Annotated in this window: 51 protein-coding genes, 1 tRNA gene and 4 pseudogenes (2 of these 56 only partly in view); 27 read left to right on the forward strand and 29 right to left on the reverse strand. The window is 68.2% G+C overall.

The window, feature by feature from the left end:
• The 5 genes from OG878_RS03425 to OG878_RS03445 all read right to left on the reverse strand — a co-directional run.
• Positions 1–343, reverse strand: the start of a protein-coding gene (locus OG878_RS03425) for an ABC transporter ATP-binding protein (protein ID WP_328891119.1). The gene continues 623 nt to the left of window position 1, outside the view; only the first 343 of its 966 coding nucleotides appear in the window; the start codon lies at positions 341–343; its stop codon lies beyond the left edge, outside the window.
• Positions 344–354: 11 nt separating this feature from the next.
• Complete coding sequence (locus OG878_RS03430) at positions 355–3075, reverse strand: FtsX-like permease family protein (protein WP_328885345.1); 2721 nt, start codon at positions 3073–3075, stop codon at positions 355–357.
• Position 3076: 1 nt separating this feature from the next.
• Complete coding sequence (locus OG878_RS03435) at positions 3077–6403, reverse strand: FtsX-like permease family protein (protein WP_328885346.1); 3327 nt, start codon at positions 6401–6403, stop codon at positions 3077–3079.
• A 161-nt stretch (positions 6404–6564) separates the two neighbouring features.
• Positions 6565–7299: an ABC transporter ATP-binding protein gene (locus tag OG878_RS03440; RefSeq protein ID WP_328885347.1), complete on the reverse strand. Its 735-nt coding sequence runs from the start codon at positions 7297–7299 to the stop codon at positions 6565–6567.
• 324 nt (positions 7300–7623) lie between these two features.
• Positions 7624–8094, reverse strand: coding sequence for a hypothetical protein (locus OG878_RS03445; protein WP_328885348.1), 471 nt, complete (start codon positions 8092–8094; stop codon positions 7624–7626).
• Positions 8095–8613: 519 nt separating this feature from the next.
• On the opposite strand from OG878_RS03445, the gene OG878_RS03455 reads away from it, so the two are divergent.
• Positions 8614–9720, forward strand: coding sequence for an NAD(P)/FAD-dependent oxidoreductase (locus tag OG878_RS03455; protein WP_328885349.1), 1107 nt, complete (start codon positions 8614–8616; stop codon positions 9718–9720).
• Positions 9721–9845: 125 nt separating this feature from the next.
• On the opposite strand, the pseudogene OG878_RS03460 reads toward OG878_RS03455, so the two are convergent.
• The 3 genes and pseudogenes from OG878_RS03460 to OG878_RS03470 all read right to left on the reverse strand — a co-directional run.
• A pseudogene (locus OG878_RS03460) lies at positions 9846–10064 on the reverse strand (dihydrofolate reductase family protein); the annotation flags it as partial.
• A gap of 177 nt (positions 10065–10241) precedes the next feature.
• Complete coding sequence (locus OG878_RS03465) at positions 10242–10883, reverse strand: hypothetical protein (RefSeq protein ID WP_328885350.1); 642 nt, start codon at positions 10881–10883, stop codon at positions 10242–10244.
• Positions 10884–11722: 839 nt separating this feature from the next.
• Entirely contained in the window at positions 11723–12124 is a 402-nt protein-coding gene (locus tag OG878_RS03470) for a PPOX class F420-dependent oxidoreductase (RefSeq protein ID WP_328885351.1), read from the reverse strand.
• Positions 12125–12251: 127 nt separating this feature from the next.
• Here OG878_RS03470 and OG878_RS03475 point away from each other — a divergent pair.
• A pseudogene (locus tag OG878_RS03475) lies at positions 12252–12857 on the forward strand (transposase); the annotation flags it as partial.
• Between the two features lie 64 nt (positions 12858–12921).
• On the opposite strand, the gene OG878_RS03480 reads toward OG878_RS03475, so the two are convergent.
• The 3 genes from OG878_RS03480 to OG878_RS03490 all read right to left on the reverse strand — a co-directional run bounded on the left by OG878_RS03480 (position 12922) and on the right by OG878_RS03490 (position 14539).
• Positions 12922–13476: a histidine phosphatase family protein gene (locus OG878_RS03480; protein ID WP_328885352.1), complete on the reverse strand. Its 555-nt coding sequence runs from the start codon at positions 13474–13476 to the stop codon at positions 12922–12924.
• A gap of 118 nt (positions 13477–13594) precedes the next feature.
• Positions 13595–13930 (reverse strand): hypothetical protein, encoded by a 336-nt coding sequence (locus OG878_RS03485; RefSeq protein WP_328885353.1) that lies wholly within the window; start codon positions 13928–13930, stop codon positions 13595–13597.
• A 192-nt stretch (positions 13931–14122) separates the two neighbouring features.
• Entirely contained in the window at positions 14123–14539 is a 417-nt protein-coding gene (locus OG878_RS03490) for an ester cyclase (RefSeq protein ID WP_328885354.1), read from the reverse strand.
• 1005 nt (positions 14540–15544) lie between these two features.
• Here OG878_RS03490 and fabV point away from each other — a divergent pair.
• Positions 15545–16759: an enoyl-[acyl-carrier-protein] reductase FabV gene (gene fabV, locus OG878_RS03495; protein WP_328885355.1), complete on the forward strand. Its 1215-nt coding sequence runs from the start codon at positions 15545–15547 to the stop codon at positions 16757–16759.
• A 452-nt stretch (positions 16760–17211) separates the two neighbouring features.
• Here fabV and OG878_RS03500 read toward each other — a convergent pair whose 3' ends face one another.
• Positions 17212–17919 (reverse strand): hypothetical protein, encoded by a 708-nt coding sequence (locus OG878_RS03500; protein WP_328885356.1) that lies wholly within the window; start codon positions 17917–17919, stop codon positions 17212–17214.
• Positions 17920–18181: 262 nt separating this feature from the next.
• A complete protein-coding gene (locus OG878_RS03505; RefSeq protein ID WP_328885357.1) occupies positions 18182–18370 on the reverse strand; it encodes a hypothetical protein in 189 nt (62 codons plus the stop codon).
• A gap of 963 nt (positions 18371–19333) precedes the next feature.
• Between OG878_RS03505 and OG878_RS03510 the strand changes: the two genes are divergently transcribed.
• From OG878_RS03510 to OG878_RS03520, 3 genes and pseudogenes are all read left to right on the forward strand, one after another.
• Positions 19334–23419 carry a carboxypeptidase regulatory-like domain-containing protein gene (locus tag OG878_RS03510; RefSeq protein WP_443049231.1) on the forward strand — a complete coding sequence of 1362 codons (4086 nt, stop codon included), beginning with the start codon at positions 19334–19336 and terminating at the stop codon, positions 23417–23419.
• A 375-nt stretch (positions 23420–23794) separates the two neighbouring features.
• A pseudogene (locus OG878_RS03515) lies at positions 23795–23953 on the forward strand (LysE family translocator); the annotation flags it as partial.
• Between the two features lie 286 nt (positions 23954–24239).
• Positions 24240–24596: pseudogene (locus tag OG878_RS03520) on the forward strand (DNA alkylation repair protein); the annotation flags it as partial.
• Between the two features lie 333 nt (positions 24597–24929).
• Here the strand turns inward: OG878_RS03520 and OG878_RS03525 are convergent.
• Positions 24930–25103: a hypothetical protein gene (locus OG878_RS03525; RefSeq protein ID WP_328885359.1), complete on the reverse strand. Its 174-nt coding sequence runs from the start codon at positions 25101–25103 to the stop codon at positions 24930–24932.
• A gap of 916 nt (positions 25104–26019) precedes the next feature.
• On the opposite strand from OG878_RS03525, the gene OG878_RS03530 reads away from it, so the two are divergent.
• Both OG878_RS03530 and OG878_RS03540 read left to right on the forward strand, forming a co-directional pair.
• Positions 26020–28410 carry a GH92 family glycosyl hydrolase gene (locus tag OG878_RS03530; protein ID WP_328885360.1) on the forward strand — a complete coding sequence of 797 codons (2391 nt, stop codon included), beginning with the start codon at positions 26020–26022 and terminating at the stop codon, positions 28408–28410.
• 935 nt (positions 28411–29345) lie between these two features.
• Positions 29346–29726, forward strand: coding sequence for a hypothetical protein (locus tag OG878_RS03540; protein ID WP_328885361.1), 381 nt, complete (start codon positions 29346–29348; stop codon positions 29724–29726).
• 189 nt (positions 29727–29915) lie between these two features.
• Here the strand turns inward: OG878_RS03540 and OG878_RS03545 are convergent, their stop codons facing one another.
• Entirely contained in the window at positions 29916–30281 is a 366-nt protein-coding gene (locus OG878_RS03545; RefSeq protein WP_328885362.1) for a hypothetical protein, read from the reverse strand.
• A 122-nt stretch (positions 30282–30403) separates the two neighbouring features.
• A tRNA-Ala gene (locus tag OG878_RS03550) sits at positions 30404–30477 on the reverse strand.
• A 418-nt stretch (positions 30478–30895) separates the two neighbouring features.
• On the opposite strand from OG878_RS03550, the gene OG878_RS03555 reads away from it, so the two are divergent.
• Entirely contained in the window at positions 30896–31774 is an 879-nt protein-coding gene (locus tag OG878_RS03555; protein ID WP_328885363.1) for an isocitrate lyase/PEP mutase family protein, read from the forward strand.
• A gap of 156 nt (positions 31775–31930) precedes the next feature.
• Here OG878_RS03555 and OG878_RS03560 read toward each other — a convergent pair whose 3' ends face one another.
• Positions 31931–32107 carry a CsbD family protein gene (locus tag OG878_RS03560; RefSeq protein WP_328885364.1) on the reverse strand — a complete coding sequence of 59 codons (177 nt, stop codon included), beginning with the start codon at positions 32105–32107 and terminating at the stop codon, positions 31931–31933.
• 752 nt (positions 32108–32859) lie between these two features.
• Here OG878_RS03560 and OG878_RS03565 point away from each other — a divergent pair.
• From OG878_RS03565 to OG878_RS03575, 3 genes are all read left to right on the forward strand, one after another.
• A complete protein-coding gene (locus tag OG878_RS03565; protein WP_328885365.1) occupies positions 32860–33342 on the forward strand; it encodes an SRPBCC family protein in 483 nt (160 codons plus the stop codon).
• Positions 33343–33517: 175 nt separating this feature from the next.
• Positions 33518–34087: a type 1 glutamine amidotransferase domain-containing protein gene (locus OG878_RS03570; protein WP_328885366.1), complete on the forward strand. Its 570-nt coding sequence runs from the start codon at positions 33518–33520 to the stop codon at positions 34085–34087.
• A gap of 265 nt (positions 34088–34352) precedes the next feature.
• Positions 34353–34526: a CsbD family protein gene (locus OG878_RS03575; RefSeq protein WP_328885367.1), complete on the forward strand. Its 174-nt coding sequence runs from the start codon at positions 34353–34355 to the stop codon at positions 34524–34526.
• Positions 34527–34744: 218 nt separating this feature from the next.
• On the opposite strand, the gene OG878_RS03580 is transcribed toward OG878_RS03575, so the two are convergent.
• The 4 genes from OG878_RS03580 to OG878_RS03595 form a co-directional block, all read right to left on the reverse strand.
• Positions 34745–35782 carry an NAD-dependent epimerase/dehydratase family protein gene (locus OG878_RS03580; protein WP_328885368.1) on the reverse strand — a complete coding sequence of 346 codons (1038 nt, stop codon included), beginning with the start codon at positions 35780–35782 and terminating at the stop codon, positions 34745–34747.
• A gap of 39 nt (positions 35783–35821) precedes the next feature.
• On the reverse strand, positions 35822–36910 hold the full coding sequence (locus OG878_RS03585; RefSeq protein ID WP_328885369.1) for a glutamate--cysteine ligase: 1089 nt from the start codon (positions 36908–36910) through the stop codon (positions 35822–35824).
• A 118-nt stretch (positions 36911–37028) separates the two neighbouring features.
• Entirely contained in the window at positions 37029–37268 is a 240-nt protein-coding gene (locus tag OG878_RS03590) for a CDGSH iron-sulfur domain-containing protein (RefSeq protein WP_328885370.1), read from the reverse strand.
• On the reverse strand, positions 37252–37941 hold the full coding sequence (locus OG878_RS03595) for a HemK2/MTQ2 family protein methyltransferase (RefSeq protein ID WP_328885371.1): 690 nt from the start codon (positions 37939–37941) through the stop codon (positions 37252–37254). The genes OG878_RS03590 and OG878_RS03595 overlap by 17 nt, the downstream gene beginning before the upstream one ends.
• Before the next feature lie 855 nt (positions 37942–38796).
• Here OG878_RS03595 and OG878_RS03600 point away from each other — a divergent pair.
• On the forward strand, positions 38797–39813 hold the full coding sequence (locus tag OG878_RS03600; RefSeq protein WP_328885372.1) for an iron-containing redox enzyme family protein: 1017 nt from the start codon (positions 38797–38799) through the stop codon (positions 39811–39813).
• A 237-nt stretch (positions 39814–40050) separates the two neighbouring features.
• On the opposite strand, the gene OG878_RS03605 is transcribed toward OG878_RS03600, so the two are convergent.
• Both OG878_RS03605 and OG878_RS03610 read right to left on the reverse strand, forming a co-directional pair.
• Positions 40051–41109 carry an SRPBCC family protein gene (locus tag OG878_RS03605; RefSeq protein WP_328885373.1) on the reverse strand — a complete coding sequence of 353 codons (1059 nt, stop codon included), beginning with the start codon at positions 41107–41109 and terminating at the stop codon, positions 40051–40053.
• 4 nt (positions 41110–41113) lie between these two features.
• On the reverse strand, positions 41114–41974 hold the full coding sequence (locus OG878_RS03610; protein WP_328885374.1) for a histone H1-like repetitive region-containing protein: 861 nt from the start codon (positions 41972–41974) through the stop codon (positions 41114–41116).
• A gap of 154 nt (positions 41975–42128) precedes the next feature.
• Here OG878_RS03610 and OG878_RS03615 point away from each other — a divergent pair, with 154 nt between their 5' ends.
• The 10 genes from OG878_RS03615 to OG878_RS03660 all read left to right on the forward strand — a co-directional run bounded on the left by OG878_RS03615 (position 42129) and on the right by OG878_RS03660 (position 47527).
• Entirely contained in the window at positions 42129–42422 is a 294-nt protein-coding gene (locus OG878_RS03615) for a gas vesicle protein GvpO (RefSeq protein ID WP_328885375.1), read from the forward strand.
• Positions 42423–42455: 33 nt separating this feature from the next.
• Positions 42456–42941, forward strand: a complete 486-nt coding sequence (locus tag OG878_RS03620; RefSeq protein WP_328885376.1) for a gas vesicle structural protein GvpA — start codon at positions 42456–42458, stop codon at positions 42939–42941.
• Positions 42942–42944: 3 nt separating this feature from the next.
• Complete coding sequence (locus OG878_RS03625; protein ID WP_328885377.1) at positions 42945–43658, forward strand: GvpL/GvpF family gas vesicle protein; 714 nt, start codon at positions 42945–42947, stop codon at positions 43656–43658.
• A 10-nt stretch (positions 43659–43668) separates the two neighbouring features.
• On the forward strand, positions 43669–43929 hold the full coding sequence (locus tag OG878_RS03630) for a gas vesicle protein GvpG (RefSeq protein WP_328885378.1): 261 nt from the start codon (positions 43669–43671) through the stop codon (positions 43927–43929).
• Positions 43926–44381, forward strand: a complete 456-nt coding sequence (locus OG878_RS03635; protein ID WP_328885379.1) for a gas vesicle protein — start codon at positions 43926–43928, stop codon at positions 44379–44381. The genes OG878_RS03630 and OG878_RS03635 overlap by 4 nt, the downstream gene beginning before the upstream one ends.
• Positions 44374–45195 (forward strand): GvpL/GvpF family gas vesicle protein, encoded by an 822-nt coding sequence (locus tag OG878_RS03640; protein ID WP_328885380.1) that lies wholly within the window; start codon positions 44374–44376, stop codon positions 45193–45195. Before OG878_RS03635 ends, OG878_RS03640 begins: the two co-directional genes overlap by 8 nt.
• Positions 45192–45404, forward strand: coding sequence for a gas vesicle protein (locus OG878_RS03645; protein WP_328885381.1), 213 nt, complete (start codon positions 45192–45194; stop codon positions 45402–45404). The genes OG878_RS03640 and OG878_RS03645 overlap by 4 nt, the downstream gene beginning before the upstream one ends.
• Positions 45394–45801 (forward strand): gas vesicle protein K, encoded by a 408-nt coding sequence (locus OG878_RS03650; RefSeq protein ID WP_328885382.1) that lies wholly within the window; start codon positions 45394–45396, stop codon positions 45799–45801. Before OG878_RS03645 ends, OG878_RS03650 begins: the two co-directional genes overlap by 11 nt.
• Before the next feature lie 543 nt (positions 45802–46344).
• Positions 46345–46671 carry a plasmid stabilization protein gene (locus tag OG878_RS03655; protein WP_328885383.1) on the forward strand — a complete coding sequence of 109 codons (327 nt, stop codon included), beginning with the start codon at positions 46345–46347 and terminating at the stop codon, positions 46669–46671.
• 34 nt (positions 46672–46705) lie between these two features.
• On the forward strand, positions 46706–47527 hold the full coding sequence (locus OG878_RS03660) for a VOC family protein (RefSeq protein ID WP_328885384.1): 822 nt from the start codon (positions 46706–46708) through the stop codon (positions 47525–47527).
• 595 nt (positions 47528–48122) lie between these two features.
• On the opposite strand, the gene OG878_RS03665 is transcribed toward OG878_RS03660, so the two are convergent.
• Positions 48123–48545, reverse strand: a complete 423-nt coding sequence (locus OG878_RS03665) for an LppU/SCO3897 family protein (RefSeq protein ID WP_328885385.1) — start codon at positions 48543–48545, stop codon at positions 48123–48125.
• 227 nt (positions 48546–48772) lie between these two features.
• Here OG878_RS03665 and OG878_RS03670 point away from each other — a divergent pair, with 227 nt between their 5' ends.
• From OG878_RS03670 to OG878_RS03685, 4 genes are all read left to right on the forward strand, one after another.
• Positions 48773–49570 carry a nucleotidyltransferase domain-containing protein gene (locus tag OG878_RS03670; protein WP_328885386.1) on the forward strand — a complete coding sequence of 266 codons (798 nt, stop codon included), beginning with the start codon at positions 48773–48775 and terminating at the stop codon, positions 49568–49570.
• A gap of 9 nt (positions 49571–49579) precedes the next feature.
• Positions 49580–50563: a phosphotransferase family protein gene (locus OG878_RS03675; protein ID WP_328885387.1), complete on the forward strand. Its 984-nt coding sequence runs from the start codon at positions 49580–49582 to the stop codon at positions 50561–50563.
• A gap of 176 nt (positions 50564–50739) precedes the next feature.
• A complete protein-coding gene (locus OG878_RS03680; RefSeq protein ID WP_328885388.1) occupies positions 50740–51759 on the forward strand; it encodes a bile acid:sodium symporter family protein in 1020 nt (339 codons plus the stop codon).
• 662 nt (positions 51760–52421) lie between these two features.
• Positions 52422–52646, forward strand: a complete 225-nt coding sequence (locus OG878_RS03685; RefSeq protein WP_328885389.1) for a hypothetical protein — start codon at positions 52422–52424, stop codon at positions 52644–52646.
• 1 nt (position 52647) lies between these two features.
• On the opposite strand, the gene OG878_RS03690 is transcribed toward OG878_RS03685, so the two are convergent.
• The 5 genes from OG878_RS03690 to OG878_RS03710 form a co-directional block, all read right to left on the reverse strand.
• The gene (locus tag OG878_RS03690) at positions 52648–52914 is read right to left on the reverse strand and encodes a hypothetical protein (RefSeq protein ID WP_328885390.1); all 267 of its coding nucleotides are present in this window, start codon (positions 52912–52914) and stop codon (positions 52648–52650) included.
• Positions 52915–53123: 209 nt separating this feature from the next.
• Positions 53124–53861, reverse strand: a complete 738-nt coding sequence (locus OG878_RS03695; RefSeq protein WP_328885391.1) for an ABC transporter ATP-binding protein — start codon at positions 53859–53861, stop codon at positions 53124–53126.
• Positions 53861–55696, reverse strand: coding sequence for a branched-chain amino acid ABC transporter ATP-binding protein/permease (locus tag OG878_RS03700; protein ID WP_328885392.1), 1836 nt, complete (start codon positions 55694–55696; stop codon positions 53861–53863). Before OG878_RS03700 ends, OG878_RS03695 begins: the two co-directional genes overlap by 1 nt.
• A complete protein-coding gene (locus tag OG878_RS03705) occupies positions 55693–56562 on the reverse strand; it encodes a branched-chain amino acid ABC transporter permease (RefSeq protein WP_328885393.1) in 870 nt (289 codons plus the stop codon). Before OG878_RS03705 ends, OG878_RS03700 begins: the two co-directional genes overlap by 4 nt.
• A 51-nt stretch (positions 56563–56613) precedes the next feature.
• Positions 56614–56911, reverse strand: the end of a protein-coding gene (locus OG878_RS03710) for an ABC transporter substrate-binding protein (protein ID WP_328885394.1). Its footprint extends 857 nt past the window's final position; the window shows 298 of its 1155 coding nt (coding positions 858–1155); its start codon lies beyond the right edge, outside the window; its stop codon occupies positions 56614–56616.

Genomic DNA, 56911 nt, shown 5'->3' on the forward strand with positions numbered 1-56911 from the left:
CCACCTCGCGCCGATAGCGCAGCCGGTCCTTCGCGTCCATGGCCAGCAGATCGCAGCCGGCCACCTTCGCAGCACCTGCCGTCGGTTCGTCCAGGCCCGCCAAGATGTTCATCAGGGTCGATTTGCCGCTGCCGGACGCGCCGACCAGGGCCATCAACTCGCCCTCGCGGACCAGCAGATCGAGTCCCTGCAGCGCCTGCACCTCGACTCCGTCCGCGGAGAAGATACGGACCAGACGGTCGCAGGTGATCAGCGCGTCGTGGCCGTACTCGGGCCGGTCGCGACGGGCCGCCGCCCGGCGCTCCAGCTCGCCGAGGGTGATCCCTATGGAGGACCCGGTCATGGAGGACTCGGTCACCGCGTGTCTCCTGCCCTGAGTTCGGTCGTTGTCGTACGCCGGGTGGTCACCCAGGCCTGTGCACCGGCCACCGCCGACGCGATCACCACCACGGCGAGCGCGGGCAGCAGCAGACTCAACGGGTCGGCACGCAGCTGTACCGGGCCGATCGAGGTGAAGCGTCCCTGTGCGGCCAGGGCAAGGCGGCCGAGATCGATTCCGGGAGCGAGCAGCCGGATCCCTGCCCAGCCGACCAGCACACCACCCACGGCGGCCAGCAGCGCCTGCGGCAGGTTCTCCAGGATCAGCAGGCGGCGCCCCTGCCGGCGGGTCAGCCCCATGGTGCGCAGCCTGCCCAGCAGCGCGGCCCGCTCGGGGGCGGTCTGAAGCAGTGAGAGCACCAGCGCGAGGACGGCGTATCCGGCGCCTGCCGCTGCGGCCACCACGTAGATCCGTTCGGCGCCGCTCTGCACGGGTGAATCCGTGAAGCCGTCCCGTTCGGCGGAGCGCAACGTCACGGTGGCGGGGCCCGCGGTACGGGTGGCTGCCTTGAGATCGGCGCCGGTCACCGAAGGGCCGGAGATCAGCAGCGTGGTGGCGGGGCGGCTGCCCGGCAGGCCCGCCGCATCGACCACCAGGAAGTCGCCTTCGGCCAAGGCAGGGGTGGCGCTGCGCACGACGTCCACGCGGACCGTGAACAGGCCGCCCGCCGGGCCGATCGCGGTCGTCCGGCCGTTCAACCGCTCGGCGACGGCGGGGGAGGCGAGCGCGGGCAGCACTCCGGAGGACTTCCGCAGCTCGTCGGCCCGGAAGGCACCAAGGCCGGTACGGCGGGCGAGACGCGCATACGAGTCGGGGTCGACGGCGAGCAGCGTGACGTTCTCGGTGCCGGCGTCCCGCAGGTCCAGGTCGGACTCGCTGTGGACGGGCACGACATCGCGCACCCCGGCCACCCTCCGTATCTTCCCGGCCAGCGTGTCCGGCAGCGCCTCGGCCGAATCGATCCGGGCATCGGCGCCGACCGCGACCAGGGACGCCCGGTCCCGGGCGTCGGCGACCCCGGAGAGTACCGAGCCGCCGAACGCCGCCGTCGTCAGGGCCACGAGCAGCGCCAGCAGGGGAAGCGCGGTGGTGGCGGAGGAACGGCCCGCACGGGCCAATGACAGAAAGCCGATCGCACCGCGCCGTCGCGCCACCGGCAGCGCCGCGAGCCGCAGTGGCAGCGGATACAGCCGTACGAGCAGCAGGGCGGCGATCACACCCACCAGCACCGGGGCGGCGCTGACCAGTTCGTCCGCGTCGCCGCCCGAGGTACCCCGGCGGCGCAGTGCGGCGACCGCCGCCACGGTCAGCACCAGCAGCGTCAGTTCGGCCACGGTCCGGCGGCGCGACGGTCGGGCCCGTACGAGATCGTCCCGTTCGCCGTGCAGCCGCGGCCGCCGGTGCAGGAACGCGGCCCTCAGCGGGAGCGAGGCACAGGCGAATAGCGCGACCGCCGCCGAGCCCAGCAGCGGCGGCAGCATCCGGCCCTCGGGGACGACGACGACCGCGAGAGCGCAGCCGACGACCGCGGCGGGCAGCACGGGAACGGCGACCTCAGCGAGCAGCCGCCCCGCGATACCGCGGACCGAACCGCCGCGCGAGCGCAGCAGGGACAGCTCGGCGTGCCTGCGCGCGGCGGCCAGGCCGCCGGCCATCAGCAGGACGACGCCCGCGACGCTGCCGACGCCGATGGCCGCGACCGCGACCACCGGGTTGATGGCGGAGAGGATGACGTCGAAGTCGATCAGGACGTCGTCCAGGCCGGAGGCGATCTCCAGCTCGGGCGAGACCCTGGTGCGCAACGTGCTCTGCAGCGGGCCGTGTTCGAGGGAGGCGATCGCTTGCGTGATCCGGGGCAGATCGCCGACGCCGACGCCGGCCGGGTCGGGGGCGATACGCCAGTAGGCCCCGGTCTGCGCGGAGACGGACAGCAGCGCCGGTGCGGCTTCGGGGGCCAGCAGCAGCGCGCCGTGCCAGTACGGCTGAGGAATGGTTTCCGCCGTATAGAGCCGCGTCGGCGTGCGCAGGACGGGTTCGACGGACCAGTAGCTCAGCCGTGGCCGCAGAGGTTCGACGATGCCGGTGACGTGCACGGCGAGGGCCGCGCCGCCGGGCCGCGGCACATGGATGGTCGAACCCGTCTGGATGTGGAGGGACTTGGCAGTGGCCGAGGTGACCGCTGCCTCCACGGCACCGGAGGCCGGGGTGACGGAGTCCGCGGTGGCTCTGGGCAGCCGTCCCGAGGTCAGTGTGGAGTGCTCGGCGATTCCGGCCTGGGCGGTGAGCGTGAACACAGGTCCGCCACCGTCCAGTTGGGGCAGCCACTCGTCGGTGGCCGCCACGGGCTTGAGGGTGTGTGCTCCGTAGGCGGACTGCCCGGTGTCGGCACGCAGCGGTTTCGGCAGGGTGGCCAGGATCCGGCGGTAGTGCTCGGTCAGCCGACGCAACTGCAGCGAATCGGCCCAGTCGCTCAAGGCACCGTCAGCGTACTGCGCCTCCTCGGTCAGCTGGATGGCGCTGCGATCCGGCGAGGCGGCGCTCATCTCATGGCGCAGGCCCCGGCTTTCGTACGTGTCCACTGCACGCGGGAAGGCCCCGGCGAGGAACGAGGTGACCAGGACGAGCAGCATCAGCGCGACGGCGGACCCGGGCGCTGTACGCAGCCGGGTGCGGACCCACGGGGCGGCGGCCTTCATGTCACTCGCCTCCCTGGACGCGCAGCGCCGTCGCAGGATCGCCGCGGCGCAGCGCCAGCGCCGCCACGATGAGCACGGGCGCGGCGGCAACTCCCGCGACCAGCAGGGCAACGCGGCCGGCCGGCAGCTCCACCAGCACACCGGGGACCGGCTGTGTGGCCTGTCCGGTCAGCACGATCAGCGGTACGACGGCACGGGTGAGCACCGCGCCGAGGGCAAGCCCGATCAGCAGCGCGAGTCCGATCAGCAGCGACTGTTCGGCGGCAAGCAGCCGAGCCAGCTGGCGCCGCGGGGTACCGAGCGCCCGGAGCACCGCGAACTCCGCCGAGCGTTCCCGCAGCGCTCCCACCGTGCTGACCGCGAAGCCGACCGCGGCCAGCGCCGCGGCGACGAGAGCCACCGCGAGCAGCGCCGACTGCGGGCCCGCTCCGAGCGGATCGTCGTGCAGGTCCTCGGCGATCTCGTCACGCACCTGGATCTGGGTCGGGTCGATCTCGGCCCTGTCCCGCAGGGCCGCCGCGACCCGATCCGCCATGCCGGGCTCGGTGAACAGCCACCATTCGGTGGGCGGGAGCGCCGAGTCTGGGCGGGCGGCGAGCACCCGGTTGACGGCCCGCAGATCGAGCAGCAGCGCGCCGCCGTCGGTCGCGGGGGTGGCGGCCGTATCGGGGCCGCCCGCACCGGGCCCGGTGGTCGGGATGCCGCGGAGGACGCCCGCGATCTTCACCTTGACGGGGCCGCCGGGCATCGGGATTTCGATCACGGAGCCGGGCTTCGCGCCGCTGGACTCGAGGAAGCGATCGGTCGCCAGCGCGGCCGGCACGGCGGGTTCGGCACGCTGGGCCGCGACCCGGACAGTGACCGTGCGCTCGGCACCCCAGTCGCTGTTGAACACCGCTGTGCCCGTGTGGTACGAGACGTCGAGCGGCGTCCGGGCCGACGAGCCGACGGCGGTGATCGCCGGCTGACGCTCATCCGTGGTCGGGTCGGGCTCGGGGCTCGCCGTTGCCTCGGCTTCCCAGACCAGTCCCTTCGGCACAGTGACCCCCCGGGTGGCGCCATCGGAGGTGATCGAGCGCATCGCGCCGATCGTGAGCCGCTTGGACGCGATCCGGTCCGGATAGCCCGCCTCGTCGAAATCCACCCCGGTCAGCGCCAGCGGACCCGCCGGCCTCCCCACGGGGGCATCGGCCGCCTTCGCGAGGTCCACGGTCACCGTGTGCGGTTTGCCGTCCGGCGCAAGTGTGTCCAACTGCATCCGGAACGGCACTCCGTTGCGGTCCTCGACGGTAAGGGTGATGATCGTGCCCGCTTCGTTGTACGGGCCGTCCTCGGCGGCGCGCAGGGTGACATCGAAAACGAGGCGCGCGGTGTCGTCGGGCAGCAGCACACCGGTGCGTGCGGTCTTCTGCGGGTGCAGGGCCGCCAGCAGCCTCTCGGGGTCGGCATCCGCCAGATCGTCCCGCAGCCGCAGTTCCGTGCCGGCGAGTCCGGTGTCGAGCGCCAGTACGGTGGCCTGGCGGCCGCCCGAGAGACCGAGACCGGTACGGGCGGCCGGCACCGCTGCCCGTACGCCCGGCATCCCGTCGTACACCCCGCTCTGCCCGAACTGGACGGTGCCGCTGCCCAGTACGCGCACGGGGGCTCCGGCACGGAAGTCCGCCTGATCGTCCTGCGAGCGGTCCCAGGATGCGCCCTGACCGATCGCCAGCATGCCCATCGCGACCGCGAGCACCAGCAGCAGCACCGGACCCGCGCCGCGCAGCGGTCTGCGGCTGAGCTGCCAGCCGGCGAGCGAAGCGGTCAGACCCCGGCCCGCGGCCGCGCGCCGCTCGGCGAGCTTCGCGGTCGGCGGCAGCAGCCGCAGGGCGAGGACGGTCCCGGCCAGCAGCGCCAGCGCGGGTGCCACGACGAGCAGCGGATCGATGCCCAACTGTCCCTCGCGGTCACCGCTGAGCGCACCGCTGCCCGAGGTGCGCTGGTCCAGCTGCCAGTACGCGACCGCGGCCACGACAAGGAGTCCGACATCGGCGCCGGCCCGCAGCGGAGCGGGCAGCGCACGGGCGCGGCCACGTGCCGCCGCGGCCGCGGTGAGCGCCGGAGCCACCACGGCCGCGGCGCAGGCCAGCGCCGCCACCGCGCTGACCAGCCAGACCTCTGCGGTCAGGCCGGTGTCGATGTGGAGCCCGATCCTGGCCAGCAGTCCCTGCCCGGCCAGCAGGCGGGTGAGCGGACCGGCGAGCAGCGGTGCGCACACGGCGGCAGGCAGCGCGAGCAGCAGCGCCTCCAGGGCGGAGAGCGCGGCGAGACGGCCACGCGATGCGCCGCGGGCCAGCAGCACCTGGGTCTCGCCCGCACGTTCCGTGCTCAGCAGCCGGGCCACCAGCAACAGCGCGTACGCGGCAAGCAGCACCAGCTGCAACGAGACGATCAGCAGCGTCGCTCTGGACACCAGCAGCGCCCGCTCCAACTGGCTGAGGACGTCGGGCAGCGAGGTGTGGGCGACGACTCCGCCCTTCAGCCCGGGCTGTGCGGCCAGGAATCTCTGGCTTTTCTTCGCGGCCGTGCGCAGAGGGTCGATCCGGTCGGCGCCGAAGGTGCCGAAATCGGCGGTCGCCAGCCAGGACGGACCGTTCTGCGTGATACGGCCGGAACCGAAGGTCGCGGCGTCGGTGAGCAGCGGCCCGTACGTCATGAACGCGTCCTTGTGCACACCGCGCCCGCCCAGCTCGTCCAACTGCCAGTACGGATCGTTCCGGTCGACGGGACGGTAGGTGCCGGTGATGCGTATCCGCACCGCGGGACCCTGAAGCCGGTCGGTGAGGGTCAGCACCCGCGGACCCGGCGAGAGCTTCAGTTGCTTCGCGGCGGCGTCGGGCACGGCGACCCCGATCACGTCGCCCGGTCCTGCCGTGGGCCAGTCGCCCTTCGACAGACGGACGCGTGAACGGTCCACCACGGCGAGCTTGGTGAGGTCCGGTTCGCCCTTGCGGGCTGCCGGTGACTGCAGACTGCGCGGCAGCGCGTACGGACCGGAGCGGTCGAACTGTCGCAGGGTCACGGGCAGTCCGTCGAAGGACTGCTCCGCACCGCGCCGGGCGGCCCGCATGGCCGCAGCACGGTCCGTGCCGGGACTCTCCGCGGTGATGACCAGCGAGGCGGCGGCCGCGTCCCTGGTCTGCAGAGCGTGACGCAGCCCGACGTCTCCGACGGAGCCTGCGAACGCGGCGAGGGTGGCCAGTACGGCGGTGGTCAGCAGGACGGCGAGCAGTGCGGCCGTGAGCAGCAACCGGTGTCCGCGTGCACGGAGAAACACAAACCCCGTCACCGGTCTCCCCCGAATTGCCCTGTGTACGTCCCCCGAAAGCCCTTTCGGAACGGATGCTTTCAGAGGCGGCGCACGGAGAAAACCCTTCTCGCGCAGACTTGATCGGACCGTGACCGGATTCCGGCACGAGAACACCGGAATGCGGCACTCCAGCCGACGGGTCAGACGTGCTCGACGATATGGCCGTCGTTGAGTTCGAGCACCCGGTCGGCCAGGCCCAGCAGCTGGGCGTCGTGCGTGGCGACCAGTGCCGTCACACCCTCGCCCCGCACCACGGCACGCAGCAGCTCCATCACTGCGAGCCCGGTCTCCGCGTCCAGCTGGCCCGTCGGTTCGTCGGCGATCAGCAGGGCGGGCCGGTTGGCGAGCGCGCGGGCTATGGCGACGCGCTGCTGCTGGCCGCCGGAGAGCTCGCCGGGCCGTTGCGCCGCGTGATCGGCGAGTCCGACCAGGGTGAGGAGCAGCTCGACCCGCTCGTCACGCTCCTTCGGGTCGGTCTTGCGCAGACGCATCGGCACACCGACGTTCTCGGCAGCCGTCAGGATCGGGATCAGGCCGAAGGACTGGAAGATGAAACCGATCCGGTCGCGGCGCAGCTCCAGCAGGCCGTCCTCACCGAGGCCGGCCAGATCGGTGCCGGCGACGGTGATGCGGCCCTCGTCGGGGGCGTCGAGCCCACCGACCAGGTTGAGGAGTGTCGTCTTCCCGGAGCCCGATCTGCCCTTGAGGGCAACCAGTTCACCGCGCGGGACGTCGAAGGAGACGCCGCGCAGCGCGTGGACGGCGGCGGCCCCGGAACCGTAGGAACGATGCAGGTTCTCCACCCGCACCATGGGTTCCCCGTCCCGGTCCGCTGCGACGGTCGTGCCGGAGTGCGAGCTGATGCTCTCGGTCATGAAGAGTCCCTTGTACGGAATTGGTCCGGCTCAGTATGTGCAGGGGGATGCGGCCGGGCAACGGCCGGCCGCCAGAAGCCTCGTGCCGAACGCAAGGGCGGGGCGGGGGAAGGGATCACGGTGGTTGCGTGGACAACAACCACTCACCGGGACGGCTCAGGAGCAAGGAACTCTCGATCATGGTGTGCGACGTAGCCGGGCATCAGCTTGAGATGTTGCTACCGACCCGGGAAGACCGCCTGCTCAACGCCGTGACAGGCAGCCTCACTGAGGATCCCTCGAGATGCGGGGGAACCTCGCAGCGCTGAACAGCCGGACGTGAGCTCAGCGTGTGAAGCAGCCGAAATCTTCGTTGTCACGGCCCTCGTAGTTCTTCATCGACTCCGCCGTGCCACTGTCGAAGACAATCCCTCCGACCGCGAGTTGTTCAGGCCGGAAGGTAAGGAAGCCGGAGACCAGATCGTCCGAGTCCATGTTCGCCCGCAAGGCATAGGTAGTCCCCGCGTCGAGCTCAGCCGTCAAGGGAAGTCGAGTCGTGAAACCTGGCGGCGCCTCACCCAGGGAGATATGGGGCAAGATGTTGCCTTTGTCTGCTTTGATGTGCCACAGCAGCTCACCAGGATCATCGGCGGTACCGTCCTTCGCCCACTTGTAGAGACCGACCTCCGTGATCCCATCGCGCTCAGCACCCGGGCATTCACGCCAGCCGATCACCGGTTCGGAGGCCCCGCCCCCGATGAAGAGCGGGCTGTACCTCGCGCCGCACGCGCTCAGCAGGAAGACGAGCCCCACCACGATCAGCGCTCTCCCCCACCTCATGCCGGGGAGTCTATGGGCCGGGCATCCGAAGCGGGCTGGATCAGGAACAACGAGCCTTCTCCAACTTCGCGTTGAGGCACGGTGAAGGCCTTCCCCGACCAGCCATCGGAGGACCCCGCCCTGGCAGCCTGACGCGTTGGCCGCGTGGGATGTCTGTCGACCGTGGCACGTACGGCTCGAAGATCCATTTGATCACCGAGCGGACCGGTCCGCCCCTGTCCATCGGTATCTCCGGCGCCGGCCTGCCCGACAGCCAGGCCCTGAGCCCGCTGGTCAAGGGCATCCCGCCCATCCGCTCCCGCCGAGGGCCCGGGCGCCGCAGACCGCCCAGCTCCACGCTGACCAGGGATAGGACTACACCCTCATCTGCTTCCGCAGACTCACCAGATGAGCTGACCTCATGGTGCTCACCGTTCCGGATGCTTGCATGCTAGAAACGGGGGTTGAGTTCGCCCGTGATGCTGGAAGGGGGCGTTCGTGAGGCTGGGGCCCGCGATGCGGCCTGAACGTGTTGCTGTCATCGGAGTGGGCATCCTCGGAGCCAGCGTGGGCTGGAACCTGTCCCGGCACGGTGCCAAGGTGGTCTTCATCGACGCGGGCCGGCCGGGCGAAGGTGTCACCAACTGGTCCTTCTCGTGGGTCAACGCCAGCAACAAGACCGCGAGCAAGTCCTACTTCGACCTGAACGTCGCGGGCATGGCAGCGCACCGTGAGCTTGCCACGATCATCGGGCCGGACTCATGGTGGTATCCCAGCGGCCACCTGCGCTGGGCAGACGATCCCGCAACTGAGGCGGGGCTCCTGGAAACGGCTGGACTGCTGGCCGGCTGGGAGTACCCGGTCGAGGTGTGCACGGGGGCCGAGGTGCGCCGCCGCCTCGAACCTGCTCTCACGATGCCCGACGAGGTTCCAGTCGTGTTCTACCCCGACGAAGCCTGGGTGCACGGACGTCATCTCGTCGGCCGCATGGTCGGGCAGGCTGTTGCAGCCGGCGCCGAGCACCGGTCCGGCACCGCGGTCCGTGACATCGGCACCGGTGCCGACGGGAGCATCCGGACAGTCGCTCTGTCCGATGGGACCTGCCTCGACGTCGACATCGTCGTGAACACAGCGGGCCCCAACGCCTCCCACGTCGCCGGGCTCATCGCACGGCACTTGCCGATGCGCCGGGAACCCGGCCTCGTCACCCGGATCGGCTGTGCTCAGGTCCCCGTGCACCGGGCCATGCATGCGCCTCACATCGAGATCCGTCCCGACGGAGACGCTTCGGTGGTCCTCCACAGCCGCGAGATCGACGCACTCATCGACACAGGCGAAGATCCGGCGGAACTCGCACGGCTGCTCCACGAATCGGCGCGGCACGTCGTTCCCGAGCTCCATAACTCCCGCATCGCACAGACACGGATAGCCGACCGGCCCATCCCAGCCGACGGATTCCCCTCGGTGGGAGCGGTACCGTCCGTACCGGGCTACTACGAGGCCGTTTCCCACAGCGGCATCACGCTCGGGCCGGTCATCGGCCAGCTGCTTGCTTCGGAGATCCTCGGCGGGACGAGAGACGAGATGCTTGCGGACTTCCGCCCGGAGCGGTTCCCCCCGTGACAGCCCGGCCGAGCGCCACCGGTACCGCGATCAGGCGGGTGCCTCTCCGTACGCCCGAAACAGGCTCGGAAGGCCGCGCCGGCGCGTCACGCTCGGCGCGATCTCTCGCGTCCACGCCAGCAGTTCACCTGTGAGTCGTCGAGCGATGGATCCTGGTCGGCGGTCTCCCGGTACAGCATTGTGTCGTACAGCCGTCGTCCCATCTGGTGGACGCCGATCGCTCGGATCTCGTCGGCGACGAAGCGAAAGACCTCCTCGTCGGGCGCCGTCCAGTCGAAGTCGTCGTTCGGCCCGACGATGTAGCCGTCAAGGGAGACGCCCATCGCGTACGTCACGCTGCGCATCAGAGGTCCTCCTCGGGAGCAGGTTCGACACTACGACCGCCGGCCGCCACAGGACTCATCACGGCTCGCGGGATGCCCACAGATCTCCCCGCCCCACGCGAAGATCACCACGAAGGGCGGCGAACTTTCAGAACACGGCCTGGTATTCCAGGCGCACCTCGTGATCACGTGAGCCGGTCAGCCGGTGCGCACCGCGGTGACTGTGAAGCGTTCGACTTCAGCGATGTGCCCGCCGGTGGACGCGACGACTGTGAGCACCGGGTCGTCGGCGCCGGAGAAGGGCACAGACTCTTTCCAGTGCCGGTCGTTGCCGCCTGCCGGGGTGCAGCAGGAGGTGCCCAGCGGTGCCGCGGACGACGGCTGGCGCACCTGTACGCGGATTCTTTCGTCGACGCCGGTGATCCGCCCACCGGTCAGCAGGGGGGAGCGGACGATCAACCCGTATCCGGGATTGGTCAGGGAGAACGTCGTGTCGTCGGTGCCCACGACCTCCCACGGGGCGTCCGGGCCGGTGCCGTACCGCACGAGGTGGATGACCGCCGCAGTGCCCGTGACTCCCACGGGCCTGCTCAGCCCGACGCCGATGCGGGCGTCCGGACCTCTGACGGTGTGCGCGGTGACGCGGCCGATACCCCGGAAGCCCAGGTAGCCCTGGGTGAAAGACAGTGCCGTCTGGTCAGGATCGAGATGCCAGGGCTGGTGGCCGGCGGAGTGGAAGTCACGCTCCCACGCCCGGGCTTCGGCGAGCGTGGTGAACGGCCACATCGGCTGGAGGCGCCCAGAGCCGAGCGGCGGCGCGCTGCCGCCGGGCGTCGGCATGGTCGGCGTTTGCGTGCCCGGCGGGGTGATCGCCGAGGGGCCCGACGGGACGGAGACGGTGGCCGACCGCGACGGCGACGATGTGCCCGGTGCGGGGGACGGCGATCCCGACGCGCTCGGGGGCGAGCCGGAACTCCCGCAGGCGGTGAGCACCAGGCCGGTCCCGGCCGTTGCAGCGAAGAGTCGGAGGTGGAGCCGAATGTTCATGGGTGCCCCAGGAAACACGTATCGACCATTGATACTTCTTGTGCGACTATCGTGCCACTAGTCCGGTTCGTGTCATAGTGGCCAGGACCGGCTGTTTTCCAGTGGGCCCCGCGATCAGCGTCGCGTCGGAGCATCGGCCATCCTGTCCAGCGGGCGACCGGCGGTTTTTGCAGTCCATGCGAAGGAGAAGGCCGGTCGCGAACCCTCTGGTCCACGCCTGGAGTTCAGCCCGGGGCGAACCGACCCGCTGCTTGGGCCGCCACGTTCCGCAGTACCGATTGCCACCGGTCAGGGTCGCCACCGCCCGATCTTGCAGGGTGCAGGCACCTCACCAAGTTCACGCAGAGATCACCGTAACTCTCGCTCTGCGGAGCGAGAACACGAAGTACAGCTGGAGTAGCAGGACTTGTCCGGCCGATCATGTCCGAAGCCGGATGACGAGGGCTGCGGTTGTTGCGGCGCACCGCCGGTCGCACCCGCCGGCGCACCACCAGCGCAGCGGACCCGATCCCGGCAACAGGCACGGCATTTGCTGCGGCACCGGAAGCGGTGCGCGCCGGGCAACTCGCCATGCTGAGTGGCAGTTGGCCCGGCGCAGCGTCAGGGTTGGCCTACGTGGTCGCTCCAGGGACCTACACCACGAAGCCGTTCACCCTCTCTGGGGTGACCCGGACGATCAACCGGATCTCCGCCGTCATCTCGTGCAGCGGGGCCTCGCCCAGATAGCGCTGCGAGAGCCGCTTCGGCAGCTCCTTGTCCGGGTCGGGCAGCAGCTCGGCGGTGCCCCGGATCTCGGCCGACCGATACGGGTTGCTCAGATCGAAGACCGTGAGGCTGACGCGCGGGTCGCGCTGGATGTTCCGGGCCTTCTTGCGGCCCGAGGTCACGGAGATGAGCACCGTGTCGCCCTCGCGCTCGAACCAGACCACCGAAGTCTGCGGACCGCCGTCGGGGTTGACCGTGGCGAGGGTGGCGAAGTTCTTGCCATCGAGGAGGCTGGCGGTGGCGGGGTCAAAGCCGTCGAATAATGTCATGTCCCGTAACAACGGCGCACCGGCGCACCATCTTCCCCCATGTTCGTCGAGGAAGAAGAGCTTCAGCTCCGTCCGTGCGGCCGGCACGGGGCGGGCCGATCCAGCGGGCCAGGAGCGGATCGAGTAGGTCCTTCACCGCTTCCCGGACCGGGGCTTCACATTCGACGAGATCGGCCTGCTCGGCACCTGGCCCACCCAAGGCTCGGACCGTGCCGAACTCAAGCACCCCGACCGGGTGCCGGCCACCTACCACCGCACTCACGGGGTGCGCTGCTTCCACGGCTGCTACTCGCTCGGCGACGACACCCTGTGGGGCGTCAACCGCCGCAAGAAGGGAGCCGCCAACACTCTGGCCGCGCTGGAGTCGATCCGTTCCGCCCGGCCCGACGGCGCCCCGAGCTACGTGGCCATGCACAACCTGTCCGCCCACGCAGATGCCGACATCCGCCGCTGGGCGAAGAAACACAAGGTCGAGTTGTGCTGCACCCCGGCCTACGCCTCGTGGGCGAACCCCATCGAGGCCCACTTCGGACCACTGCAGCAGTTCACCATCTCCGACTCCAACCACCCCCACCACACCGTGCAGACCCGCGCCCTGCACGCCTACCTTCACGGGCGCGGCGCCAACGCCCGCCATCCCGACGTGCTGGCGGCTCAGCGCCGCGAACGTGCCCGCATCCACAGTGAGAAGGGCATCCGCCGGGAAGGGCGGCCGCTCGCCCAGGCGGCCTGACCCCTGCCGCAGCAGACCGTGCGTCCTTCGGCTGGCGAATCACCAGGCGGCATTGGCCATTTGGTCACTCCAGGTGCGCAACCGAAGCGATGTCCACGACGGACAGGCCTTCCAGTGTGGTGATCGCGCAGGAGGGAACGCCGTGCTGCATCAACGCGACTGGCACCGCATCGTCACCGATCAAGGTACGCAGCAGGTCCACGGTGACCCCGCCATGCGTCACCAGGGCGACAGTGCCCGGCTCTTTGGAGAGGTCGACCAGGCAGGCGCGAAATCGCTCTGCGGCATCGCGGGAGGAGTCACCGTACATAGGAATGAAGTCCCGGTCCTTCACCGAAGCGGCCCAGTCCGCCAGGAAGTCTTCCACGGGTTGGGATCCGTCCCAATTCATCCTCTCGCGCAGGCGGTCCTCCTCTCGAACGCGCAGGCCAGTCCTGGACGCCATGGGCCACGCGGTCTCGCGAGCACGCCGCAAGGGGCTGCTGAAGACCGCGTGCAGACCGACGTGCTGCACCCAATCGGCAGTCCTGGCCGCCTGTCGTCGTCCCAGTTCGGTCAGCCCCGGGTCACCGGGCTGACGTTCCTTCTCGGCGTGCTGCACCAGAAAGAAGACCGTCATGCTCGCAGGGTGGCGGTTCGACATGACAGCAGGCCACTGAAATACCCGCGACCGAGCCCACGCCGTCGTGGCCGGACCGTGTTCTGCCCGGACGGGTTCGGGCCGCGGCCAGATCATCTCACTGCTTCGGATCTCCTTCGGCCAGCGCTACCCGGCAGCGTTCCACCTGATCAGCCACCTGTTCCATGAACCAGCGCATGATCTCGTAGGGGATGACGTGCTCGTCATGGCTGTGCATATGGACCGTCGGCTCCAGATCCGGGTCCTCGTCGGGGACGAACGCCACCAGGAAGGCCGCTCCGGGCAGGTGGGGCGCCGCGTCAGGGGTCTCAGCCCACTCGGCTGGCGCGGGCACAGCCTTGCTCAGCTCCACAGCCCAGGAATCGTCGGGCAGGGCGTAGTGGAACTGGATGGCGTAGAGATGACCTGCATGTTCTCGTAGCTCTGCCGGCATGACGGCAGGCTGCCACAGCCCGAAGTCGCAGGCGCGGGTTATCGGCTGAGGCCCTGTCGCCGGGAACTCAGAGTCTCCGCCGCACGACTCGACCAGCGTTCACGGGACGGCCCTTGAACCGTGCCCTCACCGTGCCCGAACGAGCAGCAAATCACGGGGAACACCGGTCAATCGCGAGACAAGTCCACGGGGTCACATCTCGACGAGGCCGAGTTGCCGCAGCATGCCGAGTTCATCGCTGCTGCCCCAGCGCTCGACAAGCTTGCCGTCGCTGTCGAAGCGGCTGATCTGCATGCCCCGGTAGCTCACCGTCCTGCCCGTCGCCGGATGCCCCATCAGCTCCCCCAGATGAGTGCCGCTGATGGTGTAGGCGAACGCCAGCTCGTCGTCGGTGGCCACCAGATGCTCCACCGCGACGTGCAGGTCGGGAAAGGCTGTCCGCAACTCGCCGAACATGGACTTGTACCCTTCCGGCCCCGGCCCCTGCCCAGGGGCTGGATCGTGGTCGATCGAGCCGGGCGCTACGATCTCCTCGATGGCGTCGAGGTTGCCTGTGGCGACAGCCTCACCGAAGGCAGTCTGTGCGGCGATGTTCGTCTGCTGAGACATAGGCACTCCTCGAGGGCGTATCGACCACCGGCCCCGTCATTCGACTGCGAATTTTACGCATTTCTGCCCTATTTCGACCGTACACCGGCCCCATGATCCCGGCACGTCTGCGCCGGGATCATGGGGCCGGGAACGGCACTCTCCATCAGGGAACGTCGTCCGCGTACGGTGCGGCCCAGCGCAATCGCCGGGCGTAGCAGCCCTCTACTCCTCGACGCTGCGCCCACAGCGTGCCCGTAAGGCGGACAACCACGGTCAATCCAGCGCCGACTGGATCGGGGAAGCAGGTCCGCGGTCGCCGTACCCCGGCCGAGAGCTCGGGCGGCCCGGAGAACGACTTCAGACCCAGCAGCTCCGGCGACCGGCGAACCTCCAGTTGGCGTCCCACTCGCGCCGCCGGCGGGGCGCAGGCGGATGATCGATTCCACACCGGATTCGAAGTCGTCAGGGCCGCCGGTGCGACCACAGCCCGCCTGACGCTCCAAGCGATGATCGCCCGGCCGGCTCGCACCACGGACTTGTCGAACCCGTCCGCAACCGATCTCACGGACGGCGCCCGGTTCTATGGCCTCCCCGAAGAGCGACGACCTGTACTGCCCTGGAGCGGACGTCGCCACATCAAGGTCCTGAGAGGCCCCTCGTATCGCCAGACCGGCCAACGCACCGGACACGCCAGTCCCCTGGTGATCCCGGCCCCGGTGCGCTGCTGTCCCGAATCGGCATGGGGGCGCGGGCGCGTGATCGCCCGGGCAGCCGCGGAGGTCCATGCCGCGGTCACGGGCTGGTCGGTGACCGCGTGTTCGCAGCCGGTCGGGTGCCGGAGGCGGGGCTGGGCGTGGATGGTCTCGGTCTGCCCGAAGTGGTGGAACCCCTCCAAGATCGCCTGACCATTACTGTCCCGGATGAGGTGACTGCCCGGGTCCGTATGGTCCGAGACTTACAGGACGCGGTGGGCGCTCCGGTGGTCGCCGCACCGTTGGACACGTCGACCGGCAAGGACAGCTCATGAGTGAACGCATCGTCAGTTCCCGCTCGCGCGGATTCCTGTTCCTCGACTCACACCCTGCCGGCTGCGCCCGGCTCGTCGAGGACATGTGGCAGGCCGTCCCCGAACCGGCGCAGAGCAGCCGCTCGGACGAGGCGCCCGTCGCGCTCGTGATCGGCTCGTCCTCCGGGTACGGGCTGGCCGCCACGATCGCGGGACTGGCCAGGGCCGGTATCCGCGGGATCGGGGTGTCCTTCGAGAAGGCGCCCGCCCGCCGAACCGGTACGGCCGGCTGGTACCGGACTGCTGCGACGGCCGAGCTGGCCGCGAAGGCCGGGCAGGACTTCGTGTTCCTCAACGGCGACGCGTTCTCGAACGAGATGAAGGACCAGGTCGCCGACCTGATCAAGCAGCGCTTCGGCGGCCGCCTGGACTACCTCGTCTACTCGGTGGCCGCTCCTCGCCGCACCGATCCCGACACCGGCGTCACGTACGCGTCCGTGCTCAAGCCGATCGGTGAGGCGTACCGCACCAAGACCCTCGTCTTCGACGGCGACGGGGTACCCGAGGTCACGAGCGTCGAGACCGGGCCGGCCGAAGGCGACGACATCCAGCAGACCGTCGCTGTCATGGGCGGCACGGACTGGGCCCGCTGGATCGACCACCTCGCCGGGCGTGACCTGTTGGCGCAGGGCTTCAAGACCGTGGCCCTGTCCTACATCGGATCACCGCTGACGGCCGCGATCTACCGGCAGGGCACCATCGGTGCGGCCAAGGCCCACCTGGAGCAGAACGCCCGCGACCTGAACGACTGGCTCGCCAAGGAAGTCGGCGGCTGTGCCCTGACCTCCGTCAACGGGGCCGCGGTCACGCAGTCCAGCACGGCCATCCCCGGCATCGCGCTCTACGTCGGGCTGCTGCGCGGCGTCCTCGAAGACGAGATGGTTCCGCCGATCGACCAGCTCACCCAGCTCTGGGACCAACTCACCGGCACCGCGCCTCTCGACGTCGACGACGAGGGACGGGTCCGCCTCGACACGTGGGAGCTGACCCCCGCTGTCCAGGAGGCCGTCGCCGAGCGCTGGCAGACCGCCACCACCGCGAACATCCCGACCCTCGCCGACCTCGACTGGTTCACCGTCCAGGTGCGGCAGCTCTACGGCTTCGCCGTGCCCGGCATCGACTACGCCGCGCCCGTCGAGACCGACGTCCCCTGGCCCCGTCCCACCACCTGACACCCGGGAGGGACGCCATGCACGCACCGTCCGACGACGCCCTCGTCCGCCGGCAGCGGCGCCTCGCGGAAGACCTTTCAGTCGTTCACCGGCATCGGCGATGTCACCTGGTGCATCAGCACCCCGTACTTCCATGAGGCGGCCGCCGCCTCTGGGACCGGGCTCAGCAGGCGACTGACCGGCATGGCGTTCCTCCGCGCCGCCCACGCTCGCCGTCCAGGCCCACCCCGACGGCCTCCACGCCGTCGCCGCCGCGCCGGCGATCCGGCACGGCGGGATCCCCCTCCACGACGACATCGTGGACCGCGACACCCAACGCGGCGGCCACGGACCTCCCCGCCCGGGGAAAGGCGAGCTGATCCGGATCTTTCAGCCGGCCACGAGCGGCCAGGTCCTGACAGACGGCTTTCGTCCACGAGAAGCGGGTCCGGTGGCACCTCGGCATCAGGGCACTATCGCACCGACGGTGGCGAGGTCATTCGGCGTTTCGCCGGGGCCGCATTGGGCCTCACGGCCCACCGGTCGTGCGGAGTGGTCTTTGCGTGGCGGGCTTGGCGGGCGGGCGCGTGGTGGATGGCTATGAGGGCGGCATCGTCGTCGAGGCGTCCGCCGGCGTGGGCGAGAAGGTCGTGCCGGATGTGGTGCAGCAGGACCCCGGGAGGGCTGTCGGTCCATTGGTCGCCGCCGATCTGAGCCTCGTCCTCGGCGGCCAGGTACAGGGACGCCGCTCTCAACGGACCTATCCGGTCCGGAAGCGGCCACATCAGCACGTGCTGTGCGGCCTCGGACACCGTCCGCACCTGCTTGAGCTCGCCCGTTCTCCGCTCGCGCACCAGGCTGAAGTACACGGCCAGAGACGACAGCAGGGCGAGGGCCACCAACTGCACCACGATGTTCCGGGAGGTCAGCGCGCCTTCGCGGAGGCCGATGAGTGTCTGGGCAGCCACGGCCAGCATCCCGGTCATTGCGGTCAAACGGGGGCCGGCGAACGAGACGGTGATCGTGGGCGCGATGACGAGCAATGGCCCCAGGTGGATGTCCTGGGGGGACAGCAGATCCACAAGGGTGATCAGCACGATGAGTGACAGTGGTATCGCGAGCAGCGCGTGCCGTCGATGCCACGGCTGCTGCAGACCGGAGAGGAGTTGTTCGGCATCCACATCTTCAACAGTGCCCCCTCCGGCTGCGGCCCACGAACGCCGATCCACTGGCCCTGTGCTTTCGCGAGTGCGCGTGTCCGGGGTGTGATCAAGTAGCCAACGGAGCGCCTCTGACCTGGGACACTCACCGTCCGGCCAGGTCACCCGCACACCGCCTCCTTCCGTGCGGACCACCTCGGCGTCACCGTGCACGACGACCTGCCTGTCGGTGTCGATGAGCGCCCGTCGCGGCCCGTCACCGCACCGCAGCAGGTCCGAGCCGTCAACCGGCGCCGTCGAGTTCGGCCGTCGCCCACCGCAGTGCGGCACCGTCCGGGCGTATGTCGACAGGCAGCATCAGCGTGCTGCGCGCGGCGAGTTCGATGGGAGCGCCCCCTGTGACACCCAGGGCGAGCGATTCGGCTCGGGTGCCCGGCGCGCCGGTGGTTCGCAGGCGTTCCAGGAACCCCACCCGGACCTCGGACTGTTCTCCCGCCCGTGGCCTCTCAGGCCGTGCGCCCGCCCCTCGCGGCGGCGGGCGCTTACTCCCTCACGGTCGAATCCGCTGCTCCTGGTTTACCTGCAGAGCCCTGTCGGAATTTCCACCGAAACACTGCTACCAAACCTAGCCGAGCGTCCCGATCATTCAGCTGCTTTCCATCCGAATGGCCAACCGATCCGCAGGAACATCAGAGCGTAGTCGCATTTTGCAAAACCCATCCGAAGCAGAAAGCGACCACGCCCATGCAACCTACACACATTATTGCCCGAAAGCGATCGCCCAGCCATGTCCACCGACGGCGAGAAGGCTGGTCACAGTCACCCACCAAGATCTCCCCGGAAGTCGAATCACCGTCGAGTGGCTGAAACATGCCCAGCCCCCCTGGCGGCTTACGACTATTTTCCGATCACGTACCGTTCACCTGCGATGGGCCCCACTTCGCCTGACGGCGATGATCAACTCGCCTTGCGTGTAAGCAGATCGGGGCGACCGGCAAGCTGGGCGCATGGCGATCGGCCGGCCGGACCCCGAGGGGAACGAGAGGCGGGCAGCCCTCGTTATCGCCCCAGGGACCACCACGGACACCGGCGGCATTCGGCATCGGATACCTTCTGCCGGAGTTCGATAAAGTCGCCAGATGCCTAGACCATTGAAATCGATCGGACGTCACCTTTCTCTCGATTCGCTCGGTAATGGCCCCCTTTAGGGCGGCGGATAAATAAATTTAACAATGGCACCGTTGACAGACACCGCCCGCATACCGACCAATTGGTGAACGGCGAAAACAATTCGCCGTCGACCTGAAAAGCGTGTGGTCGACCCGTGCATCACATGGGAGACACGCAATTGACAGTCACCGGCATATCCAGACCGGCTGCCAGACGGAGAAGATCTGCATGGACTGGGCTGACCGCCCTGGCCAGCGCCTTAGCCATCGCCGTACTGGGGTTCACCGCCCCGGTGGCGAACGCGGCGACCTCCGCCGACGCTGACACGAACACCAAACCGTCCGTAGAGGCTTCCTGCGCCGAGCCCGGGCCCGGTGAGGTGAGCTGCTTCGCGCTGCGCCGCACCGACGTGACCCCCAAGGAAGGCGTCCAGCCCAGCGACACCTCCCCGAGCGGCTGGGGCGCCACCGCTCTCCAGGACGCCTACAACCTGCCGGCCGGCGGCGGAGCGGGCCAGACGATCGCCATCGTCGACGCCTACGACGACCCGACCGCCGAGGAAGACCTCGCGGTCTACCGGGCGCAGTACGGACTGCCTGCCTGCACCACGGACAACGGCTGCTTCAAGAAGGTCGACCAGAGGGGCGGCACCGACTACCCGGAGGCCGACAGCGGCTGGGCCGGCGAGATCTCCCTCGACCTGGACATGGTCTCGGCATCCGCCCCGTACGCGAACATCGTGCTGGTGGAAGCCGACTCCGCCAGCTTCGAGGACATCGGCGCCTCGGTCGACCAAGCGGTCGCGCAGGGCGCCAAGTTCATCTCGAACTCGTACGGCACGAACTACACCAGCACTCCCGGCAGTGGTGAGGACCCGTCGGAGACCACCGACTTCGACGCCCATTACAACCACCCAGGTGTTGCCGTGGTCGCCTCCTCGGGCGACGACGCCTACGGTGTCGCCTACCCCGCCGCCTCGCAGTACGTGACCTCCGTGGGCGGCACCGCGTTGGAGCAGGACTCCTCCAACAGCCGTGGCTGGTCCGAGTCGGTCTGGTTCAACAGCTTCGGCGGTCCGGGCTCGGGCTGCTCGGTCTATGAGGCCAAGCCGTCCTGGCAGGAGAGCGCCGGCACCGACTGCGACATGCGCGCAGTCTCCGATGTCTCCGCGGTCGCCGACCCGCTGACCGGTGTCTCGGTCTACCAGACCTACGGCGGTGACGGCTGGGCCGTCTACGGCGGCACCAGCGCCTCCTCGCCGATCATCGCCGGTGTCTACGCCGCGGCCGGCACACCGACCGCAGGCACGTACCCGGCCGCCTACCCCTATGCGGCCGGCGGCAGCGGTCTGAACGACGTCGTCGACGGCGACAACGGCTCCTGCACCCCGGCCAAGCTGTGCACCGCAGGCGAGGGCTGGGACGGTCCGACCGGCCTCGGTACGCCGAACGGCGTCCAGGCCTTCCAGAACGGTCCGCACGGCGTGCTGAGCGGCACCGTCACCGACGGCACCAGCGGTGACCCGGTCGCCGGCGCGGAGATCAGCGCGGGTGATTCCAAGGCCAAGTCCGGGGCGGACGGCACCTACTCGCTGACTCTGGCAGCCGGTACCTATGACCTGAAGGTCGACGCCTACGGATACACCACGGCCACCTTCTCAGGCGTCGAGATCACCGACGGGGGCTCGGTGACCAAGAGCTTCGCGCTCACCCCGGTCCCGACCCGGACCGTCTCCGGCAAGGTCACCGACGGCTCCGGTCACGGCTGGCCGCTCTACGCGGCGATCACCGTGGACGGAGTGCCGGGCGCGCCCGTCGAGACCGACCCGCTCAACGGCACCTACTCGGTCGACCTCCCGGCCGGCAAGACATACACCTTGAAGGTCAGCAGCAACTACCCGGGTTACCAGACCGCCACCAAGGACATCGCCGTGGGTGACTCGGCGGTCTCCGCCAATGTGAGCCTGCCGGCGGACGCCTGGGCGGGCACCGCGGCCGGCTACACGGCGAAGGACGAGGGCACCACCGAGCCCTTCGACTCGACCACCTCGGCCCCCGAAGGCTGGACCGTCGACAACGCCGACGGCACCACCGGCGGATGGGAGTTCGACGACCCGGGCAGCCGGGCGAACGCCACGGGCGGTACGGGCGCCTTCGCCATCGTGGACAGCGACAAGGCGGGCAGCGGCAACACCCAGGACTCCACGCTGACCAGTCCGCCCTACGACTTCTCGGGCACGGACCTGCCGGAGCTCAGCTACCGGACCAGCTACAAGTCATTCTCCAACCAGACCGCGAAGGTCGAGGTGAGCTCGGACGGCGGCACCACCTGGTCCACCCTCTCCTCGCTCACCACCTCCGTGACCGGTTCCAAGATCACCATCCCGCTGAGCGACTACGCGGGCGAGTCCGACGTGCGGGTCCGGTTCCACTTCACCGGCAAGTTCGGCTGGTGGTGGGAGGTCGACGACGTGTTCGTCGGCGCCCGCAGCCTGTCGGCAGTCCCCGGTGGTCTGGTCATCGGGCAGGTCACCGACGCCAACACCGGCGACGGCATCAGCGGGGCCACGCTCACCGGCACCACTGACAGCGCCGTGAGCACCACCTCGGCCGCCACCCCGGACGACGCGGCCCTCGGTGACGGTTTCTACTGGGCCTTCGCGCCCGTCGGCAAGCAGACCCTGACCGCGTCGAAGTCCAAGTACACCACCGCCTCCAAGGCCGTGACCTTCGCCGCCGATTCGGCCGTCGAGAAGAACTTCTCCCTCAAGGCTGGGCGTCTGAAGGTCACGCCCTCCTCGGTCGACGCCCCGGTGGCCTGGGGCGCTTCGGCGACCAAGACCGTCACGATCAAGAACACCGGTGGTGCCGACGCCACCGTCAAGCTGGCCGAGAAGACCGGCAGCTTCACCCAGGCGACCTCGGGTGCGCCGCTGATCAGCGAGAAGGGGGACTTCTCACCTCTGTCGGCGAAGAGCCAGGCCGGCAAGGCCGGTGACGCCGCGGCCGCTCCGGCCGAGGGCGGCGACGCCTGGGAGACCGTGGCCGATCTGCCCGCCACCATCGAGGACAACGCCGTGGCCGCCGACAACGGTAAGATCTACTCGGCGTTCGGCTACAACGGTTCGGCCGACATCAAGTCGCTGTACTCCTACGACGCCGAGGACGGCTGGACCAAGCTGGCCGACGCGGCCGACACTCGGGAGGCCCCGGCCCACGGCTTCATCGACGGGAAGCTGTACGCCGTCGGCGGCTGGGGCGCCGGCGGGAGCCCGGACGCCAAGCTGGAGATCTACGACCCCGCCTCCAACACCTGGACGACCGGTGCCTCGTCGCCGGCTCCGCTGGCAGGCCCGGGCTCCGCAGTCCTGGACGGCAAGCTGTACGCCGTCGGCGGCTGCACCGCCAGCGCCTGCGGCTCCGACTCCGTGACGGTCTACGACCCGTCGGACAACTCCTGGTCCACCGCGGCGAGCTACCCCGAGGATGTCGCCTGGGAGTCCTGCGGCGCCATCAGCGGACTGCTGTACTGCTCCGGCGGCACCACCGACTCCGGCGAGCTGAAGTCCGCGTACGTCTACGACCCGGCTGCCGACTCCTGGTCGGCCCTGCCGGACATGCCGAAGACCCTGTGGGGTTCCGCCTCCACCGCGGCCAACGGCCTGCTGCTGATCTCCTCCGGCGTCAGCGGCAACGCGCTCACCAACGTGGGCTACGCCTACGACCCGGCCGCCGGGACCTGGTCGTCCCTGCCCAACGCCGATGTCGCGACCTTCCGCGGCGGCGGCGCCCCGGGCTTCTACAAGGTCGGCGGCGCCACCGGCACCGCCAGCCCGGTCAGCACGGTCGAACTGCTCCCCGGCTACGACCAGACCGGCGGCTCGGACGTCAGCTGGCTGTCGCTGGGCTCCTCGGAGTTCAAGCTCGCTCCGGGCGGCAGCGTCTCGGTCGCGGTGTCGGTGAAGTCCTCGGTCGACGAGATCACCCAGCCGGGTGACTACACCGCCCAGATCTCCATCTCCGCCAACACCCCGTACCCGGTGGCGTCGGTCCCCGTCACCATGACAGTGGCCCCGCCGAACACCTGGGGCAAGATCACCGGAACAGTGCTCGCCAAGGCATCCAACGGCACCACGGCACCCCTCAGGGGGGCGACCGTCCAGGTCGACTCATGGGCGTCCTCGTACACCCTGATCACCGACGCGGACGGCCACTACGCACTCTGGCTGGATGCCCGCAACAACCCCCTCACCGTGATCGTCGCCAAGGACGGTTACGCCCCGACGGTGACCACCATCAAGGTCGTCAAGAAGGGAACGGTGACCACCGACTTCACTCTGAAGAAGGCTTAGGGTCTTTCGTTCGGATCAGGCGGGATCAGGGAGCGCGCCGCGGAGCGGCTGATGTCACCGTGGTGCGTGCAGCTGCCAGGCGGCGGAAGGAACCGACGCGGAGCGTCGGGGACTGACGACAACGCGGCAGATGTGCGTGCCGGCCCCCGCGAGCCCAGCGTGATCCGAACGAGAGGCACCGGATGACGCGGCGGGCCCGGCCGGAAGCCGGGCCCGCCCCGCGCCGGACATCCCCGGGGCCGCGCCCACTACGGTGAGCGCGGCCCCGCACCCGCTGTCGGGCCCGGCCCGCATCGGCATCCGCCGGACCGGCAGCACAACCCGGCGCCGCCACCGAGGGGCTCGGTCTCCGCATGCAGCTACTAACCGGGCAGCGCGATCTCGGCGGGGCTGCGGGACCGGTCGCTCGTGCCGGCGGTCGCCGGACTGATGGCGGGATACGCGGGATACACGTTTCTGGCCGTGGCCGGCCTGGTGGTGATCGTGGCGAGCTCGGCGACTGTGCTCACCGCGCTGACCGTCGCCGGGGCCGCCTAAGGGCTGTCCCGTAATCCCGGGTGGATCAGCGCGCGGCGTCAGATGCGGTGCATCGCAAGGCGGAGGGACGTCCGCATACTGGGCGTATACGGGCGTTCCGACAACGCGGCGAGGTGCCGTAGCTGACGCCGCGCGCCCGCCAGGGGTTACGGGACAGCCCTTACCTGATGTGGCTGGGCCGGGGTGTCCTGCGCCGGCCGGCTGTCCTGGGCTCGGCCACGGAGGCCATGGCCTCCGTGGCCGAGCCCAGATCATGCTCAGGGGGGCCGGGATCAGCGGCCTCAACCCCAAGGCCCTGCTGCTGCGCCTCGCCTGGTTCGCTGATCCGAATCCGGTGGTCGCGAGTGCCGGCTGGGCGCTGACCGCCGAACGGGTGGCGAAGACGCCCGAAGGCCTCGACCTCCCGGGATTGCTCGATGTCGTCGAGGCGGAGATGAAGGACGCCCCGGACCGTCTGCAGTGGGCGATGAACCACTGCCTGGCTCAGATCGGGATTCAGCACGCCGAGTACCGCGCCCGCGCGATCGACATCGGCGAGCGCCTGGAAGTGCTCAAGGATTACCCGACTCCCCCGAACTGCACGTCTCCGTTCGCGCCCGTCTGGATCGCCGAGATGGTGCGCCGCCGGCACGAGAATTAGAGAGGTTCCGCCACGTTTCGCGGGATCAGGGCCGACGAGCTGTTGCGGTGTCGCAGTGACGGCTGTCGAGCAGTTCGCGCAGGTGGCTTCGGTGCTCGCACGTGCAGGACGGAGCAAGGTCACGCGGAGTCCGAGGCCATGAAGGACGTCACGATCATCAAGTCCGGGGTCCGGGTCACGCAGGTCGACCGGACCTGACGTGCATCGGTGTCCGTTCCCAGGTGAACGGTGAGCATGGAGGGCCCATGGCGGGCCCCCGGCTGGGGTGAAACACGTGCAGCCGCCGTTGCACTGTGGTTCGGTGCAACGGCGGCCGCGTCGGTTGGGCCGCTACTACAGCTCCCGCTCGATCTGGTGCTCGCTGACCTTGTCTTCGCGCATGGTCGCCTCGTTCTGGACGGCGTAGCGAGCCTGCGCCCCGCTGCCCTCGGCGCTCCGGATCTCGCCGCGCTGAAGCTCGTCCTGCTGGTCGCGGTACTCCACGTACTGTCCCTTGCGGTACGGCATGGAAATCTCCAAGTCTCGTGTGGGTCGGTGGGGGGGGTACCCCGCTCGTTCGGCAGGGGACGCCTCTCCTGGCGCCGGCGACTATCGCCAGGCGCAGTGACAGCCCACCCCCAACTACGCGCACCAGCAACCACTACGGGCCGAATGGAGGACTCGCGCCACAGCAACCACTACGGGCCGAATGGAGGACGCTCGTACGCCCTTCCGGCACCGCGCCGACGGGGAACGATCCGGCTCACAACGCGTTGCCGACGGACGACTCCTGCCGGGCCGCCGGTCACCCCGGTCGGCGGCGGACCTCAACGACAACGATGGTCGACACCACCCGCGGCGCCGACCGGCGTACCGGGTCCCGCGGCGGATCAGCCGGCCAGACGTGGACCACCTCGCCCAGAGCCCACCTGGCGGAAAACCGACAGCACCCGCTCTCCCCGCGGTTGCCGAAGACGGCCGTGTCCAGCAGGCCACTCGCGGACGCGCATGCTGCTGCGCTTCGATCGGAACGGACCGGGCAGGAACGGGCCGCGCCCCGCCGATCACGCCGGCCTCCTGGCGCAGGGCCCGCATCAGCACGTCGAAGTGCGGCTCAGGCAGCGCCTCTTCGGCGTCCCAGGGCTGACCGACCGTCACCTTGCGCGGCCGAGACGGGCAACTGAGCCGCTCGAACCAGCACCACGAAGTCCGTGGCCACGAAGACCCATACGACACGCCGACCAACTACCTGGACGCAATCGCCGACAGCCTCGAAATGCGAACCGGCCGCCGCGGGCCGGCCGCCGCACCTCACCCATGCGATCCCGTCCGCCCGTTCGCCCGCCCGCGCTTCCCCGCCCGTACGGACACCACGACCAATCGGCCGCGAGCCCCGGTGGATTGACGGATCCGCACCGGAAGGGCAAAGATCGACGAGTTCGGAATGACAACGTTGTCGTACGAGAGGATCGCGATGCGAGCGCTGAAACGCGTGTTCACCGCCTTGTTGATCGCCACCACCATGGCCACGGTTTCCGCCACCTCCGGCGTCGCAAACGCCAAGGAGCAGGGACCGAAGTTCGCCGATGACCCCACCACGCTGGTCGACACGTCGATCGGCAACAACGGTGACGGGACCACCTTCCCGGGCGCCGCCGTCCCGTTCGGCATGGTCCAGTTGAGCCCCGACACGCAGCTGAACCAGTACGCTTCTTACGATTACAAGCAGGACACCATCCTCGGCTTCAGCCACACACACCTCTCGGGTGTCGGCTGCCAGACGATGGGCAACTTCCGATTCATGCCGACCACCGGTGCGGTCGCCTCGTCCGACCCGGCGCAGTACGGTGCGAAGTTCAGCCACGACAACGAAACCCGTGCGCCGGGCTACTACGGCGTGAAATTCGACAACGGCATCCAGGCCGAGCTCACCGCAACACAGCGGAGCGGGCAGCACCGCTACACCTATCCCGCAGGATCGGGCCCCGAGAACGTGCTCCTCGAGGTGGGCCAGAGCAACGGCAGCACCTACGCGGGCGACGTTCACGTCGTCGGCGACGACACCGTCGAAGGCTGGCTCCAGGGCGGCAACTTCTGCGGTGAGACCGGCAAGGAACGCTACCGGATCTTCTTCAGCGCGAAGTTCGACCGGAAGTTCTCGAGCTTCGGCACCTGGACCGACGGTACCCTCACCCCGGATCAGCGCGACGCCTCGCGCGGCACCAAGCGCGCCGGCGCCTGGGTGACGTTCGACCCTGCCAAGGGCGACCAGGTCGGCTCTTCGGTGGGCCTGTCGTACACCTCGATCGACGGCGCGCGCCTCAACCGCAAGGCCGAGCAGCCGAAGTCGTTCGACAAGGCCCGCGCTGCCGCACACACCACCTGGCAGGACGAGCTGAACCGCATGCGCGTGGCCGGCGGCAGCACCGCCGACCAGCGCACGTACTACAGCGCGCTCTACCACTCGCTGCTGCACCCGTCGATCGGGTCCGATGTGGACAACCGCTACCGCGGCTTCGACGACCAGGTGCATCGCGCGGATTCCACGTACTACCAGATGTTCTCGCTCTGGGACACCTACCGCTCGCAGAACCAACTGGTGGACCTGCTGCACCCGGACAAGGCGGCCGACATGGCCAAGTCCGTGCTGCACATCTACCAGGACAGCGGCTGGTTGCCGCGCTGGGGCCTCGGCAACAGCGAGACCAACGTGATGAGCGGCGACCCCATCACCCCGTGGATCGTCGACATATACAACCGCGGCCTGCTCGACAACCACACCGCGCGCCAGCTCTTCGACGCGCTCTGGAAGAACGTCAACGAGGTCCCCGCGGACCAGTCGATCTTCCGCGGCCGCGACGGCAACCCGACCTACGTCACGAACGGCTGGGTCGGCTACCAGAATCTGCCCGGTTACAAGTACGGTGACAGCCGCCAGGCAGGCTCGGCCACCCTCGAGTACGCGCTCGGCGACTGCGCGCTGTCCACGATGGCCGGTGGCCTCGGCTACCAGGACAAGGCCGCGACGCTCGCCTCGCGCTGCGACAATTTCGCCACCCTCTGGGACCCGACCGTCACGTCACAGGGCTTCTCCGGGTTCCCGGTCCCGAAGAACGCGGACGGCACCGTGGTCGGCAACCCCGACCCCACCCAGACCAACGCGTTCCACGAGGGCACTGCGTGGCAGTACCAGTGGCTCGCCCAGCAGGACCCGCAGACGCTCTTCGGGCTCATGGGCGGTCAGGGCCAGGCCGAGCAGCGGCTCGACAAGTTCTTCGACATGCCGACCGTGCTCACCGACCCGGCGAAGGCCGCTTCGGAGTCATGGGTGACCGGCGCGTACGACTACCACAACAACTTCGCCTTCAATCCCAACAACGAGCCCGACTTCCATACGCCGTGGATGTACACGTGGACCGGCGCGCCGTGGAAGACCTCGGCCGTGCTGCGTGCGATGCGGACGCTCTTCACCGACACCGTGTACGGCATGCCCGGCAACGACGACCTCGGCGCCACCTCGTCGCTGCTCGTCTTCGCCATGGCCGGCATCTTCGAGGCCCAGCCGGGCTCCGCCAACTACGTAGTCACCTCGCCCATGTTCGCAAAGGTCGAGATCCGGCCTGAACACGGCCGCAGGATCAGCATCGAGGCCCCGGGCGCCGACGCGTCGAAGCTCCAGTACGTGTCCTCCGTGGACACGAACAAGGGCAAGCTGCGCCAGAGCTGGCTCTCCCACAGGGACCTGCTCCGTTCCGGCACGATCAAGATCAAGCTCTCCGACAAGCCGACGAGCTGGGGCGTCAACGCCGCCCCGCCCGCCATGGCCCAGGACTGAGGTTCTGGGGTGCGGTCCCTCCCGTGAGAGGGGCCGCACCCCGGCGGAGTCCTTGGACGACGACTTCCACTCCTTCACCGACACCTGTCCGGCCAGGACAGCGCGTTCTGGCGCGTCAACCTGACGGCCGGCGCATCGCCCACGTCCTCCTCGGCCCCGGGTCAGGACTGACAAGACGTCAACTTCACTTCAGCGGCACGGTATCGCCCGTAACGCCCGCACTGCGGAGCCGGATACACCGCAGACGGGTTCGGTATCGCGCTCGGCAACTCCGAGGACACTGCCGCGGCCCGGCTCCACCGCGTCATCCTTGACGAGCTCGGTGCCTGCTGTACCGATCGCGGTGCGCCATCGACTCCGTCAGCGTTCGGGCGGCGAAACGGGGCTACTCACCCGAGGGAATCCGACCGGCCGTGGCACGTTGGGGTCGACGACCCACCTGATCACGGACCGCAACAGACTGCCGCTGTCGCTGAGTATCGTGTGAAGCCGCCACCGACGTGCTCAGGGGGTAGCTGTACGGTGCGCTGGTGCCCTTGCCCCGGTCCGTCTCGCGCCCGCTGCCCCGGTACGGTCCGCCGCGTCCAGGTGGCCTGCCGCGTCGGGCATGGTGGCATCGTGCGTGGGGCCTGTGCGCGGTGCTTCTGGGCGCCCTCGCGTTGCTGCGGGCGATAGGTGGAATCACTGCCCTGTCCACGGCAATGGCGGAGGAGCAGGCGTTTCTCTCGGCCGTCCCGTGCAACGCCGCCGGCGCCAGTACTGCCCCGGCGGATTGTCTGCACACCGTACGGTCCACCGTTGAGGGGACAGTGATCCGGAGCTCGGGGCGACAGGAGACGTACCAGCTCGAGTTGTCGGGTCCTGCTCCGGCGTCCGGCCGGCTCGCCATGGGTACTTCGGGCCCCCTTCTGAAGCGGTTGCACCCAGGCGACCGTGTGGGCGTCACCGTGTGGCGGCACTACGCGACCGCCGTCAGCCGGGCTGGGCTCACACAGGAGACGATCGAGAACCCCGTCGGCGACCCGGACATCGACGCCGCTCTGGCACTGGGGGCGCTGGGCTGCGGAACCTATCTGCTGGGTGCCGGCAGCTGCGGGCTGCTCGGCGCGCGCGCTGCCGCCGCTCGCGGCTTGCCCGCTTCTCTGGCACCTTTGGGCAAGGTCACGGTCGGTGCGGCGTTGGCGGCCTGGCCGGCCTGCCTTCTCGGCGTCGGGTGGGGAGGGCCCACAGTGGTCGTGGTGGCCTGGTTGGTGATGCTGCCGGTGATCGGGTGGATCGTCGTGGTGCGACAACGCCGCGCCAGGCGCCGACGCTGAGGCAACAGAGTCGACGGCGCTGTCAGATACTCGGGTTTCTGGCTCAGCTTGTGTGGTGTTGCCACTGTGAGTGCTTGTTGCTGCTCCAGCGCGGGACGGTTCGTTGAACTTGTCGCCCCGCTGCAGGAGCGTTGCTTCGGCCCCGGGGTGCGGAGGAATCGCCAGTACCCGTCGACCGGCCGTGCATGATCAACTCGTCTCGGCCTCCTGTCCTGTCTTGGCATCGATCAGATGGCGGAGGCGGCGGATCTCGGCGATCAGTCGAGGAATGTCCTGGCGCGCGTTGGCGATGAACCGGGCGTTCTCGTCCCAGCGTGCGTCTGCGACGTCGACATAGCGCGGCTGCTGGACGAGGGTGGCGGCCACGATCTGGTGGTGGTCGAAGTCCGGCCAGCGTTCACCGCGGCCGGTGTCGGGGAGAGTGCTGACGGCGACGAGGCTCATGGCCCAGTCGTCGTCGAGTGACCGGAAGTACCAGGGACCAGGGGTCGTGGCCTCGGTGAGTTCCTCGATCTCGGCGAGCTCTTCGTCGGTGAGTGGCTCGGGTGTGTCCATCAGCCTGCCGGCTCCTCGTGTTCGACCAGCTATCGCTGCGCGGACCACACGCCGGCGGGTCCGGGCCGACTCGATGAGTGGAAGTCCATGGCCACGCAGACCGCAACCGGGCGCAGGCGGAATGGGGCCGACCGGATTCGAACCGGCGTCCTCCCACATGCGGTGAAGGCGCGACAACCACTGCGCTACGAGCCCCATCCCGCTCGCGATCGTACAAGCCGCCTTCGCTGCGCCGCTTTCGAATTATCGGGGGCGACGGCGGATCACTCGGCGTGCCCACGCCACAAAAGCCGAACCAGAGCCATAACTCGCGAACACCTTCCGGGAGTAACGGCTCGATTCGCGCCCACTGCCCGTCTGTTCACGGCATCTCCCGGACGATAAACGACTGATCCAAACAAAACGACCCGAGCCGTTTTGGCTGTATTTGCGCCCTATTATTCTGGTTAGGTACGGTCCTGGCGGGTCCCAGATTCCGGAGCACCAACGGATACCGCGCCGCCGGCAGTCGGACGTCCCTGTACCGAGGGGCACGAGCGGCGTACGGGCGCATAGGGCCCCAAAGCCGCGGCGACCTCCGGTCGGCGCCCCCCATTCAGCACAGGAGGACGGCCATGCCCAGACACACGACCCGCCTGCGGCACCTGCTCAACGACCCCACGATCCTGGTGACTCCGGGGGCCTACGACGGAACCGGTGCACGGCTGGTGGAACGGCTCGGCTTCCAGGCGCTCTACCTCAGCGGATTCGAGACGGCTGCCAGCATCCTGGGGCAGCCCGACGTGGGTTATCTGTCGCACACACAGATGGTGGAGCGAGTCACGGCCATGGCCGACGTGGTGGATCTGCCACTGATCGCCGACGCCGACACCGGCTTCGGCAACCCGCTCAACGTCCGCCGCGCGGTCATCGCCTACGAACGGGCCGGCGCCGCGGCGATGCATATCGAGGACCAGACCTTCCCGAAGCGCTGCGGGCACATGCTGGGACGCGAGGTCGTCCCCGTCGACGACATGGTCCAGAAGATCAAGGCGGCGGTCGACGCCCGGCAGGACCCCGACTTCGTCATCATCGCTCGCACCGACGCGCGGACGGCACACGGGCTCGACGAGGCCATCGACCGGGGCGCCGCCTACCACGAGGCCGGCGCCGACATGCTGTTCATCGAATCCCCCGAGAGCGAGGAGGAGATGCGGCGGATCTGCGAGACGTTTCGCGGCACCGTCCCCCTTCTCAGCAACCAGATCGAAGGCGGCCGGACGCCGACTCCCGGCGTCGGCGCCCTCCAGGACATGGGCTACGCCCTCGCGCTTTTCCCCGTGGGGACGGCATTCGCGGCTGCCAAGGGAATGCGGGACTACCTCGAGGTGCTCGCGACGGCAGGCGACACGCGAGGGGGGCTCGGGAACCTGATCCAGTTCGAGGAGTTCACCGAGCTGATCGGTCTGGGCGAGCACACCGAACTCGAGCGGCGCTACCAGTCCGAAGAGTAAGGCCGACCGTGCGGGTGCCGGGCCGCCGTTCCGCCGTGGCCGAGCGCGAGGCGGATGCGGTTGGCCGGCTGGGCCTCTTCGCGACCGCGTGAACCCCGCACCCGGCCCGGGCATGGGTGGCGCCGCGAAGGCGCTTCGCCCGACGACGTGCCGAGGTCAGTGCCCCGTCCTCTTGCGGACCCGGTCAGCTGTCTTGTGGGTGATCTCCTGCGCCTTCCCGCGCAGCTGCTCGCTCAGCCCATGCTTCTGCATGGATTTGTCGCCGATGGCCTTGCCAAGGGTCTCCTTCATCTTGCCCTTGATCTGTTTCGACTTCGCCACGCCCTTGGTCATCAGAATCCCTGTCCTTTCGAGAGTTCGGCAGGGTGTCCGGCACATGGGGCTGTCCTCCCACCCTGCCTCCGCCACCAAAGGGCCGCAAACCAGCTCGCGTGATCATGATGCTGGCGAGTGGGCCGGCCAGCACCTCGGCAGCATTGAATCAGCAGCGTCAGCCGGTCGAGCGCGCGCTGCAGTTCCTCGTCGGCCTCGTCATGATGTGCCCGGTCCGCCCCGGCCTCGGGACACCATCGGTTCCGAATCGCCGGCGTCATGCTGCTCACGGTGCATGCCGGCTCCTCGCCTCCGCCGCACGGGGGAGACCGCCCACCACTCCCCTCGCAAGGTGGAACGCCACGATCGCCCCAGCGCTTCGACGCATACAACGGCCTGTGTACGCGGTGCGCCTGGCCAAGCGTGCGTCACCCGGTTGTTCCACGATTTTGGGTGCTGTGCAGCTGGTATGGTGGTTTTGTGCTTCGGGTGAGATGCACGCCCGTGGAAGCTGAGCTCCGGGTACCACTCGTTCGTCTTTCTGCACTCCCACGGTGAATTGCACAATCGCCGAACGGCGAGTCTGCGGGGGCCTCCACCAGGTAGCGGCCACAGGGCCGGCGAATGCGGTCGACCGTCACTGGCATCCCGTCGTACGTGACGACTACGGCGGGCCAACAGCGCGACGACCCGGGCGTCATGGATACGTGCAGTCGAGGCCTGGCCGACGAGCCCGAGAGCATCGAACGAAACCAGTCGCCCGGGAGGATCACATGGCCATCCGGCATCGCCTCATCGACCACCCCCCGCGCGCCCTGTGGGCGGCGCTGGAAGAGGAGACCCTGTACGGCGAATGGGTGGTGGGAACCTCCGGTTCCCGCAGTGAACGTGGCCGTTGGCCCCAGATGGGTTCGTCCATCACATACACGGTGCGCGTAGGCCCCAAGGAATTCCAGGGACGCACCACGGTCCGGCGCATCGATCGGCCGCACGCGCTGGAGCTCGAGGCGGACAGTGGTCCGTTGGGCACGGCCCGTATCGCCTTCGACATCCGGCCGTGGGGGGATGGCAAAACCCTCGTGATACTCGACGAGCACCCGCTGCAAGGACTCGGCGGCATGCTCCACAACACGGTCCTTGACGCCGTACTCCAGGTGCGGCACCGCACGATGCTGGCGCGGCTCGCCCAGGTCATCGACGACGTATCGGCCGAGGGGGACACCGGCCCGCCCTTCACCGCCGAGCCCCCTGAATGACGATCGGCTGTTCCGAAGGACCCCGTGATGGACGCGGCGGTGACTGGAAGTCGCCCAAAGCCTTGGTCCCAGTCAGCTGCCGGCTGACTCCGGGTGGAGCGTGCAGGCACTCGATGCTCAGGACACGCCACGTGGGCGCACACAGCGCGGCCAGTGTCACGAAGGGAGCCATGTCATGACGGACAACGACCTGAGCATACGCAAAGTACTGGCAATCGCCACCAACTACGGGGTCGAACAGGATGAATTGACCGTGCCTGTCGAACACCTTCGCGGATGGGGTGCGGAAGTGGATGTCGCAGCGGTATCGGACGACGACATTCAGACTCTCGTGGGCGACAAGAATCCCGGGAGGAAAGTCAGGCCTGACCTCACGCTCAGCACCACGAACGCGGCTTCGTACGATCTCCTGCTGATTCCGGGGGGCACATTGAACGCCGACCGTCTACGCCTTCAGGACCGTGCGCTGGAGATCGTCCGATCCTTCACTGAATCGGGCCGCCCCGTCGCGGCCATCTGCCACGGACCGTGGGTCCTGGTTGAAGCCGATGTCCTCGCCGGCAAGGAGCTCACCTCGTACCGCTCTTTGCGGACCGACATAGGTAACGCAGGGGGCCACTGGGTCGACGAGCCGGTCGTGGCCGACGACACCCACGGCTGGACCCTGGTCACCTCCCGGAATCCGGGCGACCTGGAGCACTTCCTGCGCGAGACGGACGCGGCACTGGCAACGGAGAGCGTGTGACACCGTCCCACGAACTGCGGACGGAGAACAGCGCACCAGCCTGGGGAATGGTGCAGCAGCTGCTCATCGTCTCCGGCGAGACCGTCACGCCCGGCGCTGGGCATATGAGGAATGAGGCACGTCCGGCGCGACGCACCACTGTGCGGATGTCGATGTCACCGGCCGGCACCAGCAGCACCTGGGCCTGCGCAATTCTGGACCGATTGCAGAGGTGGAGTGTCCGGGGCATGGTTGACAAGCGTGCGACCCACAGGAAGGCGAAGTCATGAGTAAGGCTAAAGCAAAGGCCAAGCAGGTCAAGGGCAAGCTGAAGGAAACCACCGGCAAGGCTGTGGACGACAAGTCCATGCAAGCCGAAGGCCGCAGCGAACAGATCCTGGGCAAGGTGCAGGAGACTGCAGAGAAGGCGTCCGATCGCGCGAAGAAGTCCGGCCGGTAAGGCGGCACGTTCCGCGTCTGGTCGTCGGTTTCCGTATTGCCTGAGCTTCTACGGGGTCGGACTGCGCGTCGACGGACACTGCGCCCGGCGCGGCGAAGGACTGGCCGCGCCGGGCGTGGCAGTGCAGCGAGCCTGCTGAGACCAGCCGGCCCGTGGCCGGCGCCTGCAGGAGCGGCGGCCACGGGCCGGCCGGACGTATGTGTCGCAGCCGGATCGTCTCACCCCACCCGTTGCCCTGCCAGTGGCCTGGTCTCTGCACCCGCACCGCGCCGCACACCGGTCAGGAACGCGTCGAGTGCTTCCTCCGCTGTCCTTGCCGGGTGCCAGCCGAGAAGATCACGGGCGCGGCCACAGTCCATGATCGGCAGCCGCAGGACGGCGTCGAACAGGTGCGGCGAAGCGGGCACCGCATGGGCCCGCCATGCTGCGGAGAGCGCGGTGCGCACCAGATTCCCCGGCACCTTGACCACCCGTGCGCCGAGGTGCACCCCGAGTGTGTTGGCGTCGATCACCGGTGGTGCGGCGAGATTGAATGCGCCTCGTACGTCACCGCGAATCGCCAAGAGGTAGGCCTGAGCAGCGTCGTTGGTATGGAGCACCTGGAAGCGCATGCCCTTGAGGTCCGGCACCCAGGGCAGCAGGTCCGGACGGAGTAGTGGGCCCGGGACGAATCGTCCCACGAAGATGCGGCGCTGCTCGCTGGCCGCCGCCTCCTGGAACAGGAATCCCGGGCGCATCCGCACGACGCGGATATACGGATGCTCCAGTTCGTACGTGTCGAGCAACCGTTCCACATACGCTTTTTCGCGGCAGTACGCGGCGTCGGGCCATCCGTGCGTGGGCCAGTCCTCGCCGACACCCGGTTCGCTCTTCGGACCCGGCGAGTAGGCGCCGACCGACGATGCATAGACCAGTGAGGGCACGCCCGCCTCTCGGACCGCCTGGAAGACGCGTATCGACCCCGCAACGTTGTTCTGCCAGGTGACCACCGGGTCGTGCGTCGGCTGAAAGCGCCACGCCAGGTGAACCACGACGTCAGCACCCGTGAAGTGGGAGCGGAGTGCGCCTGCGCTGTCAGGCTGCGACACGTCCACGGCGCCCCAGGTGGCCTTTGACAGCGCGAGCGCGGGGAGTCTGCGGGCGAGACCGAGTATCGATGCGATCGAGTCGTCCGCTGCAAGGGCCTTCATCACACTGATGCCGACGTTTCCGGTGGCACCCGTAACCACAACTCTCAGTCCCGACTTGGAGTTCATGACATTCTCCGTTCCTACGTGATCCGTCCTTCACGGTCGTCATCCTCGGGTCCGGCGAACACACTCCTTGACGGTGTCTCGAAGGCTTCCGGTCCGTTGCATCAGGCCCCTCTGGACACACGCACCATTTCCTGTGGTGAGCAACGAGCCCAGCGCGTCGTCGGCCGCCTTGAGATCGCTGCTTTCCTCCAGTGCGTCGCGCACATGCGCCAGCAGCGCACGAGCGACGGCATCGGCGGGTTCGGGGTGCATGGTGAGGGGATGGAGCAGTCGGTCCGCCAGCCCGGACCGGCTTGCTCGCCATGCCGCCATGCGCAGGAGAGCTGTCCGGAATGCGGCGGGCGGCTTACCAGCTCGCCATTCAAGCGCCGCTGTGTCGACCAGGGCGCGAATCAGTGTGGCCACCAGCACCGTGACCGTCGGATCGAGGCATACGTCCGTCACTCTGACTTCGACGGTGGGGTAACGGTGGGAGAGCCGCGCATCAAAGTAGATCATTCCTTCGTCGCGCAGCACTTCGGTGTCGAGCAGGGCCCGTATCTCTTTGTGATAGCGGTCTGCGGAGCCGAATACGTCGACCGGCCCTGCCGACGGCCAGCGGTCCCAGACCCTGCTCCTATAGCTGTGGTATCCGCTGTCCTGACTCTGCCAGAAAGGCGAGTTCGCACTCAGGGCCAGCAGCACCGACAACCAGGGCCGCAGGCGGTCCAGCACGCCTACGCCCTCCTCGTCCGACTCAACCGAAACATGCACATGACATCCACAAGTCAGCTGCTCCTGCACCGTCAGCCCGAAACGCTGCTCCAGCCACTGATAGCGTTCGCCGGTTCCGATGCTCGGGCTCACAGGGAGCGGAGACGTGGCCAGCGCAACTACTGCGGCCCCCAGATTCGCCGCGTGACCGGCGGCCTCCGCCCGTCGGCGAATTATTTCATCCGCCAACTCATGCATGTCGGTTTGAGGTCGCGTGGCAAATTCGAGCTGCTGGCGGTGCAGCTCCGACTCGAAGGCACACTCTCCCTCGGCACGTCGCTCAGCCATGGCCAGAACCGCCGTCGACAGTGCCTGTGGTTCACCGCTCACAGCGTCGACCAGGAGAAGTTCCTCCTCAACACCCACGCTCCGCACAGGTCCCGTCCTCTCTCCTCCATTCGGCCGGCCCACATCTCCATAGACTTGGTCGTGGCCCTCGCCCCCTCGGACGCCGCCAGACGATCTTCCTATTCGTCAAGTCTCCGCTTGCGGCTCATCGCGGTCGGTCGTCACCGCAAGGCGGATCTGCAGCGCCTCGACCTGTCCGTCGCCGGTGGCTGGTGTCGCACCAGGGATAGAGGCGGCTGCGGCGGCATGTGCAGATGGCGACGGTGAAGCGGTCCGAAACCACGGTGCTGCCATCGGCGAGCTTCACCTCCACCGGCCCTTCGACCAGCCAGGGCCCGTCGTCGTTCAACGTGATACGTCGCCTGGATTCACGGGCGTTCGGCACGGATGACCACCAGTTCCTCGCACGAATCGTTCGCCTTCACCAGATCCCGCGCCCTGAGCCAGCCCAGCCTGGACAGGAGAACGGGCCCGAATGGGACCCGCGTGCGGGCGCTGACTTTCGCTTCGAGGCCACCGCGGGACAGCCGCCTCACAGTGGCAGCGGGATCGCACAGACCGGAGTGCACCATCAGGAGCACGCCCGCCCTGCGCAGCGCAGCGGGGGCACCGTCACAGACACGGTCCACAACCGCCCGGCCGTCGAACCCCGCGTCCCAGGCACGCGACGAACCCCGGGTAGGCACCCGGGCGTGCGGGGCCGGTACGTACGGCGGATTGCAAAGAATGAGGTCGTAGGTGCGCTCCTGCATTGCGGACGCCAGATCGCTACGGCGAACGGTGATGCGCTGATGATGCAACAGCGCATTGAGTCGCGTGGTCGCCACGGCACAGCGTGCGATGTCCACGGCTGTCACCCGTCCGCCCAGCTGAGCGGCTCGTACGGCCAAGGCGCCGCTACCGGTCCCGAGGTCCAGGACATCCGCGCCGGCTGCGATGCGCTCCCGGGCCAGGGCGGCCATCAGTAGCCGCGTGTCGTGCTGCGGCGCGTAGACACCGGGCGGTATGACGAGAAATGGGTCTGAGGATTCCGCTGTTCCTACAGAGTCGAAGGCCATGAAGGACGCTCCTTCTGTGATGGCCGGTGCCGCACGCGCACATTCGGCCACAAGCCTGAACTATCATTCTCATCTCTCGAATTGCCCTGTGCACTCGGAGACCGCCGTGCGGCGCCTCCGACAGCTCGGGAGGGCGATCAGTTCGAGCGGAGAACCGGCAGCTCCGGGAGAAATTGCACTGCTTGCAGGGAGAGAATCTCGAGCCACGGGGTTAAGGGCTGTCCCGTAATCCCTGGTGGATCAGCGCGCGGCGTCAGATGCGGTGCATCGCAAGGCGGAGGGACGTCCGCATACTGGGCGTATACGGGCGTTCCGACAACGCGGCGAGGTGCCGTACCTGTCGTCGTGCGCCCGCCAGGGGTTACGGGACAGCCCTTAGCTCCGGACCGCCCGTCGTACGGCTGCAACCGCGGACCGCCACATGCACTCCACCCTTACGCCCACAGTGCCCCGCACGCCACCTGGGACGGTCGCCTGATTCCCCGGACCGGCCCGGTGCAATGTTTCCGGGAGCGAGGGCTCCGGACGAGCAACACAGGGGCGATGGGTTCTGCTGGCGGGCCCCCGCCGAGGTACTGCAACCCCGCGCCGACGCAGCCGGATGCATGACCCCCGCCGCTCACCAGGTGTCGGGAAGACAGGCACGTCCGTCGCCGCCGAAAATGGCACGCCCAGATGATCCATGGTTTCAAACCGCATCCACGGGACGATCCAAAATAACCGCGGGTGGCGATACCCCGCCGCCGTGCGACCCGCCCGCGCCTGCCCTAGCTTGGCAGAACCTGGACGCAGCAATGCGGGGCGTACACAGTGACTCACGGTAGTGACAAGGAAAAATCGCGTAGGAGGAGGGACATGGATGTCTCCGAAAAGTATCCGAATCTCCCCCAGGCACGCGGCGAGCTCACTGCGGCGCTCATTGAATACTTGACGGGGAGCGGACCATTGCCCGGTCCGGGCTGTGCAGAGAGTTGCGATCCGTACGGCAACGATCTCCAACTGGCGCTGTACGTCTGCTATGAGCTCCACTATCGCGGTTTCGCCGAAGTCGATCCGAAGTCTGAATGGGATCCGGAACTTCTGAAGGTGCGTGCCGATCTCGAGGATCATTTTTTGGATGCACTGCGGGCAGATGTTCCACACTCGGACGATCTGGAAAGCGCTCTGGCAAACATTCTCGTCGAACCGATCCACGGGTGCGGGGTCTCATATTTTCTCCAGGACGACGGAGAACTTTGGCACCTGCGCGAATACGCAATGCAGCGGTCGCTTTACCACCTGAAGGAGGCCGACCCACACGCGTGGGTACTGCCCAGGCTTCGAGGCCGAGCCAAGGCTGGTATGGCCGCTGTCGAATTCGACGAGTACGGGGGCGGCCGCGCGGAACGTATACATGCACAGCTGTTCGCAGACCTGATGACCGACCTCCACCTCAACGCTGCCTACGGCCACTACCTCGACGAGGGCAGTGCCGAGATGCTTGCGCTGGTGAATCTGATGTCCCTCTGTGGGCTGCATCGCAGACTTCGCGGAGCCCTGGTCGGACACTTCGCCGCGGTGGAAGTGACCTCATCACCTGCTTCTCGGCGCATGGCACGAGCAATGAAACGCACGCAGGCAGGCCCTGCCGCAGAATTCTTCTACACCGAACACGTCGAAGCGGACGCTGTCCATGAGCAGGTGGTCCGTCACGACGTGATCGGCGGGCTTCTCGCGGACGAGCCTCAACTGGAGGCCGATGTGGCGTTCGGCATCCGCGCGACGGAGCACCTCGAAGAGCTCTTGGGAAACCGATTCTTGAACGCCTGGCAGGCAGGAGTCACTTCGCTGCACAGAACTCCAACCAGCCGCACTCCGTCATGCAGTGCGTGAGGATGGTTCGCACTCCCGGGACCACGGGGCGTTGTACCTCGCCTCCCAGCGAACCCGTCCCTGATCACGTGGCACATGCCCTGATCACGTGGCACATGACTGGCCGTCGGATCAGGATCGTGGCACGTACCGGAACGGGAGGAGCAACAGGTACGGCTTCCGCGGATCAACTCCTCAATGAGTGAGGATGCTTTCGGGATCACCTCCGCGGCTACAGCGCACGGGGCCGCCTGAACGTCATTCCTCCTCTTCTTCGTCCTCGCCTTCTTCTTCGTCCTCGCCTTCTTCTTCGTCCTCGCCTTCTTCTTCGCCCTCGCCTTCTTCTTCGCCCTCGCCTTCTTCTTCGCCCTCGCCTTCATCTCCTTCTTCTTCTTCTCCTTCGTCTCCTTCGCCTTCGTCCTCGTACTCCTCGTCGTATCCGCCCTCGCCTTCCTCTTCCTCCTCCGCCTCTTCGCTCTCTGCTTCTTCCTCCTCCATCGCTTCTTCATGAGTTCGGACCACTTCACCGTCGCGGATTTCGCCGCGCCACCCCTCGACCTCTCCGTCGGCGAAGGTGACGTAGCGCGCGAAATGCTTGAAGTCCAAGCGGAGACGTCGCCCTTGGGCCCGCCAGAGGTTTCCGGTCTTCTCGAAGAGACCGGAGGGGTAGTACTCGACCACGAGCACAATTCGCGTCAGAACGGGACCCAGTTCATGAAAACTGACGCAGCCGCGGGTCGTTCCCTTGGCACCCTCGGATGTCCAGATGATGCGCTCGTCCGGCACCTGTTCCTGGACTGTGGCCTTCCAGCCACGCGTCGAGGGACCGACCTTGAGCTTCCAGTCACTGCTGCTCTCGTCCTTCCGCGACACACTGCGGACGCCTTTGGTGAACGTGCTGAACTTCTCGTACTGGGTCCAGTAGTCGTAGGCAGTCCTGAGCGGCACGCCTACGTCGAGAACTTCGAGGATGTTCATCGATTTACCGCCACCGGACTTGCCTTTGCCGCCCCCCTTCCCTACGAGGTCCCCCACCTTGCCCAGCACGGTGTCCTTGAGCCCCTTGGCCTTTGCACCCACAAGAGCCTTCATGATCCCGCCGCCGGCCTTCATGATCCCGCCGCCGGAGAGCACATTGGAGAGTCCGCCCCCGTTCTCAGCGACGTCGAACAACTGGTCGGTGAGATCGGCGAGTTTGTCGCCGGCTTTGCCCGCAAGCTGCTCGGCCCCAGCACCGAGGTAGTCGACCAACTCATCGCGAAGGAGTTCCATACCCGAGGCTTCCCCGCCGCCGGAGTCACGATCTGTCCTGGCCATCGCTCTACCTCCGCCGTGCGGTCGTCTTCTTGGCGGCAGCCTTCTTCGCCGGGGCCCTCCTCGCGGGAGCCTTCTTCGCGGCGGCCTTCCTTGCGGGGGCCTTCTTCGCGGCGGCCTTCCTTGCGGGAGCCTTCTTCGCGGGAGCCTTCTTCGCGGGGGCCTTCTTCGCGGGGGCCTTCCTTGCGGGAGCCTTCTTCGCGGGAGCCTTCTTCGCGGCGGCCTTCTTCGCGGGAGCCTTCTTCGCGGCGGCCTTCTTCGCTGGGGCCCTCTTGGCGGGAGCCTTCTTCGCTGGCGCCCGGCGGCGGCGCCGCGGCGCCTCCTCTTCCGGCGCTTCCTCCTCCTCGGGCTCTTCTTCCTCTTCCTCCTCCTCTTCCTCGGGCCCTTCTTCCTCTTCCTCTTCTTCCTCCTCTTCTTCCTCCGGCTCTTCTTCCTCTTCCTCCTCCTCTTCCTCGGGCTCTTCTTCCTCTTCCTCTTCCTCCGGCTCTTCTTCCTCTTCTTCCTCTTCCTCCTCAGGCTCCTCTTCTTCCTCCTCTTCCTCCTCCTCATCGCCCTTCTCACCGAGGCGAAGCCTGCGATCGTGAAGCGAGTCCGCCAGACCCGCAAGGCGCCGGTCCACCGTGGAGGCGAGTGCCTGACGTCCCGCGTCCAGGAGTTCACCCCGTACCTGTTCATTCAGCTCGGCGACTTGTGGAAGGTCCTTGAGCTTGCGCAGACCTTCTGTGGCCAGCTGCTGCGGATCGAGCCCGAAGCGCCGCCCGGCGATGTACGTCGCCATGGCGAAGGCGAGCCGGCCCTTCTTCGCGCGTCCGAGCACGTATCCACCCGCGACTGCGGCGGCAAGTGCGATCTTGGTCGTGTCGTTCATGAACTGATCCCTCCGGCAAGGGCCATTGAGGGGAAGACCAGGGAGGCGGTAGGTCTCAGTGACGCCGCCTGCACCGATGTCAACTATCCCCCTTATATGATGAAATTGTAGATGTGCACCTGGAATGGCGCCCACTCCGCATCGGAGACCGACCATGGCCGCAGGAGAACCCGCCAAGAGGCGGTCCAAGACCAAGCCGGCGTCAGCCATGCGTGCGGCAGCGCAACAGCTGCAAGAACTACTCGGACGTCCCCCCGAATCGGTGTCGGCCCTGAAACCGACAGAAGATGGGTGGGAGGCCGATGTGGAGGTGCTGGAGCTGGAACGCATCCCCGAGACCACCAGCGTGATGGCCACCTACCGCGTAACACTGGACAAGGAAGGCGATCTGGTGGCATACGAGCGAAAGCGTCGTTACACCCGTGGACAAATCGACCGACGCGGCTGAGAAGCACAAGCCGGGCCGGTGAAGGGAGGCACCATGACAGTGGTGCCGCAAAGCGGTGGCAGCGTGTCGAGAGGCGGTGGCGGCGGCAGCCTCTACGACGTCCTGGAGCTGATTCTTGACCGCGGACTCGTCATCGACGTGTTCGTGCGCGTGTCACTCGTCGGAATCGAGATTCTGAAGATCGATGCCCGCATTGTCGTGGCCAGCGTCGATACGTACTTGCGCTTCGCCGAAGCCTGCAACCGCCTCGACCTCGAGGCGGGCAGCAAGCAGCCGGCGCAGCTCACGGACATTGTCGGAGACACACTCGAGAGCGGCGCTCGCGGCAAGTCCAAAGGAGCCCTCACAGGCGCTGTCGAAGCCGTGACCGACACCCTCAGAGGTGGCCAGGGAAGCGGGGACGAGGAGGAGGACGAGGAAACCGAAGAGAAGGAGAAGCGCAAGGAACCTGTGGAGAGGCGACGACGGCCGACGCGAAAGCCCACACGGCGCACCAGGGAGCGCGAGGAGGAGGAGTGAGCCATGGCGGTATACGTCTACTCCATCGTCGGCAAAAGGCATCCGCTCCGCCTCGACGGTGTCACCGGGATCGGGGAACCTCCCTCGGAGTTGCGCACGGTCACCGAGGGGTCGCTCTGCGCGGTGGTCAGCGATGCGCCGGACGACCTGCGCCCCAAACGCCGCGACCTCACCGCGCATCAGGAGGTCCAGAACCGTCTCATGGCGGACGGCGCCGTTCTGCCCTTGAGGTTCGGCCTCACAGCAGAGGACGACGAAGCTGTGCGGGCCGCACTGGAGGCGAGCGCCACCGAGTACGTGGACAAGCTTCAGGCGCTGGAGAGTTGCACCGAATACCACCTGAAGGTATCGCAGGACGAGGATGCCCTCCTGCGCCAGATCCTCGCGGACTCGAGCGAGGCCCGGGAGCTCAACGACGAAATCCGTAGCGGCGCCGCCGGCCCCGACACCTCGCTCGCGCTGGGCGAGCTGGTCGCGAAGGAGGTACAGGCGCGCCAGGACGCGCTGGCTACCGGCGTGGTCGAAGCGCTCCGTCCGTTTGCTCGGGACCAGGAGATCTCGCAGCCGACCGGCGGCGATTTTCTCAGCGTCTCGTTCCTGGTGTCCGAGGACCAGGATGAACTCTTCCTCACCACCGAGTTGAGCCTCGCCAATCAGATGGGGGACGAGTTCCAATTCCGGCTCCACGGCCCCCTGCCCCCGTACAGCTTCGTGTGAAGGACTTCCGATGGGACTGCTCACTCAGATCGTGACGCTCCCGCTGGCGCCGGTGCGCGGTGCCGCCTGGGTCGTGGACCGCGTCCTTGAAGCAGCCGAGAACGAGTACTACGACCCCACTCCCGTGCAGCAGGCTCTCGCCGCGCTCGAAGCGGATCTCCTCGCCGGACGCATCGACGAGGAAACGTTCGACCGCAGAGAGGACGAGCTGCTCGACCGGCTGGACGAGATCAGGGCGTACTGGCAAGAAAATTCGAGGCCAGGACCGTGACCGATCCCCTGGCAAACAGGCTCGGCTCCTACCCTTCCAGGGCAGCGCCGCCGTACGCACAGGGTTCGTCCGCGAACCTCGCCGACATCCTTGAGCGTGTTCTCGACAAGGGCATCGTCATCGCGGGCGACATCCAGATCAATCTGCTCGACATCGAGCTGTTGACCATCAAACTCCGACTGTTGGTCGCCTCTGTCGACAAGGCGAAGGAAATGGGTATCGACTGGTGGGAGCACGATCCCGCGCTCTCGTCCCGTGCCCACGGGGAGCGGTCCCTCGCCGAGGAGAACAAGCGCCTACGGGCCGAGATCGACGCGCTGCGCCGAAACGGGGGGCTTCCCGAGAGCCAGGCGGCCCCTGGGGTGGATGCGGCGCTCAGGGGTGAGGCGCTTCCGGAGGCCGAGCGGGAACCCAGGACCAGCAGGCGCGGGAAGAGGGCGCGCGATGACTGAGTGCGTCACCTATGCCTATGCGGTTGCCCGTAACACCGCCGGACTGGAGGAGGCCGCGGCCGCGCTCACCGGTGTGGCCGACACCCCGGTCCATCTCGTCAGGGGTACACGCGGTGACGAGCTGGTGCTCGCGGTGAGCGGGGTGCCGGCACACGATTTTCAGGAGGACGCCCTCAAGACCCATCTCGAAGATCTGGCGTGGCTGGAGGCGGTCGCCCGGGCCCACCACGGGGTGATCGAGGCGCTGGCCGCCCTCACCACGGTCCTCCCACTGCGTCTCGCGACCGTGTACCTCGACGACGATCGGGCCCGAAGCATCCTGGAGGCCGAGTGGCCTGCCTTCGCGGACCGTCTTTCCCGCCTGGCCGCGCATATCGAATGGGGGGTCAAGATCTACGTGGAGGCGGCTGCCCGCCCTGCTGCGCCCGGCACCGGATCGGCAGCCGCGAACGATCTCAGTCCGGGACGCGCCTATCTCCGTACCCGCAAGGCACAGCAGAGCGTGCGCGACGACGTCTACCGAGCGGCGCAGAGGGCCGCGGAGCGGGTCGAGGCCGCCGGACGCAGGCATGCAGCCGACCGCGCCAGGCACCGGGTACAGCAGGGCGAGCTGGCCACCGCTCCGGGCGAGAACGTCGTCAATGACGCATATCTCGTCCCCCTTGACCTGGCCGAGGCTTTCCGCACCGAGGTGAGCAGCGCCGCCGACGGAATACCCGGGGTGCGGATCGAGGTCACCGGCCCGTGGGCTCCGTACTCCTTCGCGATGCCACCGGACGCATCCGCCGATGCGGCGGAAGGCGCACGTCCATGACCACGCCCGGTCCGCCTTCGGAGGTGGAGCCTCTGGCGAGCCGCCAGGTCGCCCTTGTCGACCTGCTGGACCGGCTGCTCAGCGGCGGTGTGGTCCTCACCGGCGATGTGGTGCTCTCCATCGCGGACATCGATCTCGTGCGCATTTCATTGCGAGCTCTGATCATGTCCATTCGCACGTCTCCGCCCGGGAGTGACCATGGCGACTGAGGGGACCGAGGAGGCCAGGGGCCGGCTCGATGAGGTCGCGGATGCCGCGGCCCGGGCTTTCCGGCTGCTGCCGGCCGCTCCCCGCGACCTGCCTGCGCCCGGCGCGACCGGTCAGCCCCGGCCTCACCGGATCAGCACGGATCCCGACAACGTGGAACGGGACCTGGTCAAACTCGTCCTCACCCTGGTCGAGTTGCTGCGTCAGCTCATGGAGCGGCAGGCACTGCACCGGGTCGACCAGGGAGATCTCACCGAGGAGCAGGAGGAACGACTGGGGGCGACTCTCTTGGTCCTCCACGACCGTATGAACGACCTGTGCGCCCAGCACGGACTGACCATGGACGACCTCAACCTCGACCTCGGACCGCTGGGAACCTTGCTGCCACCCCCGGAATGAATCAGCACCGCTCCAGGCCCACAGGACGACTGCCGGTGGGCTACCAGGCGGCCGGACTCGGTGGACTGCCTCGATTCCGCCCAGTTCCAGCCCCTCCGCTCGGGCCGTCCTGGATGCAGCAGGCTCGGCGTCCGGTGGGCGGCGCAGAGCGTCGGGCGCCCGTCGCAGCACATGCCCTCATCTCGCACGTGGACATCGAAGTCCGCCAAGTGCCATGCCTGTAGGGGAGATTGACCGAACCCACTGCACACGTACTCTCCGTCCGTACCGGGGCCGTTGCGCGGCGACGGTATCCGCCGGCTCGGCCGGACAGCCGTCACTCACCGTTGATGCTCAGAAACAACCACGCACCGTCCGTCGGGGGCTGCCCCGCGTGTGCATTGTGGCTGGTCCGGGGCGCGGGTGCTGCCCCGGGTGGCGCGCCGGGTGTTACGGGCGCAAGGCTGGAGTGCGTGCGGCGGCCCGGTACGGGTTGGTGCGCGGGGAGCGGAAATCACCCACCGGCCGCCGCGCGCAGGGCGACGCGAGGAAAGGAGCGATGCGATGCCTGCAGGATCCAGCCGTAAGCGGGAGCGTCAGTACGAGCACATCAAGGAGAGCGCCGAGAAGCGTGGTGCTTCCGAGGAGCGCGCGAAGGAAATTGCCGCGCGCACGGTCAACAAGGAGCGTGCCCGGTCGGGGGAGGCGAAGACGGCGAGCAGTACCTCACTGCGCGACCCCAAGTCCGCCTCGCAGCGTGGCGGTGAGCGGTCGCATCGTGGAGCGCAGGGTCCCACCAAGGACCAGCTCTACGAAGAGGCGAGGAAGAAGAACGTCGAGGGCCGCTCGACGATGAACAAGCAGGAGCTGCGCGACGCGCTCGGCCGCTGACAGCCCATCGTGCAGGGCAAGGAGACGAACCCTGATGACGTCCACAGGACACATCACGCCGGTGTGCGGGACACCGTGCTGGGTCAATCGCATGACCCGCGACCTGCGCGCCATGCAGGACTTCTACTCAGCCGTTCTCGGCTGGACGTTCGGCCCGGGCAGCCTGGGATCGGGTTTCTCGGTCGCCTCCGCCCACGGGCGGCCGGTCGCCGGGCTGGGTGAGGTGGCGCCCGGTCTGCCGGTCGCAGGGTCGTGGACCGTGTACTTCGCCGTGACGGACGCGGACGTCACTGCGGCGCGAGTCCGTGAACGCGGCGCCACCGTCGCGGTCGGGCCGGTGCGGTTCGGCCTGGGGCGGGGCGCAGTGGCAGCCGACCGCGACGGGGCCGTCTTCGGCTTCTGGGAAGGCCGGGCCCTTCCCTGGTCGGACGACCGCGGCAACGCACCGGCCTTTGTCGAGCTGCGGACCCGCGACGCGTTCGACGCCGCCGTCTTCTACGCCCAGATCTTCGACTGGGCCTCCGGCGAACCCGGTGGATGCGAGGTCACGTACGCCTACGAGCACGACACCGTCACCGTTCGCCAGGGCAAGAACCTCATGGCCACCCTGCGCGGCGGCGGCGTCGAGGAATCTCCCGACCCTCGCGTGCGGCCACGCTGGAACGTGCATTTCCAGGTCGACGACGTGGAAGCGGCCATCTATGCCGCGTGCGGCAACGGCGGCACGGCCACCCCTGTGACCCACTTGCCCGGTGGTGGAACCAAGTCCGTCATCAGCGACCCCGAAGGCGGCCTCTTCACCGTCTGTACCAGATCGGTGCTCGCCGGTCCGGTCACCACAGCCGGGCCGGTGTGATCGAAGCCGAGACCGGCCAGGTGCGCGGCTGCTCCATCGGCGCGACACCTGCACCGCGGCGGGCGCGGTGCGGCAGCCTCGGCCGTGGTGGCCACAGCGGACACACTCAGTACCCCTCATCTCTTTCGAACGCGGAGGCACGGATGGCACCCGGCGGGCCCTGGTCCGGACGAAAGCGCTCGTCGGCGAGATCCCGCTGGGCATGCACGACCTGCGGGTCGCCCCCGGGCGCCGGGCGGCGGTATAGGCGGCACCGCGCTGAACTGAACCGGGCACCCTCGCACAGACCCGTCGGCGACGCCTCGCGCGAGGGCCGCCGGCGATCGCCGGCCAGGAGACCGGGGGGGACTCGATGGCGATCCTGACCTGTCGGCGCCCACGATCCGGTGCCGCAGACGGGTCTTGGCCAGGCCTCGGAGCGGGATTGCGTGGGTGCCCCCAGGTCCGACGGCCTGGGCGGCGACGCCCTCATCGACGTGGAACGGCGCGGTACCAGTGGGATTGACGGGTCGTCAACCTTGCTGTGGCGCCCGGATGAGGTACGCACGGGGAGGGCGGGTCGACCGCCGGGGAACTCACCTCTGTGTGCGACTGCTCATTTCACGAGATCGAGACAGAGGGTGAAGTCCCGGCCGGCACCGCCCTGGCTGTATCTCCTGTACTGGGTGTCGCAGGTTCCCCCTGTGCCGGACTCTCTGCTGATGACCTTGAACTCGGCCGCGGGGTCACCGCAGTCCACTATCTCGAACTCGGGATCGCCGACGGCGACCACGCTGGTGGCCGTCGAGTTGGCGGCGTTCAGGCAGTCACCCGCGTCCGCCATCGCGGCGCCCGCAAACCAGGTCTCGTAGACACCGAAGGCGACCACGGCGGCCAGGGCGACACCGACGACTCCCCTCACGATTCCCTTGAGGCTCATCCGGCGGGCGGGGGCCGGGGCGCCGGGGCGGCCGTAGGGGTTGCCACCGTTGAGGGGCTGGTTGTGCGGGTTGTGGCCGGGCGGAGGCGGAGTGGTCATCGCGGTTTCTCCAAGGTGTCGTACAGCAAGGTCAATTGGCCGGTGAAATTACCATCGGGGCATGTCCAGGGGGCTGAGAGGCTGAGATCTGTGGCCACGAAGTGACAATCGGGGTGCACCGCCGAGTACAGGTCCTCGCGTCCGCTCCGGCGGGAACGGTCTCGGCCGGGATGGGCCGGAACCCTCCCACCCTGAATATTTCTCATAGGGTGGCCCAGACTGTCCCCATGGCAGATGAGATCACCGACCAGCTCCTCGACCGCTTCGTCAGTGTCCTCCGGCCAGTCGTACCGCTGGTCTCGGTGTGGGCACACGGGTCACTCGCCGGAGGTGACTACCAGCCGGGCCGCAGCGACCTCGACCTGATCGCCGTCCTCGGCCGACCCTGCACGGCGATGGAGGAACAGCAGCTCGGTGCGGTGCACGAGAGCCTGGGCGGTGTCATCCCCCTCGCGTCGAAGCTGCATTGCAGCTATCCCGCGACAACCGAGTTGGCTGATCCCGTACGCCCGCACCTCACGTGGGCTCACGAGGAGTTGATGCGCCGGCCGGTCACACCGGTGACCAGGCGTGAACTGCACGACTTCGGACTCGTCCTGTACGGCCGGCCACCCGCCGGCCTCCTGCCACGAGTGACCGACGGGCAACTCGCCGAGTTCGTCGTCGAGGACCTGCAGAGCTTCTGGCGGCCGGCCCTGGACCATCCGGATCGGTGGACGCGCGACATCTGGGTCGACCTCGGCCTGCTGACCCTGGCCAGAGCAACAGCGACGTTGCGGAACGGCAAGCTGATCACCAAGGCCGAGGCTCTCGACGTACTCACCGAACTGGGCGCCCCCGCGGACGTCGTCGACGACATCAGGCAGCGCCGCTACAGCGCCCCCGGTCCCGCCACAGAGCAGTGGATCAGCCGCCGGGCCGACCTGACGCTCACCTTTCTCGGGCCCGCGATCGAGCAGGCCGTCACGGCCTGCGACCGCGGGCCGAACAGCCGGCCGGGGGAACCTTCGCGGTCCCGGCAATAGCATGCCGGTATGCCTGCCGAAGCTGCCCCCGTCGCGCTGCTCGACTTCGCGCGACGATGGGCACACACAACCTTCGGGGTGCGCGCGAGCGAACCGCAGCCGCTGGCGGCCGGTGCCTGGTCCCAGGCGTTCGCGCTGACCATCGACGGCGCGGAGGCGGTACTGCGCATCGGCACGCACGGTGCGGACTTCGCCAAGGACGAGCTCGCCGCCCGTTTCGCGGGGCCCGATCTGCCCGTGCCGCCGGTGCGGGCGAGGGGGGTGGTCGACGGCCGGCACTACGCGCTCTCGGCCCGCGCGTACGGTGTCGGGCTCGACGACCTGTCCGCCGCCGACGTGGCGCTGACGCTGCCGAGCCTGCTGACCACGCTCGACGCCGTCGGCAGGATCGACGTTGCCGACAGCGCCGGCTACGGCATCTGGACCCCGAACGGGCAGGGGCCGTACGGCTCCTGGGCGGAGGCGCTGCTGGCCATCGGTTCCGAGACGGCCCGGGTACCTGGCTGGCGAGCGGCGCTGGCCGACTCCGGGATCGGGCTCGGGCCGGTGGAGGCCGGGCTGGCCGCGCTCGCCGCACTGGCTCCGTACCTGCCCGACGAGCGCCGCATGATCCATGGCGACCTGCTCAGTCGCAACGTCCTCGCTGCCGGCGGCACCGTCACCGCTGTGCTGGACTGGGGCAACGCACTGTACGGCGACAGCCTTTACGATGCCGCCTGGCTCGTCTACTGGTGGCCGTGGTACCCGCAGTGGCGCGGCACCGACATCTACGCCGAGCTGCTGGCCCACTGGCACGCCGCCGGACCGCTCCCGGTCCACCTGCGCGAGCGCCTCCACGCATACCTCATCCACATCGGCCTCGATGCCATCGCCTACTGCGCCTTCCAGCGCCGCTGGGACGAGGTTCGGTCCCACGTCGACATCGTGGTCGCGCTGGCCGACAGCGCGCCGGACGAGATCGTCCTCAACCCGCCCATGATCGGACCCCCATGACTGCAACCATCGACAGGGACCTTTCAACCGTGCCGTATTGACCACTCCCGCCAGTACGCGCCGACAGCAGACACGTCACCATCTCCGACAAACCAACTGCGACGAATGCTGGACATCGCGACCAAATAATGAGACGCGTTTGCAAATGCCCCGGCTCGCGGCGTCTCATCGCGCTCGTGCAAACCGAACAGATAATCCCTGATCAGCCCGGATCCGACGACAAAGCGGCCAGACGCGCCGTCACCGTGTTCCCCGTCCTCGTACTCGTGGCAGGCACAGCCGGCCTCGCCACGCCCGGGACGTTCGCGGGCTGGGTGGGCTCGATTCCCTACCTGCTGGGAATCGTCATGTTCTGCATGGGGCTCACGATGACCCCGCTCGACTTCAGGGGCGTGGCGAAGCGTCCGTGGGCCGTCGCGATCGGCCTGGTCGCGCACTACGTGATCATGCCCGGGCTCGGCTGGCTCATCGCCCATCTGCTCGGGCTTCCGCCGCAGTTGGCCGCCGGTGTGATCCTGGTCGGCTGTGCGCCGAGCGGCACGGCGTCGAACGTGGTGACCTTCCTGGCCCGCGGCGACGTGGCGCTGTCGGTCTCCGTCGCGACCGTCTCCACCGTTCTCGCCCCACTGGTGACGCCGCCGCTGACGCTGCTGCTGGCCGGTACGTACCTGCCGGTGGACGCCGGTTCGATGATGACGGACATCCTCAAGACGGTGCTGCTCCCGGTGCTCGGCGGCCTGGTCGTACGGCTGGTCGCGGGTAAATTCGTCGACCGGGTGCTGGGCGTGATGCCCTGGCTGTCGTCGTTCGCCATTGCCGCGATCGTCGCCGCCGTCGTGGCAGGCAGCGCAAGTACGATCAAATCGGCTGCCGTCAGCGTGCTGATCGCCGTCGTGCTGCACAACGGCCTGGGACTCGCTCTCGGCTACGGCGCCGGCAAGGTCAGCAGACTCGGCCCACCGGCCAGCCGCGCCATGGCTTTCGAAGTCGGCATGCAGAACTCGGGACTTGCCGCCTCGCTGGCGACCGCTCACTTCAGCCCGCTGGCCGCCCTGCCCGCCGCGGTGTTCTCCGTGTGGCACAACATCTCGGGCGCGTTGGTCGCTGCCTGGATGTCCCACCGGTCGCGGAGCAGTCGGCCCGCGTCCGCGGGCATCGACCACGCACCGGCCACAGCCACGGTCGAGAACGTCTGACCTGGCTGCCCTCGGACGGGCCGGGATGAATGCGAGGGTTCGTCGCAATACCGCGGTCGGTTGATCAGGCCGCCAACAGTTTGACAGGCGCTCGGCCGGGGATGCCCGGCCGAGCGTCTTCCGCGTTCGGCGGCGACGGCATCGAGGCACGCGCCGCTGTGGACGGACAGGTCACTCCCGCTGGGAATGCCGCCGCACCCTGCCCTGTGTGTTCTCGATCGGGCCGCACCTCCAGGAGTCGGCCGGTTCGCAGAAACAGACCGGGACGACCGACACCGCGAGCAGATGGGCGACAGGGGCCCATGCATTCACAGTCGAGTGAGGCAACGCGTGCACCGACGCTGCTGCTGTCCGAATCGGTACCGAGGTGGTTGAAGCAGTGTCACGCCGTCCGCCGATGGAGTGCATCACTCACTGCGATCCCTCCAGCTGAACCTGCGGCACCGTGAAGAACGCTTTGCGGCGAAACGCTCCCCGCCGCCGTTCCACGCTGTGCGCCGTCCGCGGCTGCCGGGAGGCGATCCGGGCCGCCGGCCAGGAAGAACGGGCCGACCGGTGGGAGCCGTGCCACCGCCCGTGCAGCGGACCCTCGCGCCGGACGGTACAGATCGCTTGCGGTCCGTCCGGATGCGCCCACCGGCACCACCGGTCAGCCTGTAGTCATGACAGCACCACCGATCGTCATCCATGCCCCCACACCGTCCGGCGGACGGGTCGTGACCGTCCACATCGCCGACCGCGACGAACGGCTGGGCCTTGCCCACAGCGATCACGACGTGATCGAGTTCCTCGCCCAGGCCGGCATGGCGGATCCGAAGCGGGCCCTCGATACCCCGGCACTCGTCGAATGGCGCGGCGCCGAGGCACACCAGTACGAGACCACCTGATTCAAGGGGTGTCGCCCCGCCAGTCCCACCTCAGAGGATCGTCGGCCCGTGGCCCGTACTCCGACCTGCCTCCTGGTCCGTGCATACCGATCTCGGTGTTCAACGCGGCCCCGTCGGTGAGGGCCGCCTTCGACCAGCCGGTCACATCCAGGAGCAGTCCGTCGAGTGGGCCGCCCACGAGTTCTCGGTAGGTGTGGCCAGGTCGCGGGCCGGGATCCGGGTCGTCATGGTCGGCGCCGTACACCCGCCGTCTCATCAGCTCGTCCATACGGGCAGGATGGCACCGACCACTGACATTCGACGGTCAGGGCCACGCAGGTCAAACCATGTGCACAGCGCTGCTGCGTTGCTTCACCCCGTACACGGGCTCTGCAGGATCTGCTCCGGACGGCGCCGTACGGACCCGCCGACTGCATCGGGTGGTCCGCACGCCGACAACGCTGTTCCTCCCGCACCCGGGCCGATACGTCTCCGGTCTCAGAGGCCCAGATAGATCTGACGCACCCGTGGATCAAGGGCGAGGTCCTCGGCCGTACCCGACATGGCCACGGAACCGTTCTCCATGACCAGACAGTGGCTGGTCACGCCGAAGGTGAGCTTGGCGTTCTGTTCCACCAGGAGCAGGCCGAGGCCCTCATCGCGCAGGCGTACCAAGATCTCCACCACGTTCTCGATAAGCTTCGGTGACAGGCCCATCGAGGGTTCGTCGAGCAGGAGCAGTCTCGGCCTGGACATGAGGGCCCGGCCGATGGCCAGCATCTGCTGCTGGCCACCGGACAGGTCACCGGCAGGACGGTTCCGGAAGTCCCGCAGGACGGGGAAGAGGTCGTACACGTGCGCGAGGGTGTCGCGGGTCTCCCCCTTCCAGGGGCGGTGGTAGGCCCCGAGCAGCAGGTTCTTCTCGACGGATAGGCCGGAGAACACATGGCGCCCTTCGGGGACGTAACCCACGCCATGACGGACCATGTCCCGGGCCCGGACGTGACTCAGGTCGGTCGCACCCAGGGTGATCCGCCCTGTGGTACGTGGGACGAGGCCCATCAGTGCCTTGAGCGTGGAGGTCTTCCCCGCCCCGTTGGAGCCGATGATGCCCATGGATTGGCCGGGGGCCACGCTCAGTTCGACCGAGCGCACCGCGCAGACGCCGCCGTAGTGCACGGTGAGGTCGCTGACGGCCAGGCTGTCGCTGCCGGTCGCGGATGCTGTCATGGTCATCACGGCACCTCCGAGGTGGCGGGCATCGGAATGTCCGCGGGAGCGGAGTCACCGAGATATGCCTCGATGACCTCGGGCGCCAGGGCCACTTCAGAGGGTGTGCCTTCGGCGATCACCGATCCGGCCGCCAGCACGGTGATCCGTTCACACAATGACATGACGAGTCCCATGTTGTGCTCGATGAGGACGACGGTGACGCCCTGGTCGCGGATGGACCGGACGATCGCCGACAGCTGTCCCACCTCCTCGCCGTTGAGACCCGCTGCCGGTTCGTCGAGCAGCAGCAACTGTGGCCGTCCGGCCATGGCACGGGCGATCTCGATGCGGCGCTGGATGCCGTAGGGCAGCGACTGCGGTGCAGAATCGGCGAATTCGGTGAGTCCGTACTGCTGAAGGATGCGGTCCGCTTCTTCGCGCAGCCGGCGTTCGGTCCTGAAGACGCCGACGGGCCACAGAACGTACTGCCAGACGGTGCTGGTACGGGACCGGTCGAGGACCACCAGGATGTTCTCGCGCACGGTCATCTGGGGGAACAGCCGAAGGTTCTGGAAAGTACGTGCCATGCCCCACAACGAAAGGCGGTAGGGCCGGGCCTGGCTGATGTCGCGTCCGGCGGCGGAAACCGTTCCCGCAGTGGGCCGATAGAGTCCGCTGATCACGTTGAACAGGGTGGTCTTGCCGGACCCGTTGGGGCCGACGACACCGCGGATCTCGCCCGCCCGTACCGTCAGGTCGACGTCGTTGAGGGCCGTCAGCGCGCCGAACTGTTTGGTGAGGTGGCTGATCTCCAGGGCGGGAGCGGCAATATCGTCCCCGGTGGGGGCGGCGTCGGCCGTGGCGGTACCGCCGGGCCGGAAGGGACCCAGCTCGGGCGCGCGGCTGTCGTCGTCCCTCTTCCGCCACGTGACCGCGGATTTGATCCTTTCCGGAATTCCGGCCAGCCCGGTGGGAGCGAAGACCACCATGAGGACGACCACGAGGCCGTAGCCGAGCTGTGCGTAGACGGCGAAGTCCACGAGCGCTTCCCGGATGAGGACGAGGCCGACCGCTCCGACCACGCAGCCGACGAGGCTGCGGCGGCCTCCGATGATGACCATAGCCAGCAGCAGGAACATGTTGCTGAGGCTGAAGGTCTCGGGGGCTACGTACCGGATCAGCCCGGCGTAGAGGATTCCGGCGACGCCCCCGTACACGCTGGCGAGGATGAACGCGGTCATCCGCAGCAGCGGGATCTCCGCACCCATGGCGCCGGCGGCGAGGGCGTCGTCCCTCATGGCGCGGAGCCGGCGGCCGAGCCTGGTCCGTACGACGAACATGCCGAACCCCAGGGCGATCGCGAAGACCACGATCTCCAGGTAGTAGTAGAGGTACTCGCTGGAGAGGTCGATGCCGAAGAGTGGCGGTACGGGGATGCCCGAGATGCCGTCGGCGCCTCCGGTGATCTTGGCGTTGGTGATCCAGTTGACGAAGCCCAGTGCCAGTCCGAGCGTGACGATCCCGAGGTAGTGGGACTGCATGCGCAGCGCGGGCAGTCCGACGAGGAGCCCCACCAGGACGGTGGTGAACACGCCGAGGACCGCAGCGGTCCAGAAGCCGTAGCCGGAGTGGGTCGTGAGGATGGCGGTGGTGTACGCGCCGACTCCGAAGAAGGCGACCTGGGCCAGGTTGATCTGTCCCGAGACACCCATCACCAGGCCCATGCCGATGGCCAGCAGCGCGAAGATGATCGCGACGTCGACCACGTGGATGGCGTATCCGTTGAGTCCGTACGGCAGGGCGTAGGCGACCGCGCAGGCGAGGACGGCCAGGGGTGCCTTGATCCTGAGGTTCGTCATGCCCGGCTCACCGTCCGCTCGCCGAAGATGCCGGTGGGCCGGATCATGATGGCCCCGGTGAAGACCAGGAAGGTGACGAGGACGGAGTAGCCCTGGAAGTGGTCGGCCGTGTAGGAGTCGAGAACCCCGATGGCCAGGCCGCCGGCCACGGCACCGGGGATGCTGCCGAAGCCACCGAGCATGGCGGCCGCGAATCCCTTCACGCCCAGTACGCTGCCGAGGGTGGCGTCCACGTACAGCATGGGTCCGGCCAGACTGCCGGCGAGGGCGGCGAGGCCGGCACCGATGGCGAAGGCCAGGGCGTTGCTGCGGCCGACGTGGATACCGACAGCGGTGGCTGCCTCGTGGTCCATGGCGACTGCCTGCATGGCGGCACCGGGCTTCGTGCGCGTCAGGAACAGCGTCAGCAGGATGACGGACAGTGCCGTGATCGCGATGACGACCAGGTCGTAGGTGCGGACGCGGACGCCCAGGATCTCCAAGGGTCCTGACGTGATGGGTGAGGGGACGGCCCGTCCGGTGGTTCCCCAGATGAGGGTGGCCGCCGCCTGCAGGACCGTGCCGAAGCCGATGGTGCCGATCAGCATCAGATCGAAGTCCTTGTTCTCCAGCGGGCGCAGGACCCGCTCGATGACGAGGCCGATGATGCCGGTGACGACGATGGAGATGACGGTTGCGGCAATGAACGGGACGTGCGTGGTGAGGTAGAAGGTGGAGGCGGCGTAGGCGCCGATCATCGCCACGTCGGCGTGTGCGAAGTTGACCAGGCCCATGGTGCGGTAGACGACGGAGAATCCGACAGCGATCAGGGCGTAGACCGCGCCGAGACTGAGGCCTCCGACGAGGGTTTGCAGGGTGACTTGCATGGCGGCTCCCTGGTGCCGGCGTGGAGCCCGGCTCACGGCTCGACGGGCTGACTACTCGGCGGCGGAGAGCTCGCCGTCCTTGATGACACCGATGGTGGTCCGGAAGATGCCGACGCCGGTCTCGTCGTAGTTGAAGTCACCGAGCAGACCCTGGTACTTGGTGGCTCGGATTGCCTCGGCCAGCTTCTTGCCGGTGGCCACGTTGCTGTTCTTGAGTGCGGTGAGGACGATGTTGGTGCCGTCGTACGCCTTGGCACCATGCAGCTCGGCGTCCTTGCCGTACGCCGTCTTGTAGGCCTGGGCGAAGGCGCGGCTCGCGTCACTGGTGTCGTTGCTCAGGTAGGGCGAA

The sequence above is a fragment of the Streptomyces sp. NBC_00316 genome (genome assembly GCF_036158715.1).
GTDB lineage: Bacteria > Actinomycetota > Actinomycetes > Streptomycetales > Streptomycetaceae > Streptomyces.

Excerpts from the sequence above, each read along its gene's own strand:
- OG878_RS03430 (WP_328885345.1), bottom strand. The coding sequence starts at position 3,075 with ATGAAGGCCGCCGCCCCGTGGGTCCGCACCCGGCTGCGTACAGCGCCC.
- OG878_RS03440 (WP_328885347.1), bottom strand. The coding sequence starts at position 7,299 with ATGACCGAGAGCATCAGCTCGCACTCCGGCACGACCGTCGCAGCGGAC.
- OG878_RS03455 (WP_328885349.1), top strand. The coding sequence starts at position 8,614 with ATGCGGCCTGAACGTGTTGCTGTCATCGGAGTGGGCATCCTCGGAGCC.
- OG878_RS03465 (WP_328885350.1), bottom strand. The coding sequence starts at position 10,883 with ATGCCGACGCCCGGCGGCAGCGCGCCGCCGCTCGGCTCTGGGCGCCTC.
- OG878_RS03470 (WP_328885351.1), bottom strand. The coding sequence starts at position 12,124 with ATGACATTATTCGACGGCTTTGACCCCGCCACCGCCAGCCTCCTCGAT.
- OG878_RS03480 (WP_328885352.1), bottom strand. The coding sequence starts at position 13,476 with ATGACGGTCTTCTTTCTGGTGCAGCACGCCGAGAAGGAACGTCAGCCC.
- OG878_RS03485 (WP_328885353.1), bottom strand. The coding sequence starts at position 13,930 with ATGCCGGCAGAGCTACGAGAACATGCAGGTCATCTCTACGCCATCCAG.
- OG878_RS03490 (WP_328885354.1), bottom strand. The coding sequence starts at position 14,539 with ATGTCTCAGCAGACGAACATCGCCGCACAGACTGCCTTCGGTGAGGCT.
- fabV (WP_328885355.1), top strand. The coding sequence starts at position 15,545 with ATGAGTGAACGCATCGTCAGTTCCCGCTCGCGCGGATTCCTGTTCCTC.
- OG878_RS03525 (WP_328885359.1), bottom strand. The coding sequence starts at position 25,103 with ATGCCGTACCGCAAGGGACAGTACGTGGAGTACCGCGACCAGCAGGAC.
- OG878_RS03530 (WP_328885360.1), top strand. The coding sequence starts at position 26,020 with ATGACAACGTTGTCGTACGAGAGGATCGCGATGCGAGCGCTGAAACGC.
- OG878_RS03545 (WP_328885362.1), bottom strand. The coding sequence starts at position 30,281 with ATGGACACACCCGAGCCACTCACCGACGAAGAGCTCGCCGAGATCGAG.
- OG878_RS03555 (WP_328885363.1), top strand. The coding sequence starts at position 30,896 with ATGCCCAGACACACGACCCGCCTGCGGCACCTGCTCAACGACCCCACG.
- OG878_RS03560 (WP_328885364.1), bottom strand. The coding sequence starts at position 32,107 with ATGACCAAGGGCGTGGCGAAGTCGAAACAGATCAAGGGCAAGATGAAG.
- OG878_RS03565 (WP_328885365.1), top strand. The coding sequence starts at position 32,860 with ATGGCCATCCGGCATCGCCTCATCGACCACCCCCCGCGCGCCCTGTGG.
- OG878_RS03570 (WP_328885366.1), top strand. The coding sequence starts at position 33,518 with ATGACGGACAACGACCTGAGCATACGCAAAGTACTGGCAATCGCCACC.
- OG878_RS03575 (WP_328885367.1), top strand. The coding sequence starts at position 34,353 with ATGAGTAAGGCTAAAGCAAAGGCCAAGCAGGTCAAGGGCAAGCTGAAG.
- OG878_RS03580 (WP_328885368.1), bottom strand. The coding sequence starts at position 35,782 with ATGAACTCCAAGTCGGGACTGAGAGTTGTGGTTACGGGTGCCACCGGA.
- OG878_RS03595 (WP_328885371.1), bottom strand. The coding sequence starts at position 37,941 with ATGGCCTTCGACTCTGTAGGAACAGCGGAATCCTCAGACCCATTTCTC.
- OG878_RS03600 (WP_328885372.1), top strand. The coding sequence starts at position 38,797 with ATGGATGTCTCCGAAAAGTATCCGAATCTCCCCCAGGCACGCGGCGAG.
- OG878_RS03605 (WP_328885373.1), bottom strand. The coding sequence starts at position 41,109 with ATGGCCAGGACAGATCGTGACTCCGGCGGCGGGGAAGCCTCGGGTATG.
- OG878_RS03610 (WP_328885374.1), bottom strand. The coding sequence starts at position 41,974 with ATGAACGACACGACCAAGATCGCACTTGCCGCCGCAGTCGCGGGTGGA.
- OG878_RS03615 (WP_328885375.1), top strand. The coding sequence starts at position 42,129 with ATGGCCGCAGGAGAACCCGCCAAGAGGCGGTCCAAGACCAAGCCGGCG.
- OG878_RS03620 (WP_328885376.1), top strand. The coding sequence starts at position 42,456 with ATGACAGTGGTGCCGCAAAGCGGTGGCAGCGTGTCGAGAGGCGGTGGC.
- OG878_RS03625 (WP_328885377.1), top strand. The coding sequence starts at position 42,945 with ATGGCGGTATACGTCTACTCCATCGTCGGCAAAAGGCATCCGCTCCGC.
- OG878_RS03630 (WP_328885378.1), top strand. The coding sequence starts at position 43,669 with ATGGGACTGCTCACTCAGATCGTGACGCTCCCGCTGGCGCCGGTGCGC.
- OG878_RS03640 (WP_328885380.1), top strand. The coding sequence starts at position 44,374 with ATGACTGAGTGCGTCACCTATGCCTATGCGGTTGCCCGTAACACCGCC.
- OG878_RS03645 (WP_328885381.1), top strand. The coding sequence starts at position 45,192 with ATGACCACGCCCGGTCCGCCTTCGGAGGTGGAGCCTCTGGCGAGCCGC.
- OG878_RS03650 (WP_328885382.1), top strand. The coding sequence starts at position 45,394 with ATGGCGACTGAGGGGACCGAGGAGGCCAGGGGCCGGCTCGATGAGGTC.
- OG878_RS03655 (WP_328885383.1), top strand. The coding sequence starts at position 46,345 with ATGCCTGCAGGATCCAGCCGTAAGCGGGAGCGTCAGTACGAGCACATC.
- OG878_RS03660 (WP_328885384.1), top strand. The coding sequence starts at position 46,706 with ATGACGTCCACAGGACACATCACGCCGGTGTGCGGGACACCGTGCTGG.
- OG878_RS03665 (WP_328885385.1), bottom strand. The coding sequence starts at position 48,545 with ATGACCACTCCGCCTCCGCCCGGCCACAACCCGCACAACCAGCCCCTC.
- OG878_RS03670 (WP_328885386.1), top strand. The coding sequence starts at position 48,773 with ATGGCAGATGAGATCACCGACCAGCTCCTCGACCGCTTCGTCAGTGTC.
- OG878_RS03675 (WP_328885387.1), top strand. The coding sequence starts at position 49,580 with ATGCCTGCCGAAGCTGCCCCCGTCGCGCTGCTCGACTTCGCGCGACGA.
- OG878_RS03685 (WP_328885389.1), top strand. The coding sequence starts at position 52,422 with ATGACAGCACCACCGATCGTCATCCATGCCCCCACACCGTCCGGCGGA.
- OG878_RS03690 (WP_328885390.1), bottom strand. The coding sequence starts at position 52,914 with ATGGACGAGCTGATGAGACGGCGGGTGTACGGCGCCGACCATGACGAC.
- OG878_RS03695 (WP_328885391.1), bottom strand. The coding sequence starts at position 53,861 with ATGACCATGACAGCATCCGCGACCGGCAGCGACAGCCTGGCCGTCAGC.
- OG878_RS03700 (WP_328885392.1), bottom strand. The coding sequence starts at position 55,696 with ATGACGAACCTCAGGATCAAGGCACCCCTGGCCGTCCTCGCCTGCGCG.
- OG878_RS03705 (WP_328885393.1), bottom strand. The coding sequence starts at position 56,562 with ATGCAAGTCACCCTGCAAACCCTCGTCGGAGGCCTCAGTCTCGGCGCG.